Raw genomic sequence first — 44,430 nt, forward strand, 5'->3', positions numbered from 1 at the left:
ATTACTCCGAATAACGATGGTGTAAATGATGTTTTAGATTACTCTGAATTAGGTCACAAGTCTAATCTAGTAATTGATATCTTTGATAGATACGGAACTAAGATTTACCAGGCAAATAAAGCTAACGGATACAAGTGGGATGGTACAACCAACACAAGTAAAAAAGTATCTACTGGAAGCTACTGGTTCAGCGTAAGTTGGAATGAGCCAAATACTAAACAAACTCCAGTTAAATATTCTGGATGGATTTTAGTTAAAAACAGAGAATAACGACAACTTATACTAAATACATTAAAACCACGATTTTAAAATCGTGGTTTTTTTATTGTTTTTTCAAGCTAATACTACTTTTTATTATTAAATTTGTGACAAAAGCTACTCTTAAATGAAAAAAATTCTATCTTTTTTATTTATATTTTTCATTTTCATGTCTACTTTTGCACAGCTAGACAGAGAACATTGGTTTGCTCCTATGATGGATAGAACGGGGAATCCAAACCCATATCAAAAGCTCTATTTATCTACCAATCGTACTACACCTTTTCCTGTAAGCATTTACAACAACAATATTTTAATTGGTACTGTAACGATCAGTAAAAATAATCCTCAGAAATTTGATGTTTTAAGAGATTATATCATCACTGTTTCACAAGCAGACCTGTTTACGACAACCACCAAAGGACTTTATCTAAAAGCAGATTTCCCTTTTTACGCCAATCTTAGATTTTCTGTTTTCAATCACGCAGAGATCATCACATCAAAAGGAATACCTTCAACCGGAAAAACTTTTTATGCCGCAAGTGCCCCCATTACGGTAAGCAATAATATTCTGAACTTCATGACGAGTATTTTAGCAACTGAAGACAATACAACAGTTACCGTTTCAGGATACAAATCTACCGTCCAGTTTTCAAACGGTACAACCGGAGTTACCAATCCTACGATGACGTTCACTTTAAACAAAGGAAAATCTTATATTATTGATGGGATAGGAGATATTACAGGTAATTTTGATGGTTTTATAGGAGCGAAGATTGTTGCCAACAAACCTATCAATGTGACCAATGGTAATTTCAATGGACAGTATGCGGGAAACAACCCTACCAGTTCGGATATATTGATGGATCAGGCGGTGCCTGTTGACAGATTGGGAACCGAATTTGCCTTGGTAAAAGGAAACGGAAGTATTGGAACCAATATGGAAGGAGCTTTGGTAATAGCCACCGAAGACAATACTCAGGTTTTTGTAAATAATGAGATCCCTCCTATCGCTACTTTGAATACAGGCCAATATTATGTTATCCCTGATACAAAATATATTTTACAAGGAAATGGCCATTACAATTTATACATAAAGACCTCAAAAAACGCATATATTTATCAGTTGCTTGCCGGAAATTCTGCTTCAGGAAGTGAGGTGGCAACCGGTGGTTTTAATTTTATTCCGGCTTTAAATTGTTACTTACCCAAACAAATCAATGAGCTTGGTTTTATTGATGAAAACTTTGTTCACTCCAACAACAATCCCAACGGAATTTTAAATATTCCTACTAAATTAAATCTTATTACTCAGAAAGGAGCTGTTGTAACAGTTAATGGAAGTACTCCTCTTGCCAGTACGGGACCTTTTGATATGACGGGAACTAACAATTGGGTAACCTACGGAATTCCAAATACAGCAGGAACGATTACTGTTATCTCAAACAAAGCGATTACTGCAGGAATCAATGCAGGAAGTGACGCAGTAGGATATGGAGGATTTTTCGCAGGATTTCCTACGCAACCTTTTATTTTACAGTCAGGAGCAGGATGTGCTCCGGGCGTTGTTCTTACTGTTGACCCATTAATATATGACAGCTATCAATGGTATAGAAACGGATCTATCATTCCGGGAGCTACAAACACCACGTATAGCCCCACTCAAGCAGGTTTTTATTCCTGTTCGGTAACGATGGGAAGCTGTGCCCCTCTCGTTTCTAGTGAAGTTAAAATTTTAAATTGCACCAAGCAAAGTACTTCGACTTATAATGTTTGTAATACTCAAACAATCACTCCTACATTTACTACCTCTACCCAAACTCCGGTTCCATCTACCGTATCAATAGTAACTCAACCTACCCTGGGTACTGCAAGTATTAATGCTACAACTGGAGTAATTACCTACACTCCAACCAATCCGGGAACAACAACCGGCACAGATACTTTCACCTATACCTTCTGCGGAAATGACCTTGTTTTTCCGGATTGTGAGACGGTAGTGGTTACCATTAATCTATCTGCTCTTACAACAAACAATGCAATAATTTATGCATGTAACATCAACAATCAGGGAACATTCAATCTTACTTCTGCCAATGTAAGTAGCAACTCTCCTATTACGATCACTTACTATCCGACGTTAGCAGATGCACAGACAGAAAACCCGGGCGCTCTTATTACTTCTACTACAGCGTATACAGCAACCAACGGAACCATTGTATATGCCGTTGTAAAAAATAATAACGGTTGTAAAAGTATTGCTCAAATTACCTTAAATCTTTACAATCTGGCTATAATTGTTCCTAATTATTCCGGAGTTTTTTGTGATGATAATTTTGACGGGACTGTTACCGTAAACCTTCTAAATATCACCCCAATTGTTCTTAATAATCCTACCTATTTTACCAATGTAAGATATTATGCAAATCTTACGGATGCTAATGCAGGAAATGCCAATACACTTCCTAATAGCTGGAGTTATACAGCAGCTACTACAATTTATATCCGAGTAGATTCTCCTGATGGATGTGCTGCTGTTGTACAGCCACTGAATTTCTCTATCGGGCAGCAAATTCCATTATTAACAGACCGTGTTACCACAAGTATCTGTGATGAAGACTTAGATGGCAGTAAACAGATTAACTTATTACCATTTATACCTCAGTTCACAACAGATCCAAGTGTTACGTATACTTTCCATAGTAATTTATTGGACGCACAAAACGGAACAACTCCGATCAATAATGTTATAAGTCTTTCAGGGACTCAGACTATTTATATAAGATTTGAGAAAAATGGGGTTTGTCCTGCTATCGGAAAAATAACTATTACAATCAAGACTCCTAAAAAATCTGATATTCTATTAGATCAAATCATCTGCGCAAAAACAACTACTACTCTGGATGCAGGCTCTGGTTTTGAGTCTTATGTTTGGAGCACAGGTGCTACAACACCTTCTATTACGAATGTACCTGTCGGAAATTATTGGGTAGATCTTACTTATAACGGTTGTGTGTACAGACAATTTGTAAATGTAATAGAAGCTCAACTTCCGTCCATCATTTCTATTGATATCAACGGAACTACTGTTACAGTAAACGTAGCCGGAGGTTTTCCACCTTATCAATACTCTTTGGATGGAATCAACTGGCAAAGTTCAAATGTTTTCTATAACGTGGCAAGAGGTTCTCACGTTGTATATGTAAGAGATACAAAAAGCTGTGAAATAATAGAAAAACCTTTTGTCGTTGTAAAACTGATTAATACCATTACTCCAAGCGGAGATGGACACAATGATTTGATCAACTACTCTGGTCTTTCCGATAAAACCAACTTTGAGTTTAGAATTTTCGACAGATATGGTGCTGAAGTTTTCAGAGGAACTCCTACCAATAATTATACCTGGGACGGAACCATGGGCGGAAGAAATGTTCCGACAGCAACCTATTGGTATTTTATCAGTTGGATAGAATCCGGAACAATTCCTACTACCGTAAAATATACAAGCTGGCTTTTGGTAAAACACAGATAAAAACAAAAAAAACATATTTATAACAATCATTAACAGTTTTACATTAAAGTTTAATATATTTTAACCTGTTTTTGCAAGCTATTAAGTAATAAATTGGAGTATTTCTATGTAATTTTGCCAATTATATGAAGAAACTAATTACTCTAATTTTATTGATTTTTCTAGCTAAAATCAATGCTCAGATTTTCTCTGGTGAAGTTTTTTTAAGAGACAATTCTATCTTGTATCTCAATCAAGTATATGTAACCAATCTTACCACGCAAAAAACAGTACTTACCAATTATAATGGTAATTTCAATATTGAAGCAAAACTGGGAGATGTAATTCGTTTCACCTCAATTATTACCGAAAGGAAAGATTTCAAAATTTCTCAACAAATGTTGGGAGGCAAAAACTTAATTGAGCTTAAAATCGCTTATTATGATATTCAGGAAGTTCTTATCAGCAGATTCAAACCAACAGGCAATCTTAGATATGATGTAAATGCGATCAGAAAAGAAGATAAAAGCCTTGCTCTGAAAAAAGTAATTGGCTTACCCTCTCCTAAAGGCGATGGTAATCCTCCAGAACTGCCGGTTGCCGGCTTACGAGACGGAGGTCTTACATTCAGCTTAGAAAGTATATATGATATCCTTTCGGGAGACCGCAAGAAGAAACAGCGTTATTTAGCATATGAAAGAATGAACTCTTCTATTGCTCAAATTAAAAATTATTTGGGGAAAGATTATTTTGTGAAATTTAAAGTTCCTGAAAACCTAATTGATAACTTCTTACAATTCGTTTATACTTCTGAGAATATTGAACCCTATGTTTTGGCAGGAAACTTTGAAGCGATTAAAATACCTATCGAGAAATATCTTCCTATTTATCAAAAAAGGCTGAAAAATTCACACCTTCAAGAAATCGCAAAATAAAAAGATTCCTAAAATTCTTTTTGGAGTAGGTATCTTCTTTAAAATATTTATAATTTTATGGTCTGTTTAATTATTTACGATCGATTATCACAAGTTCAAAAGCATATATTTTAATGAAGAATTTACTTTTTTTATTCAGTACAGTATTATTTATTAACCTTTCTGCACAAGGAAAGGGTAAAGATTACAGCGATATTTTAAAAAGCAAAAACATCTATGAACTCAATGCTTTTTTACGAGATGCTCATCCTGACGAACCTCGTCGTTCTGTAATAAAGCCAAGAGTAATGCAGCTGATGAAAGATTATATAAAAAATGCAGCTCCGGGAGATCCAAAAGTAAAAAGTATGCAGGAAAACCTTGCTCTTTTAAAAAGCAGATCTTCCACAAAAATTACTTTTGATGAGATGAATGCCAAAATCCGAGAAAAGCAGATTGCAAAATATAGAGCAGAACTCGCTTCGGGAGTATCATCAGTAAAATATACACCAAGTACCGCTAAAAATGTTTATGTAGCCAATACAACAGCAACCTCCACTACAAAAGTTGCTATTCCAGATACAGAAGCTGATGAATTTAATATGTTGATGGGCGGTAATGCCACTGAGCATAAGAATAAAACCGTAAAAATATTAAACTCATTATTTGATAATGATCCTAATGCCAAAGAATGTATTGTGATGATCGAAAACAATTCGGATTGTAATATTATCGTAAGAATGGAAGGCGTTGGAAATACCAAATACCGTCTTGCTGTACCGGCACATGGTGACAATTCTATTGTCATCGAAAAAGGGAACTATCTATTTACAAGTATTGTTTGCGGGGCACAATATGCCTCACAGAAAACCGTTCAAAAGCCCATTATGGTAGCGCTGAGCAACCCTAAATAAGAGTAGAAAACACTTCAAAATCATTATAAAAACAAAGAAATAGGTAATTTTTTCCTATTTTTGTCCGATTTTATAGATTATGGGCAAAAATAAACTGGCGAGATTCGCTGAGAACAAAATATTACCAAATGTAGTTCAGCCAACAAGAGAAGAAGCTCTGGAAGGTTTTGGACTCAAAGGAAACTGGAGAAAAGATTTCTTCAAAAATGAAAATCCGATTGTTTTAGAACTGGGTTGTGGAAAAGGAGAATATTCTGTAGGTCTCGCAAAAACTTTCCCTGAAAAGAATTTTATAGGTGTCGATATTAAAGGGGCTAGATTTTGGTTCGGAGCTAAAGAAGCAGTTGAAAACAACATGACAAATGTTGCATTCTTAAGAAGCCAGATCGAGCTTGTAGACTATTTTTTTGCCGAAAATGAAGTTGATGAAATTTGGATTACCTTTCCGGATCCTCAGATCAAATACCGTCGTACAAAACATAGATTGACCCATCCTGATTTTCTTGACCGATATAAAAAGTTTTTAAAACCAGGCGGAATCATTCACTTAAAAACAGATTCTGAGTTCTTACATGGCTATACGTTAGGGTATCTTCAAGGAGCAGGCTATGAAATTATCAGTGCACATCATGATGTTTACGGAGCTCCTGAATACGATCCTGATACTCCGCACTTAAGAGATATCAGAACTTATTATGAAGAGTTATTTTCTGCAAAAGGAAAAACAATTACATACATAAAGTTCAGAATAAACTAATATAAAAGGTAAGATTTTCTTACCTTTTTTCGTTTCAATACTATCTTACATTCGTCTATTAAAAATAAATTACATGAAAGAAAAAATAATTTTCGGGATAGGTCTGTCTTTTCTTTTAAGCAGTTGTAGTACAAATTATAACACAACTTCCTCATCTAGCCCTAAAAACACCCATCCTAGAGCCTCTTCTACTCCATCAGCATCTCAAACTGAACAGGAATACAATACCTTAATGAAGACCTATAAACCGGAGACAGCAGAGGTTTTAACAGATTTATTTAATGATAACTCAAACGACCCTAAAACATCTATTACTGTTACCAATAAATCCCGGTGCAATATGGTTCTGAGCATCACCGGAAAGAACTACTCCAAAAAAATTCCGATAGCTTCAGGCAAAATAGGATATGCTATGGTTCTTAAAAATCAAAATTACAGCTTATCCGGAATGGTTTGTAATTCGGTCTATAAAAAGACTCAATACATATCTTCTTCCTATAGTATTACCCTTTCCAATTAATACAAAACCTCATCCAATAAAAAATCCGCTAAGCATTCACTTAACGGATTTTTTTATTTTAAAGATAAACCTTAATTATTCAGCGTCGAAATCAGCATCTTTATCAGCAGATACTACTTCTCCTTCTTCTTTAGATTTTTCTTTATCAGCTTTTCTTTGAGACTGACCTTCTTTGATAGATTCTGAAACAATGCTCAAGATCATATCGATAGATTTAGAAGCATCATCGTTTCCTGGGATAACGAAGTCTACTTTTCTTGGGTCAGAGTTTGTATCAACAATACCGAAAACTGGAATACCTAATTTCTTAGCTTCAGTTACAGCGATGTGTTCTCTCATTATATCTACAACGAAGATTGCAGAAGGAAGACGAACCATGTCAGAGATAGAACCTAAGTTTTTCTCTAAGTTAGCTCTTTGTCTGTCTACTTGTAATCTTTCTTTTTTAGATAAAGTTTCGAACGTACCATCTTTTTTCATTTTGTCGATAGCGTTCATTTTCTTTACAGCCTTTCTGATAGTAACAAAGTTCGTTAGCATACCTCCTGGCCATCTTTCTGTAATATAAGGCATATTAAGTTCTGAAGCGTGTTTTGCAACAACTTCTTTCGCTTGCTTTTTAGTAGCTACGAAAAGAACTTTTTTACCTGCAGAAGTTAATTTTTCTAAAGCTCCACAAGCTTCATCCAATTTAACAGCTGTTTTATGTAAGTCTACAATGTGAATACCATTTTTCTCCATAAAAATGTATGGAGCCATATTTGGATTCCACTTTCTAGTCATGTGACCGAAGTGTACACCAGCCTCTAGAAGGTCTTTTACATTTGCTTTTGCCATGTTTTCTGTTTTTGTTAGTTTACTTTCCGCTTTTTAAACAATCAACAACTTCTTTAGATGGGAGAAGCGTTTGGATGCTAAACGTAACGGGCAATTTTTTGCTTTAGGCTTTAGGCACTAAGCTGTAAGCTTTCAAGCGGATTAAAAATTTTAATAAGTTCAAATAGCTTATTGCATATTGCTTTAAGCTTACCGCAATTCTTAACGTTTTGAGAATTGGAATCTCTTTCTTGCTTTTTTCTGACCTGGCTTCTTTCTTTCCACCATTCTTGCGTCTCTTGTAAGTAAACCAGCTGGTTTCAAAGCTAATCTGAATTCAGCATTGATTTCGCATAAAGCTCTTGAAATACCTAATCTGATAGCTTCTGCCTGACCTGTATTACCACCACCGAAAACATTTACGGTAACGTCATACTGACCAACAGTTTCAGAAAGGATAAACGGTTGGTTTAGTTTGTAAACCATCACGTCTGTAGAGAAATAAGTTGCAGCATCTTTACCGTTTACTGTAATGTTACCAGTTCCTGGCTTTACATAAACTCTAGCTACAGAAGTTTTTCTTCTTCCGATTTTGTGAACTATAGACATAAATTAATTATTTAAATTCGTTAACATTAATTGTTTTAGGCTGTTGAGCTTCATGTTTGTGCTCAGTTCCTTCATATAAATAAAGGTTCTTTAATAAAGCAGATCCTAATCTGTTTTTAGGCAACATACCTTTTACAGACTTTTCTAATACTTTTAAAGAATCTTTCTTTTGAAGTTCAGCCGCAGTCATAGACTTCTGTCCTCCAGGGTAACCTGTATGCCAGATATAAGTCTTATCGTTCCACTTGTTTCCAGAAAGAGTAACTTTCCCAGCGTTCAAAACGATTACGTTATCACCACAATCTACGTGAGGTGTGTAGTTCGTTTTGTGCTTACCTCTCAAAATCTTTGCAACCGTAGAAGCTAGTCTTCCCAACGGTTGTCCTTCAGCGTCTACCACAACCCATTCTTTATTAGCAGTAGCTTTGTTCGCTGAAACAGTTTTGTAACTTAATGTATTCACACGTTTTAGTTAAAGATTAAACATAATTTTCCCCTAAAAGGGTGTGCAAAGGTACAAATTATTTTCGGAATGCAAAAACATATTTTATTTAATCTATTGATTACGGGTTTAGCTTGGGCGATGTGATAGACTTGTTCGATAAAATTCACAATCCCAAACAAATACAATTTTTCTATAAAAACTTTTCAATAAAACTCAAAAAAGAAAAACAATTTAAAAATTCAACACTTTTTTCATCCTATTTATTAATTTTATTTAAACATGTATTCAAAATAGTATCGATATAATTATTTTATCTCTATAATTAATTATATTTGCCCTAAACACCGATAAACTATGAGCCACGGAAAAACCAGAGAAGACAAAACGTGCCTTAACTGCGGACATACCGTTGAAGAAAGATTTTGCCCCCATTGCGGACAAGAAAATATAGAACCGAAACAGCCCTTCCACTTCCTCTTCACCCATTTCGTTGAAGACTTCACTCACTATGATGGCGAATTCTGGAAAACAATAAAATATTTATTACTAAAACCAGGAAAATTAACCAAAGAATATCTTGCAGGAAAAAGACAATTATATGTCGCTCCGGTAAAACTCTATATTTTTATAAGTTTTATTACATTTTTCCTTCCTTCCCTTTTCTCCAGCTCAGAAGAGGAAGCAACAGAACATGATAAAAAAGAACATGTAGCTAAAAAAGCAGAAAAAGAAAATGCTAAAGACGGAAAAACGGCAAAATTTACAGACAGCTTACAGCGCCCCCTATCCAAAGAGCAATTAAGTAAGCAACCTCCATCAAAGAACAACAAAGATATAAAGGTAACAGAAGTTAACGGAAACGATATCAATACGGATGCTTTAGGAGAAACTGAAGATGGCAAATTAAGTGTTGTCGGTGCCCGTAATATGAAACAGTACGATTCTATTTACAATAGCGACAAGAGAAACTCGGTTGTATATGGTTTTTTGAAGCCCTTCGCAAAAAAAATATTCCATATGCAGGAACAAGGGTTAAAAAAGGAGCTTATTATGGACAAGTTTAAAGAATCCCTGATTCACACCCTTCCGAAAGCCCTTTTTGTTTACCTGCCCATTTTTGCTTTTTTCCTGTGGATCTTTCACAACAAAAAGAAATGGTGGTATTTTGATCACGGGATTTTCACCCTTCACTATTTTTCATTCCTTCTATTAGGAACACTTATTTTAATATGTTTTGATAAGATCACAGACCTTTTGCCGGATTACGGTGTTTTAACTGTATTATATATCATCATTTATTTTGCAGCGATCATCTATATGTCTATCTATTTCTTCATAGCCCACCACAGAGTGTATGAAAGCTCCCGAACCATGAGTGTATTCAAAGGCATATTTTTATTTATGATCAATTTTATCGGAATAATCTTTATGGGATTATTATTAATGTATGCGAGTTTTTTAATGATGCATTAATCACGAAGCGTCTTATTCGCTCTGAAGCTTGCAATTAAATAATATGCTACAAAAACAGTAGAAAATTTAAGGATTGAAGGAATTGCCAATTCAAGGCTAAAAATCAGGGTTCCGATCACAACCAATACTCCCATTGCTACAAAAGACAATCCTAATTTTTGTGGCAATGTAAAATTCGGTGTATCCAGGTAATAAGCGATTCCCCATGCAATACCGAAAGCCAGGGCATAATAAATGTCAAGACCAAGGTTTTCTGAACTGTAAAAGAAGTAATTAATTAAAAAACTCAAAACCGTTCCTAACGCAAAATAGAGCAATGCCTTTTTCATACCTTATATATTATGGTGCAAAAGTAGATAAATTAATTTGAGAATGTAAAAATGAATATTGCTTCACTTTTAAACTAATGTTTGTTTAACAGCTAAACATCCGATTAACAAAACCAATACAAACATTTGAATATCAACACCTTAAAATAAAATAAAAGGTTACTATTTTATTATTATATTTGGGAATTCAGAAATTTTCTAGTTTTTTTATGGAAACCCAAAAATATACTCCAAAAAATAAAGTAAGAATCGTGACCGCTGCATCGTTATTCGATGGTCATGATGCTGCGATTAATATTATGCGTCGTGTAATTCAGGGAACAGGATGTGAAGTTATCCACCTTGGTCACGATAAATCGGCAGAAGAAGTTGTAAATACAGCTATTCAAGAAGATGCCAATGCAATTGCCTTAACTTCTTATCAAGGCGGTCACAACGAATATTTCAAATACATCTACGATCTTTTAAGAGAAAAAAACTCTCCGCAAATCAAAATCTTTGGTGGCGGTGGTGGTGTAATCCTGCCTGAAGAAATCGAAGATATCATGTCTTACGGAATCGACAGAATTTATTCTCCGGACGACGGTCGTGAACTTGGTTTACAGGGAATGATCGATGATTTGGTGAAAAGATCAGATTTCGCAACAGGAAAAGAAGTAACAGCAAACGACTTAGATGCAATCAGTTTTGAAAACTCTACAAGCATTGCAAAAATTATTTCTGCAGTAGAAAACTTTTCAGAAGAAAAACCTGATTTAGTACAAGCTATTGACGAAAAATCAAAAGACTTAAATATCCCGATCATCGGTATCACAGGAACCGGAGGAGCGGGAAAATCTTCATTAACAGATGAATTGGTAAGACGTTTCATCCGTTCAAATCCGGATAAAAAAATTGCCATCATTTCAATTGACCCTTCCAAAAAGAAAACCGGAGGAGCACTTTTGGGAGACAGAATTCGTATGAACGCGATCAATGATCCGCGAGTGTATATGCGTTCGATGGCAACGAGAGAAAACAACGTTTCTGTTTCTCCGTTCATTCATTCAGCTTTGAATGTATTAAAACTGGCTCATCCTGATGTTATCATCCTTGAAACTTCGGGTATCGGACAATCTGGTTCAGAAGTTTCTGATTTTGCAGATGTTTCCATGTATGTAATGACTCCTGAGTATGGAGCTTCCACTCAGTTGGAAAAAATCGACATGTTGGATTATGCAGATTTGGTTGCTTTAAATAAATCTGACAAAAGAGGAGCTCTTGATGCGCTTCAGGCGGTAAGAAAGCAGTTCCAGAGAAACCATTTATTATGGGAACAGCAATTGGATGAAATGCCTGTTTATGCGACAAAAGCATCTCAGTTCAATGATCACGGAACAACAGAATTATACAACAGATTAGTTTCTAAAGTAAACGAAAAATTTGCTGATTTAAACTTAAAAGGTTTTGTTGAACAAGAAATTACAGATGAAGTAACGATTATTCCTCCGAAAAGAGTTCGTTACCTTTCTGAAATCGTTGAAAACAACAAACAATATGATGCCAACATCGAAAAACAAGCTGAGCTTGCGAGAAAAATGTACCATATTGAAGGTGTTAAAAATATTATTTCTAATGAAGCTTTAGATGCTGAATATCAAAAGGCGGAAAAAGAACTTCAACAAGAGAACATCGATTTCCTAAAAACTTGGGATGATACGAAAAAAGCTTTCCACGAAGAGTTCTATTCATATTTTGTAAGAGGAAAAGAAATCAAAGTGGAAACCTCAACAGAATCTTTATCTCACTTAAGAATTCCAAAAATCGCATTGCCAAAATACAATGATTGGGGTGATTTGATCAAATGGAAAGGCCAGGAAAATCTTCCGGGAGGATTCCCTTATACTGCGGGAATTTATCCTTTCAAGAGAACCGGAGAAGATCCGACGAGAATGTTTGCCGGAGAAGGAGGTCCTGAAAGAACCAACAGAAGATTCCACTATGTTTCTGCAGAAATGCCTGCAAAACGTTTGTCTACGGCTTTCGACTCAGTAACTCTTTACGGACAAGATCCGGCTTTACCACCAGATATTTATGGTAAAATCGGAAATGCGGGAGTTTCTATTGCGACTTTGGATGATGCTAAAAAACTATATTCAGGTTTTGATTTGGTAAATGCATTAACTTCAGTTTCAATGACAATCAACGGACCTGCGCCGATGTTGTTGGCTTTCTTCATGAATGCAGCAATCGATCAGAATGTTGAAAAATACATTGCTGAACACAAGCTTGAAGCCAATGTTGAAAAAGCTCTAAAAGCAAAATTTGACGACAAAGGTCTAGAAAGACCAAAATATAACGGTGAATTACCTCCATCAAATAATGGTTTAGGTCTAAAATTATTAGGTTTAACAGGAGATGAAGTGATTCCAGCGGAAGCGTATGCAGAAATTAAAGCAAAAACCATCGCAACAGTTCGTGGAACCGTTCAGGCAGATATTTTAAAAGAAGACCAAGCTCAGAATACTTGTATTTTCTCTACTGAATTTGCTTTGAGACTAATGGGTGACGTTCAGGAATATTTCATCACAGAAAAAGTAAGAAACTTCTACTCTGTTTCAATTTCAGGATATCATATTGCAGAAGCTGGTGCAAATCCGGTTTCCCAGTTGGCATTTACATTGGCAAATGGTTTCACTTATGTGGAATATTATTTGTCAAGAGGAATGGACATCAATGATTTTGCACCTAACTTATCATTCTTCTTCTCCAACGGTATCGACCCTGAATATTCAGTAATCGGACGTGTAGCAAGAAGAATCTGGGCAAAAGCAATGAAGTTAAAATACGGAGCAGATGAAAGAAGCCAGATGTTGAAATATCACATCCAGACTTCAGGACGTTCGCTTCACGCTCAGGAAATTGATTTCAACGATATCAGAACGACTTTACAGGCGCTTTATGCAATCTATGATAACTGTAATTCACTTCACACGAATGCTTATGACGAAGCGATTACAACGCCGACTGAGCAATCTGTAAGAAGAGCAATGGCGATTCAGTTGATTATCAATAAAGAATTAGGATTGGCGAAAAACGAAAATCCGCTTCAAGGTTCATTTATTATTGAAGAATTAACAGACCTTGTGGAAGAAGCTGTATATGCAGAATTCGACAGAATCACGGAAAGAGGCGGTGTTCTAGGGGCAATGGAAACGATGTATCAGCGTTCAAAAATCCAGGAAGAATCTATGCATTACGAATGGTTGAAGCATACAGGAGAATATCCTATTATCGGAGTAAATACTTTCCTTGGAAAAGACGGTTCACCAACAGTTCGTCCGGGAGAAGTTATCCGTTCGACAGAGGAAGAAAAACAGTTCCAGATTGAAATGCTTCACAACTTCCAGAATTCTAATCATGATAAATCGGAAGAAGCATTGAAAACATTGCAACACGCAGCCATCAATCAACAAAACTTATTTGAAGTCATGATGGATGCCGTGAAATACTGTTCTCTTGGACAAATTACCAATGCTTTATTTGAAGTAGGTGGTAAATACAGAAGAAACATGTAGTCCGTAGCCGGACTGGCAATTTTGAATACAAATTGTTTCAAGAATTATAAATTAAAACCTCAAGGAATTTTCTTTGAGGTTTTTTGTATTTTTATAAACTAAACATCTATTTTATCCGTTACCACACTACAAAATAACTAGTATGAAAAATAATTTTAAAAGAATATCACTTTTAATAACCATCAGTCTATCCTCAATCTTATTTGCACAAAAGCGGACGGAAGATTTCACCATCAGTCTTCCTGCTCAAAAAGCAGATAAAAGCTATTATAAAACCATTACAGTTATTGATAACAGAATCGACACAACTTCAATAGGAATTGTACAACAAGGCGCATTGAACGCAAAAGCAAGAGTTGTTCCCACCTCACCTCTTTCTAACCAGTTTCAAAATGTCTTGAATAGCATAAATGGAGAGAATGCAGAAAACGGGAGCCTGGTTTTATATCTTAAACAATTATATTTCGCAGAAGTTTCTAAAGCATTTACAGAATTCGGCTATTGTTATTTTCAAGGTTTCCTGTTTGCTAAAAACGAAAATGGAACTTATTCCTTACTTGAAAAAACAGATACGGTTGTAGATCATAAAGACTCAGATGTCACCAAAGATATCTTAAGAAAAGGGAGCGAAATGCTTGGTCAATTTATCTCTAAAAATGCATCCAGAAAACCTGAAACAACAGAGCAATACAGTTTTGATCAGATTAAAAAATTCGATGATATTGATAAACAATCTATAAGTCTGTTTAATTCGTCTCAACTAAAAGATGGTGTTTACAAAGATTATGCTTCCTTAAAAAATCAGCAACCTCAACAGGAAATCACCAATGCAAAGTTTTATGGTAATATGCCCAAGATTGTAAGAATCTACGAAACTGCTGACGGAAAAGAAAAAGAAATCAAGAAAGATGACATCTATGCTATAGTGTACAAAGGTGAACCTTACATCTATCTTCCTATTGAAAATCTTTTTACCAAAGCAGAAAAAAGAGACAACGATTATTATTTCGTGGGAAAGTTAAGATCCGGAGGTCCAAACACAGGCAATCTAAGCATCGGAATGTTTTTCGGAGCTGTTGGAGTGTTACTTGCCTCCAATCCTGCTTATCCGTTCGAACAAAAAATTGATTATCTCAACGGAGCTTTTATTCCGATTAAAGAAATTCAATCTAAAAAGTATTAAACAAACTGGCTCAGGAATTATAAAACAAAACCTTGAGGAATTTTCTTTGAGGTTTTTTGTATTTTTAAATCATTAAAAACATCATGTATGAGAAAAGAATTTCAAATAAAGGAGCCCTGCAATGTTGGTCGTGAAAATATGAAGGATATTCCAGAAGGCAGCTTCTGTGATTTTTGTTCAAAGAAAGTACATGATCTTACAAACAAAACTGAGGAGGAAATTCATCTTTTATTACAATCTGGCGAATCTGTTTGTGGAAGAATTCAAGCATCAAGATTGTATTCAAATGAAGAAAAATCGAAAATAAATTATAATTTCTTTACATTTCCCTTCCGAAAAATTGCTAGCGGAATTTTCTTGGCAGCAATATTTTCGTCTAATTTGAATGCACAAAAAAAAATGAAGGATACTCTTCAGGACAAAGAAATTCTTGACGGGATAATTGTATATGCCCACAAGTCTGAAGATGGTTATGAAAACGAACCGTATTATACTCCTCAAAACACTTATTTAGAAGTTAAAATTTCCGGGAATAAAAAGCTTTTAAGTGATCATATTAATGTGAATATCCTGACGTTAGAAAAAAGATATCCGGCAAATTATAATTACAATATAAAAATTAGAGAAGATTACTTAGGGTTCGAAAATATTTTTGTTTTTGAAAATGAGTACAACAAAACTCACGATGTAAACCAAAATCAATACTATACTTTCATCAGTAAAAGTAAATTTAAAGATGATGGTAAAACAGTCGATTTAAATTTAGATAAAGTCAAAAAAATAGAATTCAAGTCTGAAAATAAAGAAATTCCGTATTTTTTGGACGGAATAGAAATTTCTAAAGAAGACTTCGATCGAAAACGAAAAGAGCAAAAAATATTTTCTTATTACTTATCAGAAAGTTATGCCCTTACATTATTGGGAGAAGCAGCGGATTACGAAAATGGAATCGTAGTTTCTTACAGTGAGTAAATTAACTTTCAACATAAAATTCCCCTTCATTTTTAAAGGATTTTTTATTTTCGCATTACATTTATTTTCATGAAACCAAAAGCCATTTTCAACTGGAGCAGCGGAAAAGATTCTGCTCTTGCATTATATAAAACTTTACAGGAAGACAAATTTGAAATTATTTCTTTACTGACAAGCATCAATAAAGAATTCCAAAGAATTTCTATGCATGGAGTTCATGTTTCGTTATTGGAAAAACAGGCTAAAAGTCTTGGGTTTCCTTTGCTTAAAATGGAACTTCCCAAAGAACCTTCAATGGAAGAATACCGGGAGATCATGAGCAAAACCATGAATCAAATACAATCTCAAGGCGTTACTCATTCTATTTTTGGAGATATTTTTCTGGAAGATTTAAGAAAATACCGAGAAGATCAGTTACAATCCATCGGAATGGAAGGTGTTTTCCCGTTATGGAAAATCAATACAACCGACCTCATTCATGAGTTTTTAGAATTAGGTTTTAAAACCATTGTAACCTGCGTAAACGAAACCTATCTGGATAAAAGCTTCGCAGGAAGAATTATTGATCATGATTTCATCAAAGACCTCCCTGAAAATGTAGATCCTTGTGGTGAAAATGGGGAGTTTCACACTTTTACTTTTGATGGCCCTATTTTTAAAAATCCTATTGATTTTGAGGTTGGAGAAATTGTTAAAAAAACTTATCCTAAACCAAAATCCGATGAAAACGATCAGGAAGGAGAATATGTTTTCTGGTTTTGCGATTTGATTTCAAAATAATAAAAAGTCTTTTGTATGCACAAAAGACTTTTCTTAATTTAACTTTTAATATTTAAAACGGAGAATGATATATAATGATGTACCAAATAATCAAAAAAAGCAACTGATAAACAGGTGCTTTTTTTGATACAATTAAGTATTAAGTATTAAATATTATTTATGTTTTTCTGCATACTCTGTTGGAGTAAGATATTTTGTGTCTAAAACTCTATTTATTTTTATAGAAGCAAATAGCGTCAATAAGAAAATAACAATCCCAAAAATAATATAGGAAGTTGTTTTGGATGTCGTTGTTTTTGTCATTGTTTTTATAATTAACAAGTTTTACAAATTCTATCTTGAACACAGTTATAATAATCATTCATATCTTGTGTTGAACTACTAGCAGGACTTTGACATACAATTGCGGATGTAATAACAACTATAACCTCTTCCCAAAAACTGCAATGATCCCAATATGTCGTCCCATTCAAATTACGAGTACAATTATTATTATCATGAGTACCAAAAAATTTAGATTCTCCATTATTAACAGATAATTCGGTTAAATATGCATTAAGTTCTTCCTCTCCATATGTATCAACTAAAATTTGAGAATTTTGAGCAATAGCATCTAAAGAGTTTGTTATTCCAGTATAATCATCTTGTGACATAGCAGCTTTATAAGCTTGAATATTATTAATAACAGCAATTAAATTTTCATTTTGTTGAAAATCATTCAATTCCTGAGCTGTTTTGGAAGCAACGTCATTAGCAGGAGTTTCTTTTTTAACATTGTCATGCGATTCCATTATATCACCTGAATTATTTGTACAAGACAATATAATAACAAACAGTGTACTGAAAGCTAAAATAATTTTTTTCATCTTAATTTTATTTAAAGGTTTGTAATCAAAGTTATTAAAATAATTCATACATGTAAGAATTGTTATAATAAACAAAAGAAACAACACTAAAAACAACACTAAAAACATCAAATAATCACTAAATCAACAACTATATTAATAATTTAACAAAGTAGCTTCAATTCAACCTACACAAATACTGATAATTTTTTCAACGTTTTTTTATGTTCAAAGAAATTAATAATACCAAAAAGAACTATCATTTGTGCAAAAAAAGGAAGAATCAAGGTGACTAAACCAAACAGAATATCCTCCTGATGATGATTTTTCAATAGCAAATAAGCATATTTCCCTTCTTTGGAAACAATTTGAGCCATCGTAGTCATACTTACGATCATAATTCCCATATTTTGCTGATAGATGGAATAGAATGATCTTCCTTTATATTTAAAATCTCTTTTAACGTAATTTCTGATTTTATAATTGTACCCCCAAACTAATGCAGGAGCCAATAGAAACAGCATATTCTGCCCTCTAAAAAAATCAGTATACATTTCCTGACTATCAGAAAAATAAATAAACAATAGATTAACCCCAAGAGAAATCATTGCATACAAAAAAGACTTTTTAAGAATATCATTATATTTTGCTTTAGCAATTTTCTTAACCATTACCGGAATCTGCTCCGAGTAAAATAGTGAATAACTTGTCATCTTAAACTCTTGTTCCCACAATTTTTGAGTTTTTAAAAACGCTTCTTCAAAACTCAACCTGTCTCTGTTTTGAATATCCAAAACCTGGGAAGCCATATGATCTTCCACCTCCAGTAAAATATCCAACGGAAGCTTTTGAAAAATAAGATAATCCTTGATAAGATCTATTTGTTCTTTGTTCATGAAAGTAATACATTAATTTTTTTCGATCTGAAATACAAAAGCTGAATTTGTACGATGACACTATATAAAATAATGAGCTGATTCAATATTGGTTTCCAAAAATCGAAAGTTCCTGAAAAAAATCCTACGAATGGAAAAACTAAAATAGCAACAACTATATTTCTTAATAACAAAGGATGAAAACTCATTTGCTGATATTCCCGGAAACTCATTTTCTTCCAAATAAAATTATACATCAAAATGATTACAAAAAATAAAAGAATCAAAATCTCCGTATAAAAAAATAGCTCTTCAGAAATTGGAATACTTAGCCCTAATAACATTGAAAAAAGAAGCGACGAATACACAATCTTTTTAAATCTTGTCTGTAACATCTTTTTTTCAATTCTGGTAATCTTCCTAAATGAAAACACATCTGCCTTTACCATTTCCAATTCGTGCCGCCAATTCAGTTTCACCTGAATAAAAGCCTCCAGAAAACTGATACTTTTTTTGTTCATCAATTCAGAAATCTGCATTACAAAATGATCTTCCAGTTCCACCAAAATATCTAATGGAAGTTTTTTTGAAAGCAGATACTCACGAATCTCTTTTTCGTATTCAACCATCATCATATATCAAAAATAGCTTTAAGATTAAACAGATAACTTTTCATTTCATCTTCCTGAAATGCCTGTTGTTTTTTTCCTTTCTCGGTTAACAGGTAATATTTTCGGTTTCTCCCATTAATTTCCTGCACTTCAGAGGTAATAATGCCGTCTGCTTCCAATTTATGTAAAAGAGGATACAATGCACCTTCTGTCATTTCCAGTTCACCTTCTGTAAGTTCTTTTGCACGCTGCGTAATTTGATAGCCATACATTTTAACTTCTTTTGAAAGCAGTTTTAAAATAATATTCTGAAGCGTTCCTTTATAGAGACTATTTTTTTTCATCCCGAAAATTTAATACCTCACAAATCTATGCATAATTTTCTTATGCATGAAAAGAATTTTTTAACTTAAATAAATATTACCTTTGAAATATGAAAAAAATGTACTTCATAGCGATTTATCCTCCTCAACATATTATTGAAGAAATAAGCATTTTTAAAAAAGATCTTGCCATTAATTATGGAAATTCCAAAGCACTGAAAAACGAAGCTCATATTACCTTGTTTCCTCCATTTGACCGGGAAATTGAGCTTGAAGATGATATACATGTGGCTTTTCAAAAAATCAATACAGAGCTTCCTCCTTTTGAAATTACATTAAATGGTTTCGGAAGTTTTCCTAATCCTAAAAATCCGGTTTTATTTGTACAGCCTGAGGAAAACGAAAATTTGAAGCAACTTCATTATAAGGTAAAAGAAAGATTCAACTTTAAAAACTATTCCTTCAATCCTCATGTAACGATAGGATATAGAGATCTTACTTATGAAAACTTTCTGAAAGCATGGATGAATTACAAGGAAAAGCCATACAAAACTAAATTATTAGTTGACAAAATCGTATTACTCCGCCATGACGGAAAATGGGTTCCTATTGCCGAGAAAACATTCTCAGGAAAATAATTTTTATCCATTTTTTCAACTCCCTGAATAAAGCATTATCTTTGACACAATGACTTCAACAGAGAAAATAATATTAGGAATTGACCCCGGAACTACGGTAATGGGATTCGGATTAATTTCCGTAAAAAGAGGAAAAATGGAAATGGTTTCTATTCATGAATTGCTCTTAAAGAAATACCCGAATCACGAAACAAAACTTAAATATATTTTTGAAAAAACATTGGCTCTGATCGATGAATTCCATCCGGATGAAGTGGCATTAGAAGCTCCTTTCTATGGAAAAAACGTTCAGAGTATGCTAAAGCTAGGACGAGCTCAGGGTGTTGCGATGGCAGCAAGCCTCTACCGAAACATTCCTATTACAGAATATTCCCCCAAAAAAATAAAAATGGCCATCACCGGAAATGGAAATGCCAGTAAAGAACAGGTTGCCGGGATGCTTCAGAATCTTTTAAACCTGAAAGAATTCCCAACTAAATATTTAGATGCTTCCGATGGTTTGGCTGTAGCAGTTTGCCATCATTTTAATTCCGGAACCATTGCAGATACTAAATCATATACCGGATGGGAAAGTTTTTTAAAACAAAACCCAGATCGTTTGAAATAATCTACCCTCACCGGATTACTTATTAAATCATTTCGTTTTATATTCAGCGGGAGTAATAGTAAAATCAGCAGTTAATTTTCCGTTTTTATCAGAATAAGAATACTGTAACGTCACATCGTTATTTCTGAACTCATCCATATCAGCAGAAGTTTTCACCGATTTGATTGCCCCTTCTTTCGCCTGACTTTTAAATGCTTCTATTTCTTCATGGGTTACACTTTCTTTAACATCCTCCGTTAAAGTATAATTATATTTGAAAACTTTATTAGGCAAAGCAGAAACACTATCCAAACGCACTCCGTCACTGAGAGTTTGTGGTGTAAGTTTGTTCATATTTGCCGCAGCTTCTTTCAATTCCTCATCAACAGTTTTCTCATTTTTACAAGAACCCAAAACGAATGCGACACATAGTAAGGAAAGTCTTATTGCATTTTTCATAACTATCTTTTTTGTGGATTGATTACTTAAAGGTAAGACTATTTTCACAAATGGAATTTTCATCTATTGTTACAATCGCACATATACATCTTCAATTTCCCTTACTTTACCTTCTAAAATTTCGTTATATGTAATTGAAAATTTACTTTTTGATATTATTTTATAACGCTCATTTACTTTTAAATCAAGATCTAAATAGGAAAAAGAACCTTCATTAATTGTAATGATAATCTTACCTGAATTGCTTTTTATTTCACAGTTTTTGCCCGCAACATAGTTTTTGGTTAAAAAAACAGCTGTATTCTCTTTTTCAAAAGTTAGTGAGTATTTTTTTTCGCATTCATGAAGAGGATAAGCTTTTTTATTATTTTCATCCCGATAATTCCTTTCAATTAATTTCCAATTTCCAAGGAAATAATTTTTATCATCAGAGCTACTCTCTATATTCTTAGCTGAATTTACATTTGTCTTTTGTGATTGACAGCTAATAAATAGTAAATAAAAAATGGAGAAACAGATTATTTTTTTCATTTTTTATGATAAAAAAAGAAGCTCTTTTTCAAGAGCTTCTTTTATATTTTAATTAGTTATTGATAAACTTTTTAGCGCTTCCCTTATCATTATTAGAATAATTAATAATATAGGTTCCTTTTGGAAGTTGCTGATTGATTTGGATCTCATTTGTTTTTGAATTTCCTTTCTGAATAAGCTTTCCACTCATATCAAAAAGCTGATAATCTCCAAAAATTTCACTTCTGTTTCCTACAAGCTGTAATATATTAGTATTTTTTACATATACAATTTTAGCCTCTCCTACATTATCTTTTACATCAGATGTTCCTAACGCATCCAACACTCTTACTGCATAATCTTCCATCTGTCCATACTGTAATTGGTCGCACGGTCCGAAATCCGGAAGGTTAACCGAACCAAATGTCGCTGCATCTACCGCAACTCTCATTCTTAAATAAGTATTCTTTACTGCTGAAGCAGGAGCTGTAATATCGTTCGCAAGAGTAACTGAAGCAGATGCTGCCACATTACTTGTAGACACATTGTTTACCACTAATTCAGCAGTTTCAAAAGTACCATTGTTGTTATAATCTATCCAGACTTTTGTTCTGAATTTATTTGCCTGACTAAATCCATTCAAATAGCTTACTTTAAGCGAAGTACTAGTCGTCGTAGAAATATCTGTATAGTAAGCGGGTCTAATACATGTTGCATTAGCATAATCAGAATAATACACAGGAGCTACCTCATCAGAATCATATCCGTTGGAAATACTGTTGATGTTTCCAAAACTAACTTTGTAAGGTCCTATTGCAAAATTATTATTGGTAGGATGAAGTGTTCCTGCAGGATTACATTGCGCTGCAATTACACTCACCGGAGATGCAATATTAACAGAAGGATCTTTCGCTGCTAGGGAGTTAATTAGATTTTTTCTGTATTCCATCATCATCATGACCGCTCTATCTCTTTGCCCATCTGTAAACTTACGGTTTGAATTGGTATAATTCATTACATTATATTGAGTTCCATCATAATTGGTTCCCGTACATGGGTCAATACTTGTGTTATTAGGAACTGTTACCCCATACATACTTCTTGAAGGTGAAGTATCACAGACTCTGTCACCGCTAGTTGCACAGTTTGCATTTGTAGGGCATGTAGTTTGACTGGTATATGATACACCCTGAAAAGTATGATATAATCCGAATGCATGTCCAAGCTCGTGAGTAAGTGTGGTATCATTCAGGTTTTTGATGGTAGCTACTTTCATGAAACTTTCATAGCTGTAATCATAAGTATCCGGAAATGCAGCATACCCCATCAGACCATAAGACAGTTGTTGTTGACCATCAAATCCAATAACTACATAAATATTAAAATATGAATTCTCCGGCCAGTGCGGCGCAAGTTCATTTTTGATTATATAATCCGGAGTTCCATTAATACCTTGCATCGCCACTCCAGAAGTGTCATAATCTGCAAGAGTACTTCCATTATATCGCACAATACCTGATGTAGGCAGACAGCTTGGAGATCTTTTTGCCAATACAAGTTTAAAAGGAATCACAGCTCCACCAGTAGGTCCAGAACCTTCAGGATAAAATCCGTTTCCATATGTTGTAGCATACATACTATTTGCTCTAGCAATCCAATTTATAATTTCCTGATCTGTCACTGCAAGATTTGAATTTGCTGTAGCTTGAGATTCAATCACATGCACAACAACTGGAATTTCATATACTTGCCCTGTATAAAGAGCATTCCACGAAGTGGTTGCCCCAACTTTATTTAGATAAGACTGTGCATTCAAGCCTGCCAGTCTAGCATCCATTTCTTCTCTGCTCCTCTCCAAATTTGGATATTTGGTGTTCAATTTTCTCATTACTTCATCAAAACCACAAGAATTTGTGTTTTGAGAAAATGCACTAATAAAAGAGATTAATGCAAAAATTACACTTATTTTCTTCATATTATATATACTTATGTAATATTTTCGGCAAAACTATGATTATTTTCCAAATACAGTACTAAAAATTCAGTTAAATTTTACAAATATTTAACACCATTTCAATTAAAAAGAATTACTACTTAATAATCAATATATTAATCAAAATTCAAACTATACTTGGTAAAACATAATACTATTTTTAACATTGGTATGATTTTTAGTATTATTTTTGTATAAATTTTCAATCATGAAAAAAACACAATCAATTATAAATCAAATGGATTATAAGATTAATGGGTTCCAGAAATTTCTCATGATCTGTTCTGGAGGGAACATCCATATTCTAAGAAAAACACCCAGCGAATGGAATAAGTTTTCAGGCATTGGCGGCATTGTACTTTTTACGGCTGTTTTTGCTACGTTATCTGCTGGGTACGCAATGTTTACTGTCTTTGATAATATTTGGACAGCCATCGGATTCGGTATTCTATGGGGATTAATGATTTTCAATCTGGATCGTTACATCGTTTCATCCATAAAGAAAACAGGAACATGGTGGAATCAAGTATTAATGGCAATTCCACGTCTTATTTTGGCAACTTTTTTAGGGATCATTATTTCAAAGCCATTAGAGCTTAAAATTTTTGAAAAAGAAGTCAACAAACAGTTGAATACTATTATTCAAAGAAACAAAAAGCAACTTCAGGGAGAAATGAACGGGCGTATTCTGCAACAAAGCGGACCTTTTGAGACAGAGAAAAAACAAATCTCCGAAAAAATTGCCCAATATCAAAAATCTTATGATTCAGCTTCAGTGGAACTTGAAAAAGAAATTCTAGGAACCAAAACAGGTCTTACCAGTGGAAAAATTGGCTATGGAAGTAATGCAAAACGAAAACAGGAATTGAAGGAGCAAAGACGCCAAGATCTAGAAAATTATCAGAAACAAGTTGCTCCAAGACTCGAATATTTAGATAAAGAAATCTCAAAAGTTTATACTAACCTTGAAACGGAAAGAAAATCAACTGAGACATTTGAAGATAAATTCAACGGTTTTGCAGCACGACTTCAAGCATTGGATGAATTAGGAAAAAACTCGGCTATTATTGGCTTAGCAGCGAGCTTTATTATGGGGCTTTTTATTTGTCTTGAAATTTCTCCGGTTTTAGTAAAGCTTATTTCTCATATCGGACCTTACGATCATCTTCTTGAAAAAACAGAAAATGATTTCCGGTTATATGCTAAGGAGAAAATAGAAAAAGGAAATGCCGCGACAGATTTTAGGATTGATGATTTTAAAGAAAAACTAAAATAAAACATATTTATAAATAAAAACAATTTCGGCGGTCGCAAAGCGACCGCCGAAATTGTTTTTATATTATTCAAAAATTTACAAAGAATAGTTTGGAGCTTCCTGTGTAATAATAACGTCATGAGGGTGAGATTCTTTCAATCCGCTACCTGTAATCATTACCATTTTAGTCTCTTTCTGTAAAGCTTCCACATCTTTTGCACCACAATATCCCATTCCCGCTCTAAGACCTCCGGTCAGTTGGAAAATAACATCTTCCAATTTACCTTTACTCGGTACTCTTCCTTCAATTCCTTCCGGAACGAATTTTTTAGCCTCACTTTGGAAATATCTTTCTTTTCCACCTCTCTTCATGGCAGAAAGACTTCCCATTCCCTGATATGTTTTGAATTTTCTACCTTGGAATATAATTTCTTCACCCGGTGCTTCATCAGTTCCGGCTAATAATGAACCTAACATTACTGCTCCTGCTCCACTTGCAATTGCTTTTACGATATCTCCTGAAAGTTTAATACCTCCATCAGCAATTACTGCAACATTTTTAGTTTGAGCATATTCATAAACGTTGTAAATAGCAGATAACTGAGGAACTCCAACTCCTGCAACCACTCTCGTTGTACAGATAGAACCAGGTCCAACACCTACTTTAAGAACATTTGCCCCTGCTTCAATTAAATCTTTAGCAGCTTCAGCCGTTACAATGTTTCCACCCACGATATCCAAATCAGGATATACTCTTCTGATTTCTGAAATTTTATCTAAAACTCCTTTTGAGTGACCATGAGCAGAATCAATTCCGATAATATCAACTCCAGCCTGAACCAAAGCAGCAATTCTATCTAATGTATCTTCTCCAACACCAACTCCTGCTCCAACGATCAAACGACCGTTCTGATCTTTGTTTGCATTAGGATACTCTAATTGATTGTCAATATCTTTAATGGTAATTAAACCTACTAATTTATTTTCAGCATCAACGATTGGAAGTTTTTCAACTCTATTTTTAAGAAGAATTTCTTTCGCTTTCTCAAGATTTGTATTTTTATCAGAAGTGATCAGATTATCTTTGGTCATGATCTCCTCAACTTTCACGTTAAGATTTTCCTGATATTTTACATCTCTGTTGGTAATGATTCCGATCAAAACATTTTCTGCATCTACAACCGGTAAACCTGAGATTTTATATTTCGTCATCAATTCTTTAGCCTCTCCTAAAGTATGATCTTTTGAAAGAGTTACAGGATCTGAGATCATTCCGTTTTCAGAACGTTTCACTCTGTTTACTTGTGCTGCCTGTTCAGCGATCGTCATATTTTTATGAATGAAGCCCAAACCTCCAACTCTTGCCAAAGCAATTGCCAAATCTGCTTCTGTTACGGTATCCATAGCTGCGGATACAATCGGAACATTCAGCGTAATTTTGTCGGTAAGTCTTGATTTTAATGAAACCTGGTTAGGTAAAACTTCAGAATAAGAAGGAACTAGAAGCACGTCATCGAAAGTGATGGCTGTCTCTACAATTTTGTTATGAATAGACATCTTTACTTTCTTGCAAAATTAAGACATTTTGACGAGATACGAAAATTGATTTTAATAGTTTACATAAAATTTAATAATCAATATCTTAAATCAAAAAAACCGCTCTTTTTCAGAACGGTTGGTTTGCACAAAATAATAAGTATATGAATATGAAGTCACTTATTTGAAAAATACAGTTGTTTCTTTTCAGCAATCAAACAATTTTCTATTATTTAATTTGCTTGAAGCTGCCTCCCGAAACTTTGTCTATTTTAGCGTCTAATTCAGGATCTCCCTTCAGCTTTGCTGCCCCACCTGAAGAAACACTTATTTTGAGTTTATCAGAGACAGACAGTGAAAGGCTTGCTCCTGAGGTTGATTTTGCTACAGCGGTATTAATTTTCAAGTTATCAGCACTGCAAGACGCTCCACTATTAAGATCGATCGTTGCTGATTGCGCTTCTCCTCCCAAATTTGCACTAGCACCACTTGAAACATTGACGTTAATTACTTTAGTCGTAATATTTGATTTAATATTCGAACCTGAACTTGCCTCAACATTCGTTGTATTTGAAATAACAAAGTTTCCTTTTACGAGAGCTCCTGATGATGCATTGATACCCAGATTGTTTTCTTTAATCATATTAACACCTGTAAAAGTTGCTCCCGAAGAAATTTTAATATTTGACATATTGGGAGAAGAAACATTTACACTCAGGTTTTTAAACTTTAAGTTTTTAACTCCCTTATTGTCAACGTATACTTTTAATACCCCGTTTTCAACTTTGGTTATAATATACTGAAGCTTATCAGCATCTGCAATTACTTTAATATTTGTTGGACTTTCTTGTTTGAAAACAACATTCACTCCCATACTTACATCAATTCCTGAAAACTCTCCCACATTTCTAGCTTCACCATTCAAATAAGAAGATGTATTTTCTGATGCAAAACGAGTTGTAGTATTCGTAACGGTATTGGTCGCCGTTTTTGTTTCGACAGAATTAATGATCTTATTCACATCGGTCATTTTCATTTTCCCGTTCAGAATAAAAACTAAATTTTCATCCTCAGAATCAATATTGAAAACCAAATTTTCTAAAAAGTCACCTTTTTCGGTTTCTGCCAGAAACTTCATAGAAGTTCCATCGCTGTTCATAGACATTAATTCATTAAAATTAAGACCTTGTAAAGCTTTATTAATCTTATTCGTCTTTTCCTGATTCAGTTTTATATTTTCAATATTTTCAGATTTTAAATCTTCAGGAAATGTTGCTTTCGGAATGATAAGAAGTTTGAGACCATCAACCTGATTTAAAATTGGTTTTATTTTTTTCAGATATTCATCATCAACGTCAATTGTATTTAACAATTTGAACATTGGTTTTTTAATATTGATAGAGGTCACTCCCCCATTTTTTTCAAAATCCTGAAAAAGCTGGTTCAATTTTTCAGTCTGCCCGGAATAGGTTACCAAACTGTTTAAAAGAATAATTAGTATCGCAAATATTTTTTTCATGGCTTTAGTATTCATTGTTAAAACTTTCATTTTTTTGGGATGATGCTACTGTTTTTTTAAACTCATTTCCCATTTTCATAAAGGAATAGGTGGCCACATCTATTGCCTCTTTTTCGCTGGTAATTCTTCTTCCGTTTACAATAACATAAGAATCATTGTATCCCGTAGAATCTATTGAGGTTTTATTATAATTTGAATTGTTTACAAATCTTGGTTTATTTTCTTTTTTCAGCCTTCCTCTTTTCGGTAAAATTTCATCTAAAACATCCTTTTCCGCCACTTGATTATCCTGGAAAATAGAATCTTTTTTTGCTCCGGAAATAGAATCAGCAGGATGGTTTACCGCAACCTGAGACTGATGATCATTGTTTTCTTCAATGAAATTATTTTTCTGATTTTTAATCTGGTTCTCAACAAACTGAGCCTGATCTTGTATATCTGAATTTTGATATTGATTAAAAACAAATCCAATCCCTGCAAGCAAAACGACACTTGCAGCCATCCAAAACCATTTCGGGAAAGAAGGCTTGTTTTTTCCGATCGGAATCACCGGAGCTTCATCATTGTTTTCAACTTCATTGTTTTCCGCTTTCTTCAGAAAATCTTCAAAATCCCAATCCATTTTTTCTTCCTTGATATTCTGAAAGATTTCGTCGTATTTATTTTGAAATTTGTCGTTGTTCATAGCTCATCAGTTGTGAGATTTGTTCTTTTACTTTTTGTCTTGCCCGCATCAGATTTACTCTTACTGCGTTTTCTTCCATTTCCAGCATTTCAGCAATTTCTGAAACTTCATATTCTTCTACATCTTTCAAATGGATAACCATCTTTTGCTTTTCCGGAAGCTGGTTAATATACCCAACAATCTGTTCTTTCAGATTATTCACTTCCATACTGTACAATTCTGAGCGGTGAAGCTGCATATCTGCAAATCCTAACTTCACATCGTGGTGTTTCAGTCTGTTCAGGCATTCGTTCCGGACGGCTTTCAAAGCATAGGATTTTAAATTCCCAAATTGCCCCAGTTCTTCTTTTTTCTGCCAAAACTTAATCATTAAATCCTGCACCACATCTTCTGCTTCATCACTGCTCATGACAAACCTTTTCGCAAAGCGATACATCTCATCTTTGAGAATGAATACCGTATTCTTAAAGGTATCTTGGGTCATAAGTTTTGTTTCTATAAGTAAGACAATCAGATTTTACATTTCATTACATTAAAAACAAAAAAACTTCAAAAAATCTTGAAGTTTCCTTTATTCATAGTATTAATAGGTATCAAAAATATGTTTAAAAATAGCCTTATCATCATCTGTTAAAGGTACTTTTCTTCTTGCCATTGCTTTTTCTGCCACTTCGTAAGCTTTGTCCAGTTTAAATCTTTCATCATCTTTGAAGCCTCCCCATGAGAAGTTTTCAATGAGATTCGGAGGGAAACCTTCTTTGAAAATATTAGATGCAACTCCGATCACAGTTCCTGTATTTAACTGAGTATTGATCGCAGTTTTAGAATGGTCTCCCATAATCAAGCCTGCAAATTGCAATCCTGTATCTTCGAAAGCTTTAGTTCGGTAATTCCAAAGTTTTACATGACCGTAATTATTTTTAAGATTGGAAGAATTCGTATCTGCTCCCAGATTACACCATTCCCCGATCACAGAATTTCCCACAAAGCCGTCGTGACCTTTATTCGTATATCCAAAAATAATAATATTGCTGACCTCTCCTCCCACTTTAGAATGAGGACCAATAGTCGTTGCCCCGTAAATTTTTGCTCCTAAATTAAACTTTGATTCTTCACAAAGTGCAATCGGGCCACGAAGATTACAGCCTTCCATGACTTCCGCATTTTTCCCGATATAGATTTTCCCTGTTTTTGTATTTAATGTAGAGAACTCGACTTCTGCTCCTTCTTCAATAAATAAATCTTTTTTATCACCCAGAAATCCATTCGTTGAAGAAAGCTCCTCCGAAATTCTTCCTTTTGTAAGCAGATCAAAGTCAAAATCGATCGCTTTATTATTATAGGTAAAAAGATCGGTCGGCTTTTTAAAGAAAATCAATTCTTCTTTTATATCTGTCATTTTCTCAATCTGATGCAGAGAAAAATCTTCCATATTGATTTTAGCTGCCACCAACTCATCTTCATATACCAACGCTTCTCCTTGTTTCAGATCTTTAATTTGCTGAATGACATTTTCAGTCGGCAAAAAATTCGTCACCAGAAAAAGGCTTTCTTTTTTTTCAGGCTCTCTGAATTTCTGTTGAAGATAAGCCTCCGTAAAGTAGGAGACCTCTGTATTTTCTAAAATTTTCTGCCATCTTTCGGAAAAAGTAAGGATTCCGCATCGCATTTCTGCAACAGGACGTGTAAAGGTAAGCGGAAGAAAGTCTTCCCAATATTGTGCATCTGAAAATACTAATTGCATTTTATTGAAGTTAGAAGTTAGAGGTTAGAAATTAGAGGTTGAAAACCGGAAGTTTTTAAAATGATTTATTTAAAATGACGTCTGATTCCCTGCTTCTGATTTCTAGTTCCAACAAAATTACAAATAAAAAAGTCTTCCGGAAACCGAAAGACTTTTAAATATTTTGATAGCAAAAAATTACTTAGCGAATTTTTTGTATTTGTTCATGAACTTATCAACTCTACCTGCAGTATCAACTAATTTAGTTTTTCCTGTGTAGAAAGGGTGAGAAGTTGAAGAGATTTCCATTTTGATTAGAGGATACTCTTGTCCTTCAAACTCGATAGTGTCTTTTGTGTCTGCAGTAGATTTGCAAAGAAATACTTCGTCGTTACTCATATCTTTGAAAACAACAAGTCTATAATTTTCTGGGTGAATTCCGTTTTTCATAATACAATTTTTTAAAAAATTAAAGTTTTGCTTTCGAAATAGTAATGGTATTTCTTCTGCTAAATTTTAGGTTGCAAAAATACAATAATTTTTATAATATACAAATACCTGTTCAATATTTTTTCGAAGACAAGAAATTTGAAGTATTTTCGTTACATTTGAAACTTATATAAACTTTATTTTCGATGAAATTCAAATTATTACTTGCTTTTTCTTTTTGGATGCTGCTTTTAGCCGTGTCTTGTAATAAAGATGACATTACATTTGATGAACCAACGCAGCCGTTAAGTTTCTCGAGAGATACGGTTTTTTGTGATACAGTATACCATCAGGTACGTTCGGAAACTTATGTAGTGAAAGTATTTAATAATGAAGATAAAGATGTTATCATTCCAAGAATTAATCTGGAAAAAGGAGCCGCTTCTTTATATAAAATCAATGTAGACGGAAAAGCAGGATATGATTTTAAAAATGTTCCTTTAAGAAAAAAAGACAGCCTTTATATATTTGTGGAAATCGCTCCTGAAGCAACAGGACCTGAAGCTATTGCCGAAGACAAAGTACTTTTCACAAGTTCTGCAGGACAACAACATGTTACTTTATTTTCTGTAGTACAGGATGCCGAATTTTTCATTAAAACACCTACCAATCCGAATGTCATTGACGTCAATACTACATGGAGTAATAACAAAGCGAAGATTATCTATGGTGATCTAACTATTAATCCGGGGATAAAGCTTAACATACAACCTGGAACAAAAGTATATTTCCACTCCAACAGCGGAATGAAAGTTTCCGATGCCGCAACTTTGAATATCAATGGTGCATTAGATAATGAAGTGATTTTAAGAGGAGACAGAAACGATACGTATTATGATACTATTCCTAAAAACTGGAATTCTATCAGAATGGAAGCCAATTCTATCCTGAATATGAACCACGCAAGATTATTTGGCGGAACCAGAGGTTTAGATATGAAAAAAGCCAATGCTACTATTAACAATTCATTTATTCATACTTTTCAGGAATATGGAATTTATGCTGTAGGTTCTACCGTTAATGCTACGAATCTTGTTATGAATAATTGTGGAGAATCTTGTATCGGAATTTACAGAGGAGGTTATCATTCTTACATCCACGCTACGATTGCCAATTATTCTAAAACATTAGGTTCATTTACAAGAACCGGTATATTCGCAGCCAATGAATGGAAAAATGAAAACGGGCAAACAGAGCAGGGCGCATTGCAGTTGCTGAACATTCAAAACAGTATCGTTTACTCGGATAAAGATAATGCCGTTCATGTTGAGCCTACTTTTGGACAGCAATTTGAATTCTCAATTAAAAACTCTCTGATCAAATATTCAAATACATCAGAATCCGGATATGATTTTGGCAACGCTCTCATTGTTTTTCAAAGTGATAAAAACAAAGATCCTCAATTCATTAACTATTTTACTGCAAAACAAAATCTAAGGGTAAAATCAACTTCTCCTGCAAAAAATAAAGGTGTACTGATCTCTTCAGCTAATACAGATATCGTTGGAGCTACAAGAAGCAGCACTCCGACTTTGGGAGCTTATGAATAATTCTTTTAAATTTTAATAAAAAAGAGCTTAGAATAGTAAGATCAGTTCTTTGGAACAACAGATTAATAATAGATCATAATGGAAATTACAAATCTGCAACAGCAGGTCGATGAATGGATAAAAACAATTGGCGTTCGTTATTTCAATGAGCTTACCAATATGGCAATGCTGACGGAAGAAGTGGGTGAAGTGGCAAGAATCATTGCCAGAAGGTATGGAGAACAAAGCGAAAAGGAAAGCGATAAAAATAAAGATTTGGGAGAGGAACTGGCAGATGTTTTATTTGTGACATTATGCTTAGCCAATCAAACCGGAGTGAATCTGCAAGACGCTTTTGATAAAAAAATGAAAATAAAAACTGATCGCGATAAAGATCGTCATCAGAATAATGAAAAATTAAAATAATGTAGGAAGATTGGTGATGGAAGCCGGAAGTTTAACACAGTAATTGAACATCCAGCTCCCTGCTTCCAGCTTCCATTTAGAGAAGATGAAGTTAGAAAAATCAGAATTAACAGGAAACCAAACCATACAAATCAGCGGTTCGAAAAGTATTTCGAATCGTTTGTTGATTTTAGAAAGTTTGTTTAAAAATATAAAAATCGGGAATTTGTCTAATTCCCAGGATACGCAATTGCTCAAAAAAGCATTATCGGAGAATACTGAAACGGTAGATATTCACCATGCGGGAACGGCAATGCGTTTTCTTACTTCTTATTATTCTATTGCCGAAGGAAAAACTACTATTCTTACCGGTTCGGGAAGGATGAAGGAACGCCCCATAAAAAATCTGGTAACTGCTTTACAAAATCTGGGAGTAGATATTGAATATCTGGAAAATGAAGGCTTTCCACCATTAAAAATTATCGGAAGAAAAATAACGCAGACTCAAGTTGATGTCCCGGCCGATATTTCGAGCCAGTTTATCACTTCTCTTCTGTTGATTGCAGCAAAACTTGAAAAAGGACTGGAAATAAATCTTATTGGTACAGTTACCTCGAGATCTTATATCGAAATGACTTTGGATATTTTAACCAAATTCGGAATTAAAAACAGTTTCGTTGGCAACACTATTAAAGTAGAATCAACTATCAACCATCAACTATCAACCATCAACTACGAAGTAGAAAGCGACTGGAGCTCTGCATCGTATTTCTATTCTTTCGCAGCATTGGGAAGAGAAACCATTCACCTGAAAAGTTTTTATAAAGAATCAACACAGGGAGATTCTGCCATTGCAAAAATTTATGAAGACTTTTTTGGAATTAAAACGGTTTTCACAGAAGCAGAACATAAAATTACCCTTCAGCCGGATCCGGATTTCCAGTTGCCTGAAAAAATTATATTGGACATGAATAATTGTCCGGATATTGCCCAAACATTGTGTGTAACCACCGCAGCATTAAAAATTCCTTTTGAAATTTCAGGATTAGGAACGTTAAGAGTAAAAGAAACCGACAGACTTCTTGCACTCTATAACGAACTGAAAAAATTGGGAACGGAAACCGAAATTACAGATTCAACCATACAATCTGTTCAATTCAACGAACCTGAAGAAAATATTTCTATTAAAACTTATCAGGATCATAGAATGGCCATGAGTTTTGCTCCGTTTTGTCTGATTAAGGAATTAAATATTGAGGACGAAAATGTAGTGGAAAAATCGTATCCGATGTTTTGGGAAGACTTATCAAAGATTTTAAATAAAGACTAAATGAAACTTTTCCTTTCTTTTTTCTCCCTTATTATTTTCACTATGTTTCAATCACAGGAATTGAAAAATTTTGTGATTCCAAAGGGTTATGAAAAAATTTTGGAAGTAAAAGGTTATTTGGATAAAGACGGAAAAGAAGAAACGGTAATTGTATACAACACCTCTGAGAAAACTAAAAATCAAGGATATCAAAGAAAGTTTTATGTTTTAAAAAACATTCAGGGAAGTTTAAAAATCTGGAAAGAAAATTCAACGATACTTAACTCAAGTGAAGCCGGTTTTTATTCTGAAGACAACAAACTTGAAATACAGATCAAAAATAATTGTCTTGTCATTTCTCAATCATTTTATTCAAATTCCAGACATATGGATACGAGCAAGTATACCTTCCGTTTTCAAAATGGAGATTTTTATCTGATTGGTGCATTCAATCAATTTGAAGATACTTGTGAATTCAATTTTGTAAATGATGTCAATTTCTCCACAGGAAAAGTCATTATTGATGAAACCTACTCTGAATGTGACGGAGATGAAAACAGAAAGATTCCGCAGGATATTCACAAAGAATTTATTCATAAATTCGGTGCTCTTATAAAAATGAACGAATTCAGGATTGGGGAAAATAAATTCAAAATCCCCGGTTCAAAAAAATATTTTGTTTACTAATATTCAAACCAGCATTAACTTAGGAATTTCACAAAGAATTGTTTTCACTGTTTAATTTGATAATATTCTTTCTAATCATTGTAAATTTGATGTATGAAAATACTAAAAAACAAATACCATGATTACAATTTCACAACTTCCGACACCATGGCAAATTCTGGTTGATCCCGCCTCTATCATTGTAATTTGCATTTTTTTTGTTTTGATGATTGCTGAAGAAATAATCCCGGGAAGAAAATTACCTCCCGTTAAATTCTGGAGGATAAAAGGTATTATCTCATTTATTATTTATTTTTTCCTGTCTTCTTATCTCCCATTAATCTGGAATGACTATCTAGCCGAATACCGAATACTTGACTTGTCTTTTTTAGGAAATTATTGGGGTGGTTTCGTTGCTTTGTCATTGTATGAGCTTGGCGTGTATTTTTGGCATCGTTCTATGCATAAAAACCATCTGCTTTGGAGGGTATTTCACCAAATGCATCATAGTGCAGAACGGGTTGATACTTATGGAGCTTTCTTTTTCAGTCCGATGGATATGATTGGATTTACATTTTTAACAAGCCTTACCATGATCTGGGTTGCCGGTTTTACACCACAAGCGACAATTTATGCAATATATGGAGCTACATTTTTGGCTGTCTTTCAGCACGTAAATATTAAAACTCCACAATGGATAGGGTACTTTTTTCAACGGCCAGAATCCCATTCTTTGCATCATGCAAAAGGTGTTCATGCCTATAATTATTCAGATTTGCCGTTATTTGATATTATATTTGGAACATTTCGCAATCCAAAAGATTTTGCGGCAGAAACAGGTTTTTACAACGGAGCATCTTCTAAAATTGGAAAAATGATTTTATTTAAAGATATTTACAATGAAAAATCTTAATCAGAAAAACTCATAACTAAAATTTCAAAAAAATACTTCACATACTAATGTCAAAAACAATCATCATTACGGGAACTTCATCAGGAATTGGTTTCGTATTAGCAGAATATTTCGGAAAGAAAGGTCATAAAGTGTATGGTCTGAGCAGAAAACATACCGAAAGTCAATATTTCACCTCTATTCCGACTGATGTTACAGATAATAATGCGGTTCAGAATGCCATCGCAGAAGTATTAAAAACAGAAACGAGAATTGATGTTCTGATTAATAATGCCGGAATGGGAATGGTAGGAGCTGTGGAAGATTCTTCAAAAGAAGATATTCTAAAATTGTTCAACCTGAATCTTGTCGGAGCCGTTCAGATGATGAGTGCGGTAATGCCTAAAATGCGTGAAAATAAATTCGGGCAAATCATTAATGTTTCCAGTATCGGAAGTGAAATGGGATTGCCTTTCCGCGGATTTTATTCTGCTTCAAAATCTGCTTTGGATAAGGTGACAGAAGCTATGAGATATGAAGTGTATCCTTGGAATGTGAATGTCTGCTCACTTCATTTAGGTGATATTAAAACCAATATTGCAGAAAACCGTGTGCGAACAAAAGTTTCCGAGCCTTATAAAAATGTATTTGATAAAGTATATGCTTTGATGAATTCTCATGTTGGCGACGGAACAGAACCTTTAGAGGTTGCAGAATATATTGAAGCTCTTCTGAATAAAAATAAATGGAAAGCTCATTATTATTTCGGGAAATTCGGTCAAAAAATCGGAGTTCCTTTAAAATGGATTCTTCCACAGGGAACTTATGAAAATTTAATGAAGAAATATAATAAACTGGCTTAGTTTCAGTTATTAAAACAAATTTTATTTACCTATTTTTGAACCATTAAGATTTATTCACTGGACTTAAATTTTAATGGTTTACATAAATTTAGAATTGAAACTATTCCTAAAAATATTCTTTGTCTTTTTTTGCGTTTTTTCTCAAGCGCAAAAGAAACAGTATTGGCTTATCGATTCTGAAACCAGTGCAAGAAAAAAAGTAAAAGACTCTGTTTCTGCTGTCAAATTTTTAGACTCTCTGTCTCAAAGCAATTATTTTCTGACTCAATTAAAAGAGGTAAAAGTAAAAGGAGACAGTACCGAAATCTTTTACGATAAAGGAAAAAACTTTAATGAGACTTATATTGATCTCTCCGATTCGTTGGTTACCAAATTAAAATCAAAAAAAGAGTTTTTCACGAAAAATCTGGATTCTACCAAGAAAAGCATCAACAAAGTATATATTGATGAAGGCTATTCTTTCAGCAGAATCAAAGCCAAATATAAAGGACAGAAAAACGGCTACCCGATTGTCAATCTCGATATCAATAAAAATGATAAAAGGACAATTGACGGTTTTGTAATGAAAGGGTATGTAAAGGTTCCCAAGAGATTTATGAAAAATCTTGAAAAAGAATTTAAAGGCAAAACCTACGACGACAAGAATCTTTTGGCCATCAATAAAAACTTCCAAAGTCATCCGTTTCTCTCTCTGGAACGGCAGCCACAAACTCTTTTTACGAAAGACTCCACACAGATTTATCTTTTTCTGGAGAAGAAAAAAACGAACACTTTTGACGGGGTAATCGGTTTTGGAAATGATAAAACGGATAAGTTTACCTTAAACGGAACCTTGAATGTAAATTTTAAGAATATGTTTAATGGTTTTGAAACCATCAATTTATATTGGCAGAGAAACCCGGATAAAGGGCAGACTTTCGATCTGCAGACCGACATTCCTTATCTTTTTAAATCGAATGTAGGAATGAATATGAAGATCAATATCTTCAGACAGGATTCCACTTACGCCAACGTAAAAATGCTTCCTGCTTTTTACTACCACATGAATAACAGAAATAAAATAGGACTTCGAGGTACTTTTGAAACTTCGAGCATTATTGATACTTTATATATTCAGGGGAAAGATTACAATAAACGAGGATTGGGTATTTGGTATGAAATGACAGAACCAACCGACATTGATCTCTTTCTTTACAAAACAAGAATCAATGCGGGATACGACTTTTTAGCAACAACGTATACAAAAGATAATATTAAAGCCAACCAAAACCAATTCTATTTCTTTGGGGAACATAATTATCACATTAATGGAAATCATTTCCTCAATATAAAAGGAGAAGGAGCCATGATGGATTCTAAGGTAGAGTTTTCTGCCAACGAATTGTACCGCTTCGGGGGTTGGAATTCTATGCGGGGATTCAATGAAAATTCCCTCGCCGCCGATTTTTATTACTACGGAAGTTTAGAATACCGGTACTTAATTGGGAATCAAGCTTTTTTTGATGTCTTCGGACAGTACGGACAACTCAACAATAAATCTTTAAATGTGAAGCCCAAACTCTATAGTGTCGGGTTTGGTTTTAACTTCTTTATCCCGATCGGTCTCATGAGTTTTCAGCTTTCCAATGGTAACGAATTTGGAAATCCTTTTAAATTCAATGATATTAAAATCCACTGGGGAATTCTGAGTAGATTTTAAAATATTTCGTTAATTGTAAAATTCAGTTTTGTTTTTATAGCAGATAATAATTTTATCCATAAATTTTAAAGAAAATTGCATAAGCTTTATTCATAGAAATTGCCCTAAACTCTTGCAAAATTTACATTAAAATAATATTTCACTCATGTTTTATTAAATTTTCTTATCTTCACTACACAAAACAAACTAAAAAACAATGAAACGATTAAACCTTCCAATATTGGCATTATCATTTGCTTTTGTTGCAATTTCTGCTAATATGAAAGCACAAGCAGACGATCTAGATGACACTCATCAAATCACAGTAAGTATTCCGGAAGTAGCCTTGGTTGATATTGAACCCAATGCAAGCAAGAACCTTACGATGGGCTTTACAGCACCTACAGAAGCAGGTTTACCTATCGTTCCTGCCAGTACTAATAGCACGCTTTGGCTTAACTACTCTTCTATTAAATCTACTGCAGATGTTACTCGTACTATTGCTGTAAAATTAAACGCAGTAATTCCCGGAGTAGACATTAAAGTTACTGCTGCAGCTGCAACCGGAGCCGGAGGAGGAGCAGTAGGAACTCCAGCTGCTCAGTTAACATTAACTGGTACAAACCAAACAATAATTTCAGGAATCGGAAGTGCTTATACCGGTGACGGAGCAAGTAACGGCCACAATTTATCCTATGCTGTAGTTTACGGGACGGGTACAGGTGGTAGTGCTAATTATGGTGATTTAGCAGCAACAACACCAACACCTTCAGCAATTGTTACTTATACTATTTCTGACAATTAAATAGAAATACACTTGGATGATATAAATAAGAAGAAATCTCTCCCCTAAATTTCTTCTTGTTTTTCTATGTCTTTTTACTATTAAAAAAATATTCTTAATGATAAAGCGTATTTTATTTCTTCTTGTCTTTACTTTACAGTTTGTACCATTACAAGCAAGCATAGTTGTGCTTAATGGTCTTACCCATATTTACAAAGTTGAAAACGGACAGATATACAAAGGGAAAGTGACTTTACAAAATACAGGAAATGCTCCTCAAAATGTAAAAATCTTCTTACAGGACTTCAGCTATCAGTCAGATGGGTCTATTTATTATACGGCTCCTCATACCAATGAAAAATCAAATACAGACTGGATAAAACTAAACACCAATTTAGTAAGCCTGAAAGCTAAAGAAAAAACAGATGTCTATTTTGAAATTGCCATGCCTGGTAAAATGACTCTATCGGGAAGTTATTGGAGCGTTATTATTGTAGAACCTGTAGACGATATAAAACCGAGCAATAATAGTCCGGGCGTTACTATTACTTCTGTTGTTCGATATGCGATTCAGGTCATTACCAATTACGATACTGAAAATGTAAAGCCTTCTCTCAAGTTTGAAAGTGTAAAAGTAGAGAAAGAAGGAAAGCAAAAGACTGTAAAAATAGGAATTGCAAACAACGGAAATGTATATTGTAAGCCTACAGCCAATATTGAAATATATAATCGTAAAACGGGAGATAAAGTAGGTACATTTTCCAGTATGCCTATGGGATTGCTTCCTAATACCTCAAAATCTTTCAATATAGATATCAGCAAAATTTTGCCTGATAAATACAATGCTGTAATCATTGCGACTGATGAAGACGAAAATGCCTTTGCTCTTAATGTGGAATTAGAAGTTAAAAATGATTAGGAAATGGATTATATATATCATCCTATTATTATTCCCAGTACTTATTTTTTCTCAAAACCAATCTCAGGAATTTGTTAATAAAAAAGATAGTTTGCTACCGGGAACATCTACTTCTGTTTCTTTTAAAATAGAAAATAAATCGCAGTACAATAAAACGTACATCCTTAATGTAGAAACTTCAGCCTCATTTATTACCCCTATTTTAATAAAAGATGAGATTACCGTTTCCCCATTTGATACTAGAATTTATATTGTTCCTTTACGAATTGCTACAGAAGCTTCTGCAGGCAAATATGAGATAGCATTACATATTTCGGAAAAAGGCAATGAAAAAGAGGTTACCGAGAAAACAGAAATTATTGTTTCTGAACATCGCAACCTTTCCATTACTTTATTAGAATCACCTGAATATATAAAAGCAGGACAAGTTATTAAAGCTTCTTTTCTTTTAAAAAATAATGGAAATACAAAGGAACATCTGGTTATGGAAAGTGACAATGCACTGATAAGCCAGGTCAGCACATTAATTCTTCCATCCGGAGCTAATAGGGTCATTACAATTATCAAAAATACAGATCCGAACTTAGGAAAAAATGATTTCGTAAATTTAAATCTCACTGCCCGTTCTACCATTAATCCCGATCAGGCGGTTACTGCATATAGTAGTGTAAAAATTATTTCGATCAGACCTGTTGAAGAAGATATTTATTATCGTCTCCCGGTTTCAGCTTCACTTTCTTTTATAGGAGCCCGAAACAGGGGCAATTATCAGGATGGTTTTCAAGGAGAAATTTATGGTAAAGGGAGCCTGACCAATAAAAATACCAGTCAAATAGAGTTTCATGCGGTAACTAAAAATCCGATTGAGTTCAACGCTTTTACTCCATACGAAGAGTATTTTATCAATTATAAAGATGCCAATCTTTTTGTACATATTGGAGATAAGGCCTATTCAGCCTCTTATCTGACTGAATTTTCCCGATACGGGCGAGGTGCTGAGCTACGCTATGATCTTAAAAAGTTCAGTATCGGTGGATTCTACAATCACCCTAGATTTTTCCGGGATATTAAAGATGAATTCAATATTTACTCTAAAATTAAAATAAAAAAAGAATCTGAAATTACAGTAGGTTATCTTCATAAAATACCTCTTTCCGAGAAAAACAATTTTACGCCTGCCAATACACAGTTCAACTCTAATACACATTTGCCTTATGTAACAGGTAAATTTCAGCTTCTTAAAAACCTTGATGCTTCAGGAGAAATCACCTACAGTAAAAATGATGAGAGGGAAGGAACAGCATATATGCTTCAAACCCATGCTAATTTTAATAAAATCAGCGGAAGTCTTATGTATTTAAAAGCCAGTCCGGAGTTCGCCGGTTATTTTTCCAATACCAGTACTTTTAACGGAAACATACAATATAAGCTTTTAAAAAAAGTCAACCTATTTGCTAATTTTATACAAGACGCTAAAAACTATCAAAGAGATACGTTATTACTGGCTGCTCCATACAGACGTTTTTTCCAATACGGAGCTCAGTATAATTATATAAAAACAGGATCCGTTATGGTCTACGGTGGCTATCAAAAATATCAGGATCGTCTTATGCCAAGGCAATTCGATTATGATGAAAAATTTGTCAGACTAAGTTTGAATCAGAAAATAGGGATATTTACAATCAATCTGGAAGGGCAATTGGGTAATACAAACAATTTTTTGACGGGATTTTCCGGAACTTCTTCCTTCTATACAGCCAATTTAGGGTTTGAAAAATTTAAGACCTCTTTTAATTTATATGGAAGCTATGCGATTACTTCCAGATATCAGTTACAAAATCAAAAGCAGACTTATTTTGGAGCACGTGTTCTTAGCAGACTGTCAGACAAAACAAACTTCAGTATTTTTTATCAAAATAATTATATGCCTGAAGATTATTTTAAAGACAGGAATCTTTTCGAAGCCCTTTTCCATCATCAGCTTTTCCGAAATCATGAAATAGATTTGTCCGGGCGCTATAACTTACAACGCGGAGACCTTTCTAATAAGGATTTCATATTTTCCTTACGTTATACTCTTCGGATGAATGCTCCTGTACAAAAAATTGCGGAATACACTACCTTATCCGGAAACATTAGTAATCTTGGAGTAAAAAAAGTAGACGGAATAAGATTAATTATGGGAAATCATATCACCATTACGGATAAAGCAGGAAATTATATTTTTAAAAATGTTCCTCCCGGAGATTACTTCCTGGAAATAGATAAATCTACCACTCAACTGAATGATATTCCATATTCTAATTTCCCTGCAGCTTTGCATCTTATTCACGAAGAAAATATTTATAACTTCGGATTAACCGCTGCTGCTAATATCCAAGGAAGTATATTGCTGAACGAAAACGAGGAAAAGAATCAGTATGCCTTTGCTCAATACCAACTTAAAAAAGAAAGTAAAAAGAATAATAATGTTGTTGTAGAAGTTACGAATGGAGAACAGACTTATCGTAAGATATGTATCATAGGAGAACCATTTGACTTCACCTATTTACGTCCCGGAAGCTGGACTCTGAAAATATATCGAAATGGATTGGATAAACGGTATAAAATATCAACAGACAATCTTCAATTTGCTTTAAAACCTTCTGAAACTAAAAATGTAATCATTACTATTGTAAAACAACAAACAGAAATCAAATATCAGCAGGAAGGTGTAAAAGTAGGATATAACGAAATTAAAAAACAAAAATGAGACTCCCTCACTACATATTGATCATCATTTGCTCTATGGCATCTAGTCATCTATTGTCGCAGACTACAGGAAGTAAAAATGTCGCACTCACATTACCCCTTGTAACCTTAATGGATATAGAACCTGCAGGAAATATAAGTTTAAGCTTCACAGCTCCTACGGAAGCCGGGAGAACAATTATAAATCCCACTGCCAATACAACCAAATGGATCAATTATACGTCGGCTATTACATCCGGAGGTGCTTCTAGAAAGATTACAGCAAAGCTTGATACTCTAATTCCAGGGGTAAATATTATGGTACAGACTGGTGCAGCATCTGGAGCCGGTGGAGGAACATTAGGAACTTCTTCTGGACTAATTACATTATCCACAACTGCAACAACTATAATAAGTGGAATAGGAGGTGCCTTTACAGGAAATGGCACTAATAATGGGCATCAATTGAGTATTACAATATCCCCTAGTAATTATGCGAATCTAACAGCAAGTACAAATAATGTAATCGTAATCACCTATACAATTACAGAATAATATTAAAAATGAAAATCAACACCTATCTTTTTTCTATAAAATCTATATTAACTGTTTTGCTTATAATTATAAACAGCTTAATTAAAGGGCAGACTGTAACAGTAAGTGGTACTGATTGGAGTCCAACCATACCTACTATTACTGAAGCTGGGAGTAATTATGCTGGAAGTTACGAAAGTGCAAGCAGCCAAATTTTAATATCTATGACAATACCTGGATTATTATTAGTGGGAAGCTCTGCAAATATTTCCGTTAATTATGAAGCCAATCCTTTATGGAATAATAACTTAATTCTTGAAAGAAAAAGAACAGGAGCCGGCATTAATGGCTCAGTTTGTATATTATGCAGTGTTTCTGGAGGTGATACCAATTATCAAACAATTACGACTACTCCTCTGGTCTTTTTTACATTAAGTACAGGTGTTGGATTAGGTACAAATACTAGAAATAATATTCCGGTCCAAATAAGACTAAGTGGTGTTTCAGTGACTGTTCCTGTAGCCACTTACAATGCAAAACTAGTTTTTACAATTAGTAATTAACTTTTTTGTATTTAAAGGATATATAAATAAAGCAAGGAAACAAGGAACAATTTGTAATTACCTTCTTGATTATTTATGCAACTAAGAAGTTTCCAAAATAAATACTTTTCTATATTAGTAGCTCTATCCCGCTTTCCCTACTCGCTTTTTTACGCCTAGCAATTTATAATCCTTCTTCTAGTAAAAAGAGCTCAAACATACCGTTCAATCGGGGCTAAAAACCATACTTAATTAATCTGCCATATTAGTCAAGAGAACTTTCCGTGGAGATTGGGTTACTTAGTTATTTTCATAACAATTTCCAGCTTATTTATTACTTCTTACTTATTCCTTATTACTTTTTCTTTCTGTTTTAGCAACACGTAAAAAAGTATAAAACAAAAAAAGTCTCATAGAATACTCTATGAGACTTTAAATAAAAACTGGCGGCGACCTACTCTCCCGCTTTCGCAGTACCATCGGCGCTGGTGGGC

At 34.0% G+C, this 44,430-nt stretch carries 44 protein-coding genes (1 of these 44 running past the window's edge); 26 read left to right on the top strand and 18 right to left on the bottom strand.

The features are described from left to right. From LV842_RS15775 to LV842_RS15800, 6 genes are all read left to right on the top strand, one after another. A protein-coding gene (locus tag LV842_RS15775; RefSeq protein ID WP_233112391.1) for a T9SS type B sorting domain-containing protein crosses the window boundary here: on the top strand, window positions 1–270 show its final stretch. It extends 2,571 nt beyond the left edge of the window; the window shows 270 of its 2,841 coding nt (coding positions 2,572–2,841); its start codon lies off the left edge, out of view; it ends in the stop codon at window positions 268–270. 115 nt (window positions 271–385) lie between these two features. Further along, window positions 386–3,790 carry a T9SS type B sorting domain-containing protein gene (locus LV842_RS15780; protein WP_233112392.1) on the top strand — a complete coding sequence of 1,135 codons (3,405 nt, stop codon included), beginning with the start codon at window positions 386–388 and terminating at the stop codon, window positions 3,788–3,790. A 125-nt stretch (window positions 3,791–3,915) separates the two neighbouring features. Continuing rightward, the gene (locus tag LV842_RS15785) at window positions 3,916–4,704 is read left to right on the top strand and encodes a hypothetical protein (RefSeq protein ID WP_233112393.1); all 789 of its coding nucleotides are present in this window, start codon (window positions 3,916–3,918) and stop codon (window positions 4,702–4,704) included. 113 nt (window positions 4,705–4,817) lie between these two features. Next, window positions 4,818–5,597, top strand: coding sequence for a DUF6759 domain-containing protein (locus tag LV842_RS15790; protein WP_233112394.1), 780 nt, complete (start codon window positions 4,818–4,820; stop codon window positions 5,595–5,597). Window positions 5,598–5,676: 79 nt separating this feature from the next. Next, window positions 5,677–6,354 carry a tRNA (guanosine(46)-N7)-methyltransferase TrmB gene (gene trmB / locus LV842_RS15795; protein ID WP_233112395.1) on the top strand — a complete coding sequence of 226 codons (678 nt, stop codon included), beginning with the start codon at window positions 5,677–5,679 and terminating at the stop codon, window positions 6,352–6,354. Between the two features lie 73 nt (window positions 6,355–6,427). Continuing rightward, a complete protein-coding gene (locus LV842_RS15800) occupies window positions 6,428–6,874 on the top strand; it encodes a DUF6759 domain-containing protein (RefSeq protein ID WP_233112396.1) in 447 nt (148 codons plus the stop codon). 75 nt (window positions 6,875–6,949) lie between these two features. On the opposite strand, the gene rpsB is transcribed toward LV842_RS15800, so the two are convergent. From rpsB to rplM, 3 genes are all read right to left on the bottom strand, one after another. Continuing rightward, the gene (gene rpsB / locus LV842_RS15805; RefSeq protein WP_233112397.1) at window positions 6,950–7,711 is read right to left on the bottom strand and encodes a 30S ribosomal protein S2; all 762 of its coding nucleotides are present in this window, start codon (window positions 7,709–7,711) and stop codon (window positions 6,950–6,952) included. A 201-nt stretch (window positions 7,712–7,912) separates the two neighbouring features. Further along, window positions 7,913–8,299, bottom strand: coding sequence for a 30S ribosomal protein S9 (gene rpsI / locus LV842_RS15810; protein WP_034678948.1), 387 nt, complete (start codon window positions 8,297–8,299; stop codon window positions 7,913–7,915). Window positions 8,300–8,306: 7 nt separating this feature from the next. Further along, window positions 8,307–8,762, bottom strand: coding sequence for a 50S ribosomal protein L13 (gene rplM, locus LV842_RS15815; RefSeq protein WP_007843275.1), 456 nt, complete (start codon window positions 8,760–8,762; stop codon window positions 8,307–8,309). A gap of 336 nt (window positions 8,763–9,098) precedes the next feature. On the opposite strand from rplM, the gene LV842_RS15820 reads away from it, so the two are divergent. Beyond that, window positions 9,099–10,217: a DUF3667 domain-containing protein gene (locus tag LV842_RS15820; protein ID WP_233112398.1), complete on the top strand. Its 1,119-nt coding sequence runs from the start codon at window positions 9,099–9,101 to the stop codon at window positions 10,215–10,217. Here LV842_RS15820 and LV842_RS15825 read toward each other — a convergent pair. Then, the gene (locus tag LV842_RS15825) at window positions 10,214–10,546 is read right to left on the bottom strand and encodes a hypothetical protein (protein ID WP_233112399.1); all 333 of its coding nucleotides are present in this window, start codon (window positions 10,544–10,546) and stop codon (window positions 10,214–10,216) included. The genes LV842_RS15820 and LV842_RS15825 overlap by 4 nt on opposite strands. Window positions 10,547–10,755: 209 nt before the next feature. On the opposite strand from LV842_RS15825, the gene LV842_RS15830 reads away from it, so the two are divergent. The 4 genes from LV842_RS15830 to LV842_RS15845 all read left to right on the top strand — a co-directional run bounded on the left by LV842_RS15830 (window position 10,756) and on the right by LV842_RS15845 (window position 17,038). After that, window positions 10,756–14,103 carry a methylmalonyl-CoA mutase family protein gene (locus LV842_RS15830; protein WP_233112400.1) on the top strand — a complete coding sequence of 1,116 codons (3,348 nt, stop codon included), beginning with the start codon at window positions 10,756–10,758 and terminating at the stop codon, window positions 14,101–14,103. 142 nt (window positions 14,104–14,245) lie between these two features. Beyond that, a complete protein-coding gene (locus LV842_RS15835) occupies window positions 14,246–15,286 on the top strand; it encodes a hypothetical protein (protein ID WP_233112401.1) in 1,041 nt (346 codons plus the stop codon). Window positions 15,287–15,373: 87 nt separating this feature from the next. Then, complete coding sequence (locus tag LV842_RS15840) at window positions 15,374–16,258, top strand: hypothetical protein (protein ID WP_233112402.1); 885 nt, start codon at window positions 15,374–15,376, stop codon at window positions 16,256–16,258. 69 nt (window positions 16,259–16,327) lie between these two features. Further along, window positions 16,328–17,038, top strand: a complete 711-nt coding sequence (locus tag LV842_RS15845) for a Dph6-related ATP pyrophosphatase (RefSeq protein WP_233112403.1) — start codon at window positions 16,328–16,330, stop codon at window positions 17,036–17,038. A gap of 153 nt (window positions 17,039–17,191) precedes the next feature. Here LV842_RS15845 and LV842_RS15850 read toward each other — a convergent pair whose 3' ends face one another. From LV842_RS15850 to LV842_RS15870, 5 genes are all read right to left on the bottom strand, one after another. Then, window positions 17,192–17,341: a hypothetical protein gene (locus LV842_RS15850; protein WP_233112404.1), complete on the bottom strand. Its 150-nt coding sequence runs from the start codon at window positions 17,339–17,341 to the stop codon at window positions 17,192–17,194. 11 nt (window positions 17,342–17,352) lie between these two features. Further along, complete coding sequence (locus LV842_RS15855) at window positions 17,353–17,904, bottom strand: hypothetical protein (RefSeq protein WP_233112405.1); 552 nt, start codon at window positions 17,902–17,904, stop codon at window positions 17,353–17,355. 167 nt (window positions 17,905–18,071) lie between these two features. Continuing rightward, the gene (locus tag LV842_RS15860) at window positions 18,072–18,779 is read right to left on the bottom strand and encodes a hypothetical protein (RefSeq protein WP_233112406.1); all 708 of its coding nucleotides are present in this window, start codon (window positions 18,777–18,779) and stop codon (window positions 18,072–18,074) included. Further along, window positions 18,776–19,393: a hypothetical protein gene (locus LV842_RS15865; protein WP_233112407.1), complete on the bottom strand. Its 618-nt coding sequence runs from the start codon at window positions 19,391–19,393 to the stop codon at window positions 18,776–18,778. The genes LV842_RS15860 and LV842_RS15865 overlap by 4 nt, the downstream gene beginning before the upstream one ends. Further along, window positions 19,390–19,713 carry a PadR family transcriptional regulator gene (locus LV842_RS15870; RefSeq protein WP_233112408.1) on the bottom strand — a complete coding sequence of 108 codons (324 nt, stop codon included), beginning with the start codon at window positions 19,711–19,713 and terminating at the stop codon, window positions 19,390–19,392. The genes LV842_RS15865 and LV842_RS15870 overlap by 4 nt, the downstream gene beginning before the upstream one ends. Window positions 19,714–19,811: 98 nt before the next feature. On the opposite strand from LV842_RS15870, the gene LV842_RS15875 reads away from it, so the two are divergent. Continuing rightward, window positions 19,812–20,330 (top strand): 2'-5' RNA ligase family protein, encoded by a 519-nt coding sequence (locus tag LV842_RS15875; protein WP_233112409.1) that lies wholly within the window; start codon window positions 19,812–19,814, stop codon window positions 20,328–20,330. A 49-nt stretch (window positions 20,331–20,379) separates the two neighbouring features. Beyond that, window positions 20,380–20,937: a crossover junction endodeoxyribonuclease RuvC gene (gene ruvC / locus LV842_RS15880; protein WP_233112410.1), complete on the top strand. Its 558-nt coding sequence runs from the start codon at window positions 20,380–20,382 to the stop codon at window positions 20,935–20,937. Window positions 20,938–20,964: 27 nt separating this feature from the next. Here the strand turns inward: ruvC and LV842_RS15885 are convergent, their stop codons facing one another. From LV842_RS15885 to LV842_RS15895, 3 genes are all read right to left on the bottom strand, one after another. Continuing rightward, window positions 20,965–21,375, bottom strand: coding sequence for a hypothetical protein (locus LV842_RS15885; RefSeq protein WP_233112411.1), 411 nt, complete (start codon window positions 21,373–21,375; stop codon window positions 20,965–20,967). A gap of 69 nt (window positions 21,376–21,444) precedes the next feature. Next, the gene (locus LV842_RS15890) at window positions 21,445–21,906 is read right to left on the bottom strand and encodes a lipocalin family protein (RefSeq protein ID WP_233112412.1); all 462 of its coding nucleotides are present in this window, start codon (window positions 21,904–21,906) and stop codon (window positions 21,445–21,447) included. A gap of 52 nt (window positions 21,907–21,958) precedes the next feature. After that, complete coding sequence (locus LV842_RS15895) at window positions 21,959–23,860, bottom strand: zinc-dependent metalloprotease (protein ID WP_233112413.1); 1,902 nt, start codon at window positions 23,858–23,860, stop codon at window positions 21,959–21,961. A gap of 226 nt (window positions 23,861–24,086) precedes the next feature. On the opposite strand from LV842_RS15895, the gene LV842_RS15900 reads away from it, so the two are divergent. Further along, window positions 24,087–25,154, top strand: a complete 1,068-nt coding sequence (locus LV842_RS15900) for a DUF4407 domain-containing protein (RefSeq protein WP_233112414.1) — start codon at window positions 24,087–24,089, stop codon at window positions 25,152–25,154. Window positions 25,155–25,229: 75 nt separating this feature from the next. Here the strand turns inward: LV842_RS15900 and guaB are convergent, their stop codons facing one another. The 6 genes from guaB to LV842_RS15930 form a co-directional block, all read right to left on the bottom strand. Then, the gene (gene guaB, locus LV842_RS15905) at window positions 25,230–26,690 is read right to left on the bottom strand and encodes an IMP dehydrogenase (RefSeq protein ID WP_233112415.1); all 1,461 of its coding nucleotides are present in this window, start codon (window positions 26,688–26,690) and stop codon (window positions 25,230–25,232) included. A gap of 208 nt (window positions 26,691–26,898) precedes the next feature. After that, entirely contained in the window at window positions 26,899–28,218 is a 1,320-nt protein-coding gene (locus LV842_RS15910) for a DUF4252 domain-containing protein (RefSeq protein WP_233112416.1), read from the bottom strand. Then, entirely contained in the window at window positions 28,193–28,873 is a 681-nt protein-coding gene (locus tag LV842_RS15915; protein ID WP_233112417.1) for a hypothetical protein, read from the bottom strand. The genes LV842_RS15910 and LV842_RS15915 overlap by 26 nt, the downstream gene beginning before the upstream one ends. Next, the gene (locus tag LV842_RS15920; RefSeq protein WP_233112418.1) at window positions 28,848–29,357 is read right to left on the bottom strand and encodes an RNA polymerase sigma factor; all 510 of its coding nucleotides are present in this window, start codon (window positions 29,355–29,357) and stop codon (window positions 28,848–28,850) included. Before LV842_RS15920 ends, LV842_RS15915 begins: the two co-directional genes overlap by 26 nt. 99 nt (window positions 29,358–29,456) lie before the next feature. Continuing rightward, window positions 29,457–30,617 carry a GlmU family protein gene (locus LV842_RS15925; RefSeq protein ID WP_233112419.1) on the bottom strand — a complete coding sequence of 387 codons (1,161 nt, stop codon included), beginning with the start codon at window positions 30,615–30,617 and terminating at the stop codon, window positions 29,457–29,459. A 177-nt stretch (window positions 30,618–30,794) separates the two neighbouring features. After that, window positions 30,795–31,046 (bottom strand): type B 50S ribosomal protein L31, encoded by a 252-nt coding sequence (locus tag LV842_RS15930; RefSeq protein ID WP_233112420.1) that lies wholly within the window; start codon window positions 31,044–31,046, stop codon window positions 30,795–30,797. A gap of 185 nt (window positions 31,047–31,231) precedes the next feature. Between LV842_RS15930 and LV842_RS15935 the strand changes: the two genes are divergently transcribed. The 12 genes from LV842_RS15935 to LV842_RS15990 all read left to right on the top strand — a co-directional run bounded on the left by LV842_RS15935 (window position 31,232) and on the right by LV842_RS15990 (window position 43,957). Next, window positions 31,232–32,635 (top strand): hypothetical protein, encoded by a 1,404-nt coding sequence (locus LV842_RS15935; RefSeq protein WP_233112421.1) that lies wholly within the window; start codon window positions 31,232–31,234, stop codon window positions 32,633–32,635. 78 nt (window positions 32,636–32,713) lie between these two features. Beyond that, on the top strand, window positions 32,714–33,040 hold the full coding sequence (locus tag LV842_RS15940) for a nucleotide pyrophosphohydrolase (protein WP_233112422.1): 327 nt from the start codon (window positions 32,714–32,716) through the stop codon (window positions 33,038–33,040). An 85-nt stretch (window positions 33,041–33,125) separates the two neighbouring features. Beyond that, window positions 33,126–34,349 (top strand): 3-phosphoshikimate 1-carboxyvinyltransferase, encoded by a 1,224-nt coding sequence (locus LV842_RS15945; protein ID WP_233112432.1) that lies wholly within the window; start codon window positions 33,126–33,128, stop codon window positions 34,347–34,349. Beyond that, window positions 34,350–35,015, top strand: a complete 666-nt coding sequence (locus LV842_RS15950) for a hypothetical protein (protein ID WP_233112423.1) — start codon at window positions 34,350–34,352, stop codon at window positions 35,013–35,015. 118 nt (window positions 35,016–35,133) lie between these two features. Further along, complete coding sequence (locus LV842_RS15955; RefSeq protein ID WP_233112424.1) at window positions 35,134–35,907, top strand: sterol desaturase family protein; 774 nt, start codon at window positions 35,134–35,136, stop codon at window positions 35,905–35,907. A gap of 47 nt (window positions 35,908–35,954) precedes the next feature. Then, window positions 35,955–36,749, top strand: coding sequence for an SDR family oxidoreductase (locus LV842_RS15960; RefSeq protein WP_233112425.1), 795 nt, complete (start codon window positions 35,955–35,957; stop codon window positions 36,747–36,749). Window positions 36,750–36,843: 94 nt separating this feature from the next. After that, window positions 36,844–38,448 (top strand): BamA/TamA family outer membrane protein, encoded by a 1,605-nt coding sequence (locus tag LV842_RS15965; RefSeq protein WP_233112426.1) that lies wholly within the window; start codon window positions 36,844–36,846, stop codon window positions 38,446–38,448. Window positions 38,449–38,644: 196 nt separating this feature from the next. Beyond that, complete coding sequence (locus LV842_RS15970) at window positions 38,645–39,232, top strand: hypothetical protein (RefSeq protein WP_233112427.1); 588 nt, start codon at window positions 38,645–38,647, stop codon at window positions 39,230–39,232. 97 nt (window positions 39,233–39,329) lie between these two features. Further along, window positions 39,330–40,130, top strand: coding sequence for a WxL protein host-binding domain-containing protein (locus tag LV842_RS15975; protein WP_233112428.1), 801 nt, complete (start codon window positions 39,330–39,332; stop codon window positions 40,128–40,130). Next, on the top strand, window positions 40,123–42,882 hold the full coding sequence (locus tag LV842_RS15980) for a COG1470 family protein (RefSeq protein WP_233112429.1): 2,760 nt from the start codon (window positions 40,123–40,125) through the stop codon (window positions 42,880–42,882). The genes LV842_RS15975 and LV842_RS15980 overlap by 8 nt, the downstream gene beginning before the upstream one ends. After that, entirely contained in the window at window positions 42,879–43,415 is a 537-nt protein-coding gene (locus LV842_RS15985; RefSeq protein WP_233112430.1) for a hypothetical protein, read from the top strand. The genes LV842_RS15980 and LV842_RS15985 overlap by 4 nt, the downstream gene beginning before the upstream one ends. Window positions 43,416–43,423: 8 nt before the next feature. Further along, entirely contained in the window at window positions 43,424–43,957 is a 534-nt protein-coding gene (locus LV842_RS15990; RefSeq protein WP_233112431.1) for a hypothetical protein, read from the top strand. Window positions 43,958–44,430: the final 473 nt, after the last annotated feature.

The organism is Chryseobacterium gwangjuense (assembly GCF_021311115.1).
GTDB lineage: Bacteria > Bacteroidota > Bacteroidia > Flavobacteriales > Weeksellaceae > Chryseobacterium > Chryseobacterium gwangjuense.

Coding starts and splice junctions, on each gene's coding strand:
- LV842_RS15780 (WP_233112392.1), top strand. CDS start 386: ATGAAAAAAATTCTATCTTTTTTATTTATATTTTTCATTTTCATGTCT.
- LV842_RS15785 (WP_233112393.1), top strand. CDS start 3,916: ATGAAGAAACTAATTACTCTAATTTTATTGATTTTTCTAGCTAAAATC.
- LV842_RS15790 (WP_233112394.1), top strand. CDS start 4,818: ATGAAGAATTTACTTTTTTTATTCAGTACAGTATTATTTATTAACCTT.
- trmB (WP_233112395.1), top strand. CDS start 5,677: ATGGGCAAAAATAAACTGGCGAGATTCGCTGAGAACAAAATATTACCA.
- LV842_RS15800 (WP_233112396.1), top strand. CDS start 6,428: ATGAAAGAAAAAATAATTTTCGGGATAGGTCTGTCTTTTCTTTTAAGC.
- rpsB (WP_233112397.1), bottom strand. CDS start 7,711: ATGGCAAAAGCAAATGTAAAAGACCTTCTAGAGGCTGGTGTACACTTC.
- rpsI (WP_034678948.1), bottom strand. CDS start 8,299: ATGTCTATAGTTCACAAAATCGGAAGAAGAAAAACTTCTGTAGCTAGA.
- LV842_RS15820 (WP_233112398.1), top strand. CDS start 9,099: ATGAGCCACGGAAAAACCAGAGAAGACAAAACGTGCCTTAACTGCGGA.
- LV842_RS15825 (WP_233112399.1), bottom strand. CDS start 10,546: ATGAAAAAGGCATTGCTCTATTTTGCGTTAGGAACGGTTTTGAGTTTT.
- LV842_RS15830 (WP_233112400.1), top strand. CDS start 10,756: ATGGAAACCCAAAAATATACTCCAAAAAATAAAGTAAGAATCGTGACC.
- LV842_RS15835 (WP_233112401.1), top strand. CDS start 14,246: ATGAAAAATAATTTTAAAAGAATATCACTTTTAATAACCATCAGTCTA.
- LV842_RS15840 (WP_233112402.1), top strand. CDS start 15,374: ATGAGAAAAGAATTTCAAATAAAGGAGCCCTGCAATGTTGGTCGTGAA.
- LV842_RS15845 (WP_233112403.1), top strand. CDS start 16,328: ATGAAACCAAAAGCCATTTTCAACTGGAGCAGCGGAAAAGATTCTGCT.
- LV842_RS15850 (WP_233112404.1), bottom strand. CDS start 17,341: ATGACAAAAACAACGACATCCAAAACAACTTCCTATATTATTTTTGGG.
- LV842_RS15855 (WP_233112405.1), bottom strand. CDS start 17,904: ATGAAAAAAATTATTTTAGCTTTCAGTACACTGTTTGTTATTATATTG.
- LV842_RS15860 (WP_233112406.1), bottom strand. CDS start 18,779: ATGAACAAAGAACAAATAGATCTTATCAAGGATTATCTTATTTTTCAA.
- LV842_RS15865 (WP_233112407.1), bottom strand. CDS start 19,393: ATGATGATGGTTGAATACGAAAAAGAGATTCGTGAGTATCTGCTTTCA.
- LV842_RS15870 (WP_233112408.1), bottom strand. CDS start 19,713: ATGAAAAAAAATAGTCTCTATAAAGGAACGCTTCAGAATATTATTTTA.
- LV842_RS15875 (WP_233112409.1), top strand. CDS start 19,812: ATGTACTTCATAGCGATTTATCCTCCTCAACATATTATTGAAGAAATA.
- ruvC (WP_233112410.1), top strand. CDS start 20,380: ATGACTTCAACAGAGAAAATAATATTAGGAATTGACCCCGGAACTACG.
- LV842_RS15885 (WP_233112411.1), bottom strand. CDS start 21,375: ATGAAAAATGCAATAAGACTTTCCTTACTATGTGTCGCATTCGTTTTG.
- LV842_RS15890 (WP_233112412.1), bottom strand. CDS start 21,906: ATGAAAAAAATAATCTGTTTCTCCATTTTTTATTTACTATTTATTAGC.
- LV842_RS15895 (WP_233112413.1), bottom strand. CDS start 23,860: ATGAAGAAAATAAGTGTAATTTTTGCATTAATCTCTTTTATTAGTGCA.
- LV842_RS15900 (WP_233112414.1), top strand. CDS start 24,087: ATGAAAAAAACACAATCAATTATAAATCAAATGGATTATAAGATTAAT.
- guaB (WP_233112415.1), bottom strand. CDS start 26,690: ATGTCTATTCATAACAAAATTGTAGAGACAGCCATCACTTTCGATGAC.
- LV842_RS15910 (WP_233112416.1), bottom strand. CDS start 28,218: ATGAAAGTTTTAACAATGAATACTAAAGCCATGAAAAAAATATTTGCG.
- LV842_RS15915 (WP_233112417.1), bottom strand. CDS start 28,873: ATGAACAACGACAAATTTCAAAATAAATACGACGAAATCTTTCAGAAT.
- LV842_RS15920 (WP_233112418.1), bottom strand. CDS start 29,357: ATGACCCAAGATACCTTTAAGAATACGGTATTCATTCTCAAAGATGAG.
- LV842_RS15925 (WP_233112419.1), bottom strand. CDS start 30,617: ATGCAATTAGTATTTTCAGATGCACAATATTGGGAAGACTTTCTTCCG.
- LV842_RS15930 (WP_233112420.1), bottom strand. CDS start 31,046: ATGAAAAACGGAATTCACCCAGAAAATTATAGACTTGTTGTTTTCAAA.
- LV842_RS15935 (WP_233112421.1), top strand. CDS start 31,232: ATGAAATTCAAATTATTACTTGCTTTTTCTTTTTGGATGCTGCTTTTA.
- LV842_RS15940 (WP_233112422.1), top strand. CDS start 32,714: ATGGAAATTACAAATCTGCAACAGCAGGTCGATGAATGGATAAAAACA.
- LV842_RS15945 (WP_233112432.1), top strand. CDS start 33,126: ATGAAGTTAGAAAAATCAGAATTAACAGGAAACCAAACCATACAAATC.
- LV842_RS15950 (WP_233112423.1), top strand. CDS start 34,350: ATGAAACTTTTCCTTTCTTTTTTCTCCCTTATTATTTTCACTATGTTT.
- LV842_RS15955 (WP_233112424.1), top strand. CDS start 35,134: ATGATTACAATTTCACAACTTCCGACACCATGGCAAATTCTGGTTGAT.
- LV842_RS15960 (WP_233112425.1), top strand. CDS start 35,955: ATGTCAAAAACAATCATCATTACGGGAACTTCATCAGGAATTGGTTTC.
- LV842_RS15970 (WP_233112427.1), top strand. CDS start 38,645: ATGAAACGATTAAACCTTCCAATATTGGCATTATCATTTGCTTTTGTT.
- LV842_RS15975 (WP_233112428.1), top strand. CDS start 39,330: ATGATAAAGCGTATTTTATTTCTTCTTGTCTTTACTTTACAGTTTGTA.
- LV842_RS15980 (WP_233112429.1), top strand. CDS start 40,123: ATGATTAGGAAATGGATTATATATATCATCCTATTATTATTCCCAGTA.
- LV842_RS15985 (WP_233112430.1), top strand. CDS start 42,879: ATGAGACTCCCTCACTACATATTGATCATCATTTGCTCTATGGCATCT.
- LV842_RS15990 (WP_233112431.1), top strand. CDS start 43,424: ATGAAAATCAACACCTATCTTTTTTCTATAAAATCTATATTAACTGTT.